This window comes from Kiloniella sp. (genome assembly GCF_048259265.1).
Classification (GTDB): domain Bacteria; phylum Pseudomonadota; class Alphaproteobacteria; order Kiloniellales; family Kiloniellaceae; genus Kiloniella.
The window spans coordinates 173,015-229,705 of the sequence record NZ_JBLXHT010000005.1 but is presented as its reverse complement, the minus strand read 5'-3'; the positions used below and the strand labels follow the sequence as shown (position 1 = coordinate 229,705).

Genomic DNA, 56,691 nt, shown 5'->3' with positions numbered 1-56,691 from the left:
TTTCACTTTCCTGATACGGCCCCTGACGGACTTTGGGGCAAGGTAGCTGAGGCGCGTAATCTGCGGTCAGGATCAATATATGAATTTAAATATTCAGATAGAAACGCATGAAACGATGCATGTGGCCTATATCCATCATCAAGGAGATTATAACGATCTCGAACCTGTGTTTGATAGGTTGTACGAACGGGCAGCGGAGGCGGCTATATCGTTGGATGATAAGACGGAAATTTTTATGCTGACATATGATGACCCGAATATCACAGAAAGTCGTTATTTGAGGGCTGATATCGGGGTTGTAATCCCAGATGTCGCATCAAAAATCGGGGACTTGAAGGTACAAACAATCTCTGCAGGGAAGTATGCCGTTGCCCATTTTAAGGGGGTGTATGGTGATTTGAATCAGGCGTATGATTGGCTTTATGGCAGATGGCTCCCTGATTCTGGACATGAAGTTGACGATAGGCCCGCAATCGAGATCTATCACAATGATCCTGCGAAAGTCTTGGAAAAGGATCTCTTAACGGAAATACGCATTCCTTTGGTGATAAGCTGATGAAATACTTAAAAACAAAAATATCCAGAGTAATCGAGGCTGTTGTCCCGACTGTTAAAGTCATTGGTCTTAGTCTGGGGTTGAGCAGTGCTTTTTTAACGCAAAGCCATGCATCTTCTTACAACTATCTTGTTGTAAACGCACAAATTTACACTGTTGATAAAAAAATGCCATGGGCCGAAGCTGTCTTGGTTGAAGATGGTGTTATTGCTGCTGTGGGTACGGAAAAACAGCTTCTTGATATGGTGAAGACTGGGGTTGACGTTATTGATCTGGGAGGCCGCATGCTTATGCCGGGTTTTCAAGATCCTCATCTGCATGCCTTGGAAGCAGGTATCAATGAAACAGTTTGTTTTCTGCCTGCCGAAGGATCGAAAGAGATCTATCGTCAGGAAATTGCCTATTGCCTTGGTGAACAAAGTGAGGCGTCTTGGTTTATGGGGGCTGGTGTTTCCATGCCAGCTTTGTTGGAAACAGTGGAATCTCCCATGGTGTTTCTTGATCAATTAATTCCTGATCGACCAGCGTTTATTTTGGATAATCTCGGGCATGGAGCCTGGGCCAATACCAAGGCGATGGAAGCTGTGGGATATATGGATTTTCAAGCGACTCCTGAGATTAACCCACCGGGAGGGCTGATCGGCAGAAACCCTGTTACAGGTCGCTTAACGGGTGTTGTTTTTGAAAATGCGCAACAGAAACTTCGGAATGCAGCACTGCCGCCAACCAAGGAAAATGTTGATTTCGCTTATGAGAGCCTGCTTCAAGCTCTGGATCTATTAGCGGAGAATGGTATCACAACTGTGAGCGATGCAGGTGGTTATTGGCCTAGGGGGCATCAGGACGCTTGGATCCGTGCAGAAGAGGAAAACTTGCTGACGGTGCGTGCGAGTAATGCACTCTATCTTTACCCTGATTTACCCTTTGAAGAACAGATTGTCGAATTTCAAAAGCGTTATAGTAATGATCCTGAAAAGCTTCTGCGGTTTAATCAAGCCAAGGTTTATGTAGACGGTATCTTGTCTCAGGCAACTGGTGCGCTTTATCAGCCCTATGAAGCAAAACTCGATCTCCCGAAAGATTTGCAGAGGGGATTCCTATATTTTGAAGAAGAGATACTTTTTGGTTATGTAAGTGCTCTGGAGCAGCTAGGCTTTCAGGTTCATTTTCACGCGACGGGTGATCGAGGTGTCGGACTTGCTCTAGATGCCGTGGCGTACGCAGGAAAAGAGAACCCGCCAACGGACATTCAGCATCGTATAACGCACCTTTACTTAGTTGATAAGAAAGATATACCCCGGTTTAGTGAGTTAAATGTTATTACCGATTTTCAGCTTGCGTCAAGTTCGACCAATCCGGATACGAAACAATATCTTGCCGGATTTATTGGCAAACGATCAGAAAATTTGATGCCTGCTCTCAAACTTTATCAGGCTGGAGTTGAAGTAGTTCTAAGCAGTGATTGGGATGCTGAAGAGCTATCTCCCGTGATGAAAATTAAAGCCGTTCTTACCCAAAGAGACGGTGCTTTCGACCAAGTGGAAACAGTTATTGAAATGATGACGCTCAATGTCGCAAAACTATTGCAGCACGAGGATAAAACAGGATCGATTGAACAGGGGAAGTTGGCTGACTTCGTTGTGCTGGACCGCAATATTGTGGATATACCGATAAATGAGATCGGGTCTGTGAATGTAGAGGCAACACTTCTTGGCGGAGAACCGATTTATGATCCGAAAGGTTTGTTCGACTGATCTGCATCTTGCGTCTTGGTTCCAGCTCTTGACCCCAGGGTTTTGAACGGCGATAAAGCCTTTTCTTAAATCTTACTATCAACCGCTATTGGAATGGATCTTTTCCCATGAAGCGTATCTTCTCGGGCGTGCAGCCCACAGGGAACCTACATCTTGGCAATTATCTCGGCGCTATTCGTAATTTTGTGCGCCTTCAGGACGACTATGAGTGTATCTTCTGTGTCGTTGATATGCATGCCATTACTGTCTGGCAAGATCCTAAGCAGTTGATTGATAATACACGTGAAGTTGCGGCGTCATATCTGGCGGCGGGTGTTGATCCTGAAAAGCACATTATTTTTAATCAGTCACAAGTCTCTGCCCACGCCGAGCTTGGCTGGATCTTTAACTGTGTTTCCAGGATCGGTTGGTTGAACCGGATGACACAGTTTAAGGACAAGGCCGGAAAAAACCGTGAGAAAGCATCCACAGGTTTGTATGTCTATCCAAACCTGATGGCGGCGGATATTCTTGCTTATAAAGCAACTCATGTGCCGGTGGGTGAGGACCAGAAGCAACACCTTGAATTGACGCGTGATATCGCCATTAAGTTCAATAATGATTTCAATGTAGATCTTTTCCCTGTACCGGAACCTCTTATTTTTGGTGCTGCAACACGCATCATGTCTTTGCGTGACGGTAGTAAAAAGATGAGCAAGTCTGATCCATCGGATTACAGTCGTATCACCATGATGGATGATGCAGATACCGTTGCTAAAAAAATCAAGAAGGCAACGAGTGATCCACATTTAATCCCCGGTGCTGAAGTGTTGGGTGAAAATGGTAAATTGCTTGATGACGCCCGCAGAGAACGTCCGGAAGCGTTTAACTTGCTGTCTATCTATGCGGCGTTAAACGACAAAGAGCTTTCTGATGTCCTGGGTGAATTTGAAGGTAAAGGCTTTGCCGATTTTAAAAAATCTCTGACAGAAGTTGCGGTTACCAAGTTGGGACCAATGGGGTCGGAAATGAAACGATTGATGGATGATAAATCATACGTTGATTCTGTGCTCAAGCAGGGGGCTGATCGGGCTGCTAAGCTAGCAGAACCTGTGATGAAAGAAGTTTTTGAAGCTGTTGGTTTTTTACGGTCGTAACAAGTAAAAGCTTATCGTTACATGGAGCCAGTATAAATAATATTTGGCTCCACATGTCTTATGAAAAGGGTATCAGGTTTGTTTCTGATGCCCTTTTCTTTTAGGGAAGCGTTTGAAAAGAAAAGCACTGGTGTGTTTTTATAATTGGCCAAATTAAAAAAATATTAAGCAAAAAGTTGAAAAATAAAGAAAATATTCAATGGACCCCCTTTTCCTTTTTCGTGAAGCAGGATAGATTTCTTTAGGGGTGCTCCCTTGAAAGCCTATGAATAAAAACTTTCTGCCTGAAACGGTAGAACAGGGTAGAGCTAAATGAATACCTGTGAAAAGGGCGACTGACGGCAATGCAAATCTATCTGCCGATCGCTGAGATATCTGTCGACATAATCCTCTTATTGGCAATGGGGGGCGGTGTCGGACTGCTTTCGGGGATATTTGGTGTTGGGGGCGGCTTTTTGATGACGCCAATCCTGATTTTTGTCGGCGTTCCCCCTGCCGTTGCCGTTGCAACACAAGCAAACAATGTGATCGCGTCGTCGGTTTCTGGTGTTTTTGCCCATTGGAAACGGGGAAATGTTGATTTTCTGATGGGCTGGATATTGCTGGTTGGCGGCTTTATCGGGTCCACACTCGGTGTTGGCTTGTTTACTTTCCTAAAAAGTCTTGGCCAAATTGATCTTGTTATTAATCTTTCCTATGTGGTCTTTCTGGGTACGATCGGGCTTTTGATGATGCTCGAAGGTATCAAGGCTGTGTTCCGGCGCAGAAAGTCAGGGGGTGTTTCCCGTGGCAAGTTGCATGAACATAACTGGTTCCATGGTTTGCCGCTGAAAATGCGGTTTCGTAAATCCCGGCTTTATATTTCGGCGCTTTTGCCGCTAGGTATTGGTTTTTTTGTTGGTGTTCTCTCTGCCATTATGGGGGTTGGTGGTGGGTTCATTCTTGTGCCAGCAATGATCTATATGTTGGGTATGCCGACAGCGATGGTGATTGGAACATCGCTTTTCCAGATTATCTTTGTTGCTGCGAACGTGACTTTTTTACAGGCAGCTCAGAACCAGACCGTTGATGTTGTTCTCGCACTTTTACTGTTGGTTGGCTCTGTCCTCGGGGCCCAGGTTGGTACGCGGATAGGGGCCAAAATGCAGGGTGACTGGTTACGCCTGTTGCTGGGGATTCTGGTTGTCATGGTTTGTGGCAAACTGTTCCTTGATCTTTTGATCGAACCCGCTGATCTCTATGTTTTGGAGATGGTGTGATGATAACGTGTGCGACATCTCGGAGATACCGACTTTTTCCAGATAATAAAGCCTGCTCATTAAATGCTCTTTTGATGATTGTTTTATCATTTCTTTTTGTTTTGTCAGGAAAAGAGACGAAGGCCATTGAGGCGGATCTTTCCAGTCACCTTGTGGCAATTACGGCCGGATTTTCAGGTGATCGCATTCTTCTGTTTGGCAGTATTAATTCCCCAGGTGAAGTCATTGTCGTTGTGAGAGGGCCGGATACGGACTTTAAAGTACAACGAAAAGGGCAGGTCGCTGGGATCTGGATGAATACCGCGTCGATGAAGTTCGAAAGTGTGCCGAGTTTTTATTCCATAGCTTCAACGGGCCCAATTGAAGAAATATCCTCTTCGGCAACACGCGCGCTTAACGCCATCGGCTTTGACAATATCGGCCTTGAGCTTCCGGTAACAAAAGCTGCGGGGAAATTGGCCGATTCATGGAAAAAAGCTTTGCTTCGGAATCTGTTACGTAGCGGTAATTATCAGCTGGAAAACGCGGAAATAGTTTTTTTAGGCGAACATTTATTCCGGACAGAATTTGAGTTGCCTGCCAATGTGCCGACAGGGACGTATTCTGTCAGCGTCTATCATTTGCGTGATGGGCAAATCATTGACGCGCGAACGACACCCCTGACGGTATCAAAAATAGGGGCCGAAGCTGAAATTTATGACTATGCACACCTTCATGGTGCAATGTATGGTATTATCGCCATTGTGATTGCTTTGGTATCCGGCTGGATCGGTCATTTAATTTTCCGCAAGGGATAAGGCATGAGTGAAACAGAATCGACAGAATTGAAAATTGATCAAGAGACTGACGGTAAAAAATGCCGAAATCATGGATCTACAGATCGGATTTTCCTTGTCGTCGTCGATGATAGTGATGAGATGTTGCAGGCGATGCGCTTTGCGTGCCGCCGTGCACTTCATACGGGCGGGCGGGTTGCGCTTTTGTACGTCATTGAACCTGCCGAGTTTAATCACTGGGCGGCTGTCGGGGATCTGATGCAAGAAGAAGCCCGGGAAGAAGCCGAAGCTTTGTTGAATAAACTTGGCGAAGAAGTTCTTGAATACTCAGGGCAAATCCCTGTTCTTTACATGCGCGAAGGCGACCGGCGTGATGAGCTGGTCAAGCTTGTAAACGAAGACGATCAAATTTCTATCCTTGTTCTGGGCGCGAGTTCTGGTTCTGGGGGGCCTGGACCTCTTTTGACTGCGCTGATGGGGAAACATATTGGTAAGTTACGTGTGCCAATAACTGTTGTGCCTGATAATTTAGAGCCTGCTGAAATCGACGAAATCAGTTAAAGAAATATTCTATATGATTATTCATTGTGGATAGGGGCTTGAATAGCCCCTATAAGATTACATATAAGAACAACAATCATAGACCGATTTTTAAACGAGCAAGATATGTTTATCCAAACAGAACAGACGCCAAACCCAGCTACGCTAAAGTTTTTACCGGGATGTCCGGTACTTGACGGTGGTACGGCTTTCTTTGAAGCAAAAGAAGCGGCTTCAAATGCTCCTCTTGCTCTTAGATTGTTTGAAATCGAAGGCGTTACCGGGGTGTTTTTTGGCGGTGACTTTATTACGATTACCAAGGCAGAAGACAAAGAGTGGTATATTCTGAAGCCATCTATTCTTGGTACGATTATGGAGCATTTCACAGCGGGACGCCCTGTTATGACGGATGCTTCCGAGGCAATGTCTTCCCACGCTGAAGCAAGTGATGAAGACGATGATGAAATTGTGTCTCAGATCAAAGAGCTTCTGGATACACGTGTTCGTCCGGCTGTCGCACAGGACGGTGGAGATATCGTTTTCCACGGGTTCGAAAACGGTGTCGTTTATCTGCATATGCAAGGGGCGTGCGCGGGGTGCCCAAGCTCAACTGCGACTTTGAAGATGGGCATTGAGAATATGCTGCGTCACTATATTCCAGAAGTGTCTGAAGTCCGCGCTAGCGCCTGACTGGTATGGTCAATACTTAGGTACGATTAGATTTGTTCTAAAAAAATAAAGTCCCGGAGTTGTTTTCAACTTCGGGCTTTTTTTATTGGCTTTAGATTTTTAATTCAGGGGATGTAATACTGTTGCCCAAACCAACGCCAGCGCCCATCAGGACCGAGCATGGTACAGTTGAGGCGCGCCCGACCAGTCTTGAATGGTTCTTTTAATCTAACCTCAATACGGCCCCCACCCAGTTCCTGTAAGGTAAGTTCACCCTGAGAACTATAACAGTTTAGCCCTCGATAGGATCCGTCTACACGGGGAATAATCTGTGAACCGATGGTAAACCCGATGAGGGGTGGATTTGTCGCTTCACTGAGGGTTAAGTCTTCGGGTAAAACGGCTGATACGGGTAATGGTAAACTGTTGATGGCTAGTTGGAATCGTTCCATTGTGCCAAAGCGGTCATTGAATGGGTAGCGCGGTAAAGCCATCAGATCGGAATTGTGATCAATGGCACCGGAATGCTGACCAAAGGCTGCTTTAAAACCTGCGGCTCTTAAAACACTTTGCAGGTTATTACTGATCTCGCCATAGGGGTAAGCAAACAGATTTGGCTGTTTACCCAAAGCACGCCTGAAAGTTTGATTCGATTGATCAATAATCTGTTTTTGCTCTCGTTGTGATAAGTGGGCAATATGTCTGAGTTCGCTGGCGTGATTTCCTATGGTTACAAGAGGATCTGATGCAAGCTCTCTTATTTGGGACCAAGTCATATACCCGACCCGATTTTGGTCTACTGCCGATGTCGTTACAAATACAGTTATAGGAAGATTTGCTTTTTGTAGGGCGGGCCAAGCTGTTTCGTAGAAAGAAAGATAGGCATCATCTATTGTTATTGAAACGGCACGATCCGGCAATGGTGAATTATTTTTGAGGGCATCAACGACATCTAGAAGAGGGATCACGTTGTACTGCTTGTTTTGAAGCTCTTGGATATGATCAGCAAAGATGGAGAGAGCCGTGCTGGTCGTTGGGTATTTACTTTCTTCAAAGCGTTGATACATAACAACAACGGCACCGTTTCTATTAACGTCTTCAATAGACTTTTTCGTTTCTTGTGTTGAAGCGGTCTTTTCAAAACCAATTAGGCCAAGGGTGATTGCGAGGAAAAAGGAAAGTAATTGAAAACGGTGTGTTTTAAACATTTTCGATAGTTCAGCTTCTTTGCTCTCTAATGTTACTTTAATGCCAGCCCTAATAAGAGGCGATCATTGGTGGTCTTCAATTGTAACAAAGCAGCATCAAGGATATAAGCCATAATGTTATTTTGTCTTTTAAGCTATGAGCTATGTTAACCTGAGTGTCAAAGGGATGGTTTCACGATAATGCAGGCGGATAATTCATTGTTGCTTGGTTTGGATACTGCGGGGTCTTCTTGTTCCGTTGCTGTTATGGACAAAGGCCAAGTATTGGCTTCACGTATAGAGACAATGCGGCGTGGACAATCAGAGCGCCTTTTGCCAATCGTGCAAGAGATTTTGGATGAAGCAGGGAAAGAATTGCTGGATATGGCAGGGTTTGCTGTTACGACAGGTCCAGGCGGATTTACTGGTGTGCGTATTGGTTTAGCCACCGCTCAGGGTTTTGCACTTGCCTGCGATAAGCAACTTGTCGGGATTAATAATTTTAAAGTTCTTGCCCGCGGTGTGCCGATAGTTGAAAAGGTCAAAGATATTCAAATCGTTGTCATCATTGATGCTAAACGTGCAGATCTGTTTGTTCAAAGCTTTGATTCAAAACTGAATTCGTTGACAGAGCCGTTTGCTGCGCTTCCAGAAAATTTAAGTGATCTTTTGCCAGAGGGTAATTTACTTTTGGTCGGGGATGGTATTGATCAGGCATATGAATACTTGAAAAAAGCTGGACGAAAGATTGCGATTTCAACCTCATCTGCGAATGCTGATGCTCAAAATTTGTTGTTCTGTGCCGTTGAGCACCAGCTTTTTGACAAGAAAAATAAGTCGGTTGAGCCGCTATATTTACGGGCACCGGATGTTTCCTTACCCAAAGACAAGCCGACGTTCTAGATAATGGCATGAGTGAATCAGAGGAAATCATTCTGTGTGGTATTGAGCATGCTGAATTGTTGGCAGAAATGCATTCAAGGTCATTTGCCGAAGCTGCATGGAATGCAAAAGATTTTTTGGGATTACTTGTTCAAAAAACAAATAAAGGGTTTATCTATTGTAATGATAGAAAGCCAGTAGGGTTTATTCTTTGGCAAGAAGTTGTTGGAGAAGCTGAAATATTGACATTTTGTGTTGATCCAGATTTCCGAAGGTTGGGCTATTCAAAGAATATAATCGCTAAATTATTTGAGTACCTTACTCAAGTATCTGTTAATAAAATGTTTTTAGAGGTTTCCGAAGATAATATTATTGCGCTATCGCTCTATAAGGTGATGGGATTTGTGGAAATTTCTCGAAGATCCAAATACTACCACAAACCAGATGGTTCAACTGTTGATGCAGTTATCATGTCTGTGGATATTTAAATGACTTCTGGCGTTATTGTTAGTAAATAAAAGAATATACATATTTTACCGAAACTAACTTGAAATTTGTAAGAAATAACTTTAATTCACCTATTGGTATGTTATGAATTAAATAATATTTTGATCATTAAAAGATAACTTTATATTGGGAAAGAACAGTCATACTATGTCTGAAGATAACTCCTCGTTAGAATTAGTCGAGCTTACTACTAGTCTTGTTTCCGCACATGTTTCCAATAATTCTGTTGCCGTAGCAGACTTGCCTCAATTAATCCGCGAGGTCTACGGCACTTTATCCACATTGGGTCAGGAAGAAAAGAAAGAGCCAGAGCGTCCTACGCCAGCTGTATCTATTAAAAAGTCTATCACACCAGAATTTATTGTATGTCTCGAAGACGGCAAGAAGCTTAAAATGCTTAAACGCCATTTGAAAACAGCCTATAACATGACACCGGAAGAATATCGCGAGCGTTGGGGCTTGCCGCAAGATTATCCAATGGTTGCGCCTAACTATGCAAAACAACGTAGTTCCTTGGCGAAACAGATTGGCTTGGGGACAAAAGCAAACAGGAATAAGTAATCATTTTTCTTTGAACTGGTTAGCCGTAAAAAAAGCGCTATCAGGCTTTTCTCAGTAGCGCATTTTGTGTACATTAGAATTGTTCAAAAAAGTACTGTATCCATTAACGATGAGCTCAGGGTAATTATGGCATCAAAACTGGAAGTTCTTTGTGCTGAAAAAGGTCTGAAGATGACCGAGCAGCGAAGAGTAATTGCAAGGGTTCTTTCTGATTCTACGGACCATCCTGATGTGGAGCAGGTTTATCACCGTGCTTCTAAGCTAGATTCGAAGATATCTATCGCGACTGTCTATCGGACTGTTAAGCTGTTTGAAGAAGCCAATATTCTTGAGCGTCACGACTTTGGGGATGGCCGCGCCCGTTACGAAGAAGTCACAGAGCGGGTTCACGATCATCTCATTGATGTAAATTCTGGTGAAGTTTTGGAATTTTCTGATGACGAAATTCATGAACTTTTGAATAAGATGGCGCAAAAGCTTGGTTATCGCTTGATCGATCATCGTCTTGAACTTTATGCTGTGCGTGAAGGCTGTAGTGCAATAAAATAGACACAATTTTCTGGCACAGTCCTCGCCATGTTTAAATTTGCCATGTTTACCAGGGAACACGCTGAGCATGAATGAGGGTACTTCACGACCCGTCGATGTAACTGCGGGACAACTTACAATCCGTTTGGCCGAGAGCGAACGGGAGATTTTGGCTGCGCAAAATCTGCGATATGATATTTTTTATCGTGAGAACTCCGCACAGCCTACTCCTGAGATGGCAGCAGAGAATCGGGACTTTGATAGCTTTGATCCTTTTTGCGATCATCTGCTTGTTTTTGATAATGACCGGGGTACTGGCCCAGACGCTGTTGTTGGCACTTATCGTGTGATGAGGCGTGAAGGCGCGAAAAAGCGGGGGCAATTTTACTCAGTTGATGAATTCAACCTGGAAAAACTGCTGAACTTTGATGGCGAAATTCTGGAACTGGGGCGGTCTTGTATCGATCAGGAATATAGACGCGGTTCAACGATGCAGCTTTTATGGCGCGGTATCGCCCAGTATGTTTTCACCTATGACATTCGTTACATGTTTGGCTGCGCAAGTTTGCACGGTGTTGATCCAGAGCAGATGAAGCTGCCGTTATCTTATCTATACCACAATCACTTGGCGGATACAGATATTAGACCCAAAGCCCTGCCGGAAAGATTTAGTTCTATGGATCTTATGCCTGCTGATCAGATTGATCCGAAGGCTGCAATCAAAGAGCTTCCGCCTTTAATTAAGGGGTATCTCAGGCTTGGTGGTGTTATTGGAGATGGCGCTGTGATTGATGAGCAATTCGGTACCACGGATGTTTGCGTGATTGTCGAGACAAGCCGGGTAACAGATAAATATTATAAACATTATCGCCGTGAAACGGACAATGCAGCTCAACAGGTAGCATGATATGTCGGACATTGCTGTAGCTTCTGGTTTGGGCTCTGATTTAAGAGCCTCATGCCGCTTGGTTGTCTATGTCCTGTTCACCTTGGCTCTGATGCCGTTACAGCTTCTTCTTTTACTCCTTCGTTTGCCTGGACGGTATAAGCTACCCCTCTGGTATCATAATTCGACGTGTTTTTTTAATGGTATTAAGATCGTCACCCGGGGCCAACAAAGTACGCGCCAACCGACACTGTATGTATCCAATCATGTTTCTTATCTGGACATTTCTGTTTTGGGTAGCCTGATTGACGGGCATTTTGTGGCGAAGTCCGAAGTTGGTAACTGGCCATTTTTTGGATGGCTGGCGAAGTTATCCGGTACGGTTTTTATTCAACGTCGTCGCCATAAGTCCAGCGAAAGTCGTGACAACATGGCAAAGCGACTTGGAAATGGGCGCGATCTGATTTTATTTCCCGAGGGAACATCAAGCGATGGTACGCGGGTTTTACCTTTTAAATCGGCGCTCTTTTCTGTTGCTCAGGCTTCGAAAAACGATAGCCCCTTGCTGGTTCAGCCAATCTCTATTACATACACCCGGTTGGATGGTATGCCGATGGGTCGTTTATGGCGGCCCTTTTATGCTTGGTATGGTGATATGGAATTGCCCGGGCATTTATGGCATGCGCTGGCGATGGGGGTTTTAACTGTAGAGGTTGAGTTCCTAGAGCCAGTAGAAGCGAGTTCCTTCGCGAATAGGAAAGCAATGGCCAGTCACTGTCATAAAGCAGTATCTGGCGGCGTTTCCAATGCCCTGAGAGGGCAGCGATTACCGATAGCTTCAAATCCCAACAGATGGTAATTTAACAAGGTGTTTGAACGGTTTGTCATAAACATGACCGCAAATAACACTAGGCTGAATTGGTAATTACGTTGGCAAAAAAGCTCTATATTAAGACCTATGGCTGTCAAATGAACGTCTATGATACGGTTCGTATGACAGATGTTCTGGCTCCTCTGGGATACGAGACCGTGAATAGCCCTGACGTGGCTGATATGGTGATTCTCAATACCTGTCATATACGCGAAAAAGCTTCTGAGAAGGTTTTCTCTGAGCTTGGGCAGTTACGTCGTCTCAAGGAGAAGCGCGAATCCGCTGGTGAGCGCATGCTGATTGGTGTTGCCGGTTGTGTGGCACAGGCTGAAGGCGAAGAGATTTTACGCCGTGCAAAACAGGTTGATATGGTGTTTGGTCCGCAAACCTATCACCGTTTACCTGAAATGGTCACAAAAGCGCTTGGTAATACCACTGGCCGGGGTATTTCTGACACGGATTTCCCTGTTGAATCCAAATTTGATTTTCTGCCGGAAGAAAGCCAAACGCACGGCCCGTCGGCTTTCCTTTCTGTTCAGGAAGGCTGTGACAAGTTCTGTACCTTCTGTGTCGTTCCCTATACTCGTGGCGCTGAATTTTCTCGTCCGGTAACGGCGATTGTTGACGAGGCCAAGCGTCTGGTTGCCAACGGTACGCGTGAAGTTACTCTTCTTGGTCAAAATGTGAACGGCTATCATGGTGAGGGTGCTGATGGTAAAACGTGGCGTTTGGGGCGATTACTCAGAGAGCTTGCAGAAGTTGATGGTATTGAACGCCTTCGCTATGTGACATCGCATCCAAATGATATGGATGACGAGCTTATTGATACTCACCGTGACCTTTCAGAGTTAATGCCCTATTTGCATTTACCAATTCAAAGTGGTTCTGACCGCATATTGGAAATGATGAATCGTAAACACACTGGCGATGAATATCGGCGGGTAATTGACAAGCTTCGCGATGCTTGTCCTGAATTGGCTCTGTCGTCTGACTTTATTATTGGATTTCCAGGCGAAAGTGATCAGGACTTCGCAGACACGCTACGTCTGGTTACTGATATTAATTATGCTCAAGCTTATTCCTTTAAATATAGTCCACGTCCGGGGACGCCAGCTGCAGGTATTGATGCGCAGGTTCCAGAGGATGTTAAGTCAACACGTCTGGCAATGTTACAGGAATTGCTTAATGCACAGCAAATGTCGTTTAACCAGAGCATGATCGGGAAGACACTTTCGGTTTTGATTGAACGCAAAGGTCGCGAAACTGGGCAGTTAGGCGGGCGCAGTCCGTACATGCAATCTGTCTTTGTGCAGGCTCCTGAACGTTTGATGGGGCAAATTGTTGATGTCAAAATAGAGACAGCAAAACCAAATTCTTTAACAGGTTCAGTAGTAACAGGTGACTTTGGCGGTTTTGACGCGCATAATATAGGGCATGCCAAAGCCGGAATGGAGGGACGCATTTGACAGCCAGAGCTCGTAACGGACAAGCCGCCCGTGGTGCACGGCAAAATAAATTAATTGAGTTTGATGATAACAGTCTTCTTCCCATGCTTTATGGGGAACATGACCAACATCTAGTTCGATTGGAACAGCACCTCGGTGTGGATCTCGCTTCGCGCGGTAATCAGGTATCGATAAGCGGTAATAAAGATTCTGTAGCGACAGCAAAGGTTGTTTTAAAGGCACTATATGAACGGTTGCAAAAGGGTTTGGACGTCGGTGATGGCGAGGTTGATGCGGTTGTTCGTATGGCGCAAATAACACCGGATGTTGATGAAACAGAAAAAGCAGTAGAATCAACACATGGCGATGAGTTGGCGATTGTAACGCGCAAAAGGCGTCTTAATCCACGTTCGCCAGGTCAAGCCGCTTATATAAAGGCAATGCAACGTCACGAGTTGGTTTTTGGTGTCGGCCCTGCTGGAACCGGCAAGACCTATATGGCTGTTGCTTATGGGGTTTCCTTGTTATTGAACGGTGATGTTGAGCGCATTATTCTATCGCGCCCAGCTGTCGAAGCGGGCGAACGCCTTGGTTTCCTTCCTGGAGACATGAAAGACAAGGTCGATCCGTATTTGCGTCCGCTTTATGATGCTTTGCATGATATGCTTCCTTCGGATCAAGTTATGGGCCGGCTGGAAAACGGTGAAATTGAGATCGCGCCTCTTGCTTTTATGCGTGGCCGTACTCTGTCGAATGCCTTTGTTATTCTGGATGAAGCCCAGAATACAACTCCTGTGCAGATGAAAATGTTTTTGACCCGGCTTGGAGAGCGGTCGCGAATGGTTGTGACGGGTGATATGTCACAGGTGGACTTGCCAAAGGGGCAACTGTCTGGCCTACGGGATGCAACTCAAACCCTTGCCAAATTGGAAGAAGTTGGTTTCGTGCAGTTTGCTCATGCAGATATTGTTCGTCATGAACTGGTTACAAAAATTGTTCGTGCCTATGATAATCATGAAAATAAAGGTGAAACAAAAGAAAGAGATTTCTTTGATGGCTAACCCGTCGATAACCTGTCTGGTGTCAGAGGGGGCTTTATTAGGCAGGCAGATAGATGTCTGATCTGATTATGACTGAAGCGTTGGAACGGTCTTTGAGCAATGAAGGTGCTTCGTTTATGTCTTCGGGGTTCGATGTATCCGTTGAGCTGAGAGAACCACAGTGGTCTGAGCTTCTCCCGCACCATCAAGCACTTATCCATCGGGCTGTAATTGCCTCTTATGTCTTTGCTGGTTTTTCAGCAAGCCCTTCTTCATCTGAGACGACGTTGATTTCGGAAGCGGAACTATCTGTTGTTTTGGCAAATGATGTTTCTGTTCAGGCTTTGAATAACGAATACCGGAGTAAAGACAAGCCAACGAACGTTCTTTCTTTCTCGACACTTGATGACCCGGACGAGGCTGACCTTGCCTCTCAACGTGGTGTTTTGCCGCTTGGCGATATTGTTTTATCTATTGAAACCTTGATTTTAGAAGCAAATGAGCAATCTAAAAGGCTGGAAGATCATTTTTCGCATCTTTTGGTGCATGGTGTTTTGCATTTGTTGGGGTATGATCATATTGAAGATGATGATGCACTTGAGATGGAAGGGCTTGAGGTAGAAATTTTGAATAGGCTTGGCGTTAATAACCCTTACGAGCTTGATGGCGATCGGCTTTTACAGGGTATGATAGATGAGTGAAATATCAGGAAATAGTAAGTCGCTGCGCGACCAGGATGCAGAGGCATCGTCGCGCGGCGGACTATGGAATTGGTTGACACGTAGCTTTGGTTTCAAAAATGGCGATTCCAGTCTTCGTGAGACGATGGAAGAAATCATTGAGGAAATCGAAGGCAGCGAAGATGAAGCTGCATCATTGACTCCGATTGGGGAAGACGAGCGTGTTATGCTCGGGAATATCCTAAAGCTTCGCCATCTGACCTGTTCTGACGTGATGGTGCCCCGTGCTGATATTATCGCCGTGGATTTGGATACTTCCATCGGGGATCTTATCGATATGATGAGCCGCGCAGGGCATTCAAGACTACCTGTCTTTCGGGAAACGCTGGATGATGTCATTGGTATGGTCCATATCAAGGACGTTTTGGAATATTCAAAGGGCGCGCGCAATCCAAACTTGGCCAGTATTGTTCGTCGTGTTTTGATCATTGCCCCATCCATGCGGGCGATTGACTTGCTTTTGGAAATGCGCATGTCGCGCGTCCACATGGCTTTGATTGTGGATGAATTCGGCGGAATTGATGGGCTTGTCACGATTGAAGACCTTGTCGAGGAGATCGTCGGCGAGATTGAGGATGAGCATGATACCGACGAAGGCCCGCGTTTATACCCGCGTCCCGATGGTTCTTTTGTAGCTGATGCGCGCTGCCCGATTGAGGAACTTGAAGAAAAGATAGGTCCTATTCTGACCGACGAAGAACGCGATGAAGACATTGATACTCTTGGGGGAGTCGTCTTCTGGCTTGCTGATCGTGTACCTGCGAGAGGTGAATTGATTGAACATGAGGAAACAGCCGTTATGTTTGAGGTCCTCGATGCTGATCCACGCAAAATTAAGCGCTTGAAAGTATGGAAGAATACGGCAACAGATAGCGAAGAACAAAAAGAAGGCTAAGCCAGTATGGTGATTGGGCGGGGACTGGCAGGTGTTTATAGCCTGAGCCAAAATCTACAAGAAATTAGAGGTTGGAAACGCTATGGTATCGCCGCCGTTCTGGGGGGGCTATCTGCAACCGCTTTTGCACCTTTGTTTTTTATACCTTTCTTGATTCCTGCCTTTGTTGGTCTTTTGTGGCTCTGGAAAGGTGCTGAAGCTCCCAAAAAAGCAGCCTTTATCGGGTGGGCATTTGGGACGGGATATTTCGCTGTTGGCCTCTATTGGGTTGGTGCAGCTTTTCTGGTTAATAGCGCTCGCCACGCCTGGTTAATGCCCTTTGCGATTCTTGCCTTGGCGGCAGGAATGGGGCTTTTTCATCTCCTTATCGGTTACGTAATGGGGCGGCTTAGTTTTAAAGGCATAGAGCGGGTTCTGGCCTTCTCGGCAATCTGGTTATTTGTCGAGTGGCTTCGGTCTTGGATTTTTACAGGATTTCCTTGGAATCTTATCGGTTCAGTTTGGACTTTCTCTGATCAAATGATTCAGTTTGCAAGCTTAACTGGCGTCTGGGGCTTGAGTCTCCTTTCTCTTCTTGTTGCCAGTGCACCAGCAGTGTTGTTTGAAAGTTCCAAGGTTCCATTTTCAGAAATGAAACGCCGTGTTGCCTTCGTGCTCCTTGTTCTGAGTCTGCCCTTACTTGTTTGGGGCTACGGTGCCTTTAGATTAAGTGCAGCATCGACGGGTAGTGAAGCCTTCGTTGACAACATAAAAATGCGTCTTGTTCAGCCAAACATAAATCAGGCTGACAAATGGAAACCGGACCTGCGGGGGGAACACATTGTAACGCAAATGGGGCTAAGCGCAGGTGAGGGATTCAAGGATATTACCCATGTAATCTGGGCAGAAACAGCCGTGCCTTTTTTATTGTCTGGGGATAAGGAGTTACGTTCCGTTATTTCAAGAGTCGTTCCGCCATCTGGATATTTGATTACGGGTGCACCAAGAGTTGAAGAGCTGTCTGTTGGTGGAGGTATTGAGCGGAGCTTCCGGAACTCCATGCATGTCCTTGATCGCCGCGGTGAAATTATCGACACTTATGACAAGTTCCATCTTGTCCCCTTTGGTGAGTACGTGCCTTTGAAAGACTGGGTGCCGTTCCTAAAAAAAATGACGGCCGGAAGCTCTGATTTTACACCGGGCGAAGGGCTCCGTACGATGAATGTTCCTGGGCTCCCTAGGATGAGCATGTTGATTTGCTATGAGATTATTTTCCCCGGTGCTGTTGCCGATTCTTCCAAAAGACCAGACTGGATACTCAATGCAACCAACGATGGTTGGTTCGGAATAACCAGTGGTCCCTATCAGCATTTTGGGATGGCACAACTCAGGGCTGTTGAAGAAGGTCTTCCTATTATCCGTGTTGCGAACACGGGTATCTCAGCTTCCATTGATGCTTATGGGCGTGTGGTCAAGAGTATTGGTTTGGGAGAAAAGGGTGTTGTTGACACAGGGCTGCCAAAAAAAATCTCTGGGAAAACTTTGTTTTCGATCATTGGCAATTTCTCTGTACTGCTACTAATCAGCCTTCTTCTACTACCACTGGTAATCAGGCGTAAAAAGTAGTGAAAGACTAATAAAATACACTCTTTTGAAAGAAATAAGTTGACTACATACGATAGTATGCATAAATTTACTCGTATAGATGGTTGCTTGTGTGTAGTTTAGAAAGAGTGGAATTATGGGTCGAGTACAAGAAAACGAACCAGTTCGTGGTAAAGGAAAGCCAAATCCAGTTGATGTTCATGTAGGTAGTAGAGTTCGATTGCGTCGGACCCTTCTGGGCATGAGTCAAGAAAAGTTGGGCGAAGCTATTGGTCTGACTTTCCAGCAAGTTCAGAAATACGAGCGCGGTGCAAACCGTGTTGGCGCCAGTCGTTTGTACGACTTGGCACGCGTTCTCGAAGTGCCTGTTGGGTATTTCTTCGCAGATATGCCTGATGAAGTTGCTTCACAGTCACCTGTCCGCTTGCGCGAAATGAGTGAAGAAAAGGTTGAAGCTTTTGTTCACGAAGCTGACCCGATGGCGAAACGCGAAACGCTTGAGTTGGTTAGAGCCTATTACAAGATTGTTGATCCGCAAGTGCGTAAACGTCTTTTTGAGATGACAAAAGCCTTGGGGACTGCTGCTGAAACTGCTGCTGAAGGTGCTGCCAAAGCATAAGTTTTTGTAGGTTAGAGTAAGAAATATCAGCTTAAAGTTTGTTTTATGGATGAATCATTCATTTAAGCATTGCATTCCAGAGCGCGATCAGGCATTCCTGATCGCGTTTTGCATTATATGCATTTTTCGTTATATAGTGCATTTGGTCGGGCATGGGTCGCACTATCGTTACTTTCCGGTGTCACGATCAATTTTTTTTATAATCATATAGAAAGGGGTTGTCGTGCGACTTGGCAGCTATCTTTTCACAAGCGAGTCCGTGTCTGAAGGACACCCTGACAAAGTTTGTGATCGCGTATCAGATTCTATCGTAGATCTATACCTCTCTCACGATCCGCAGTCCCGTATTGCGGTTGAGACACTTGCAACAACTAACCGGATCGTTTTGGCCGGTGAAGTTCGTGGCCCTGCTTCGGTGACACCAGATGTCATTGAGGACGTGGCTCGTCAGGCTGTTCGTGACATTGGCTATGAACAAGACGGTTTTCATTGGAAGAACATGGATGTGCAGAACTTCATCCATGAGCAGTCTGTGGATATCGCCCAGGGCGTAGATGCCGCTGGTAATAAAGATGAAGGTGCTGGCGATCAGGGTATTATGTTCGGTTATGCCTGTAAGGAAACCGAAGGTTATATGCCTGCTCCTATTTTCTATTCTCACAATATTCTACGTTCTTTGGCTGATGTTCGTCATTCGGGTGAAGAACCCGGTTTGGGGCCAGATGCCAAAAGCCAGGTGACTCTAGAATACGTTGATGGAAAACCTGTTCGTGCAACGTCTGTTGTTGTGTCCACTCAGCATGCTGAGGGTATGGATAGTGATCAGATTCGTGAAATCGTACGACGTCACGTCGAAAAAGAACTTCCACAGGGTTGGATGTGTTCTGACGATGAATTCTATGTAAATCCAACCGGGCGCTTTGTTATTGGTGGTCCCGATGGTGATGCAGGTCTGACGGGTCGTAAGATCATTGTTGATACCTATGGTGGCGCAGCCCCGCATGGTGGTGGTGCTTTCTCTGGTAAAGATCCGACCAAGGTTGACCGTTCAGCAGCTTATGCCGCACGTTATCTTGCGAAAAATGTTGTTGGTGCCGGCCTTGCCGAGCGCTGCACAATTCAGGTTTCTTACGCAATTGGCGTGTCCAAGCCGCTTTCACTCTATGTGAACACGCATGGCACAGGCCAGTTTGATGAGCAGAAGCTTCCAGAAATCCTAATGGATATTATGGACCTTTCCCCACGTGGTATTCGTGAGCACTTGGCTTTGAACAAGCCTGTTTATGCGCGTACAGCAGCCTACGGCCACTTTGGCCGTCGTCCCGAAGATGATGGAGGCTTCTCATGGGAGCGCCTAGGTCTTGTGGATAACCTAAAGTCAGCTTTTAATCTTTAAGAGCTGAGTAGACGTAGAGTAAGAAGATGAGCGATCCTGTTAAACGTAGTACTTTTTATGGCCGTCGACAGGGTCGCCCTCTGCGAAAAAAGGCAACGGAGCTTGTTGAGACAGTTCTGCCAAAAATCCAGATAAGGTTGGGCAACCCCGAAGATATCACCCCCTATAATCTGGATGACATGTTTGGGCGATCTGATCATGAAACGTGGCTTGAAATCGGTTTTGGCGGTGGTGAACATCTGGCTTGGCAAGCAGAGCACAATCCTGATGTTAATTTGATCGGTGCTGAGTATTTTATCAATGGTGTTGCGAGCTTGCTTGGCCACCTTGATGATAACGGTGCTGAGAATGTTCGTGTCTATCGGGGTGACGTACGGGATATGATGCCGTTCTTGCCTAAGAACTCTCTCAGCAAGGTTTTTATACTTTTCCCGGACCCTTGGCATAAAGCCCGTCACAACAAGCGTCGTATCGTCCAGATTGAAACACTGGACTTGCTGGCAGATTTGCTGGTGGACGGTGGTGAGCTTCGAATGGCAACGGATGATATGGGGTATCTGCAATGGATGCTTGAAAGAACCGTTCCTCACCCGTTGTTTACTTGGCAGGCTGAATCAAAAAGCGACTGGAATCAGCGCACAGAAGATTGGCCTAAGACACGTTATGAAGAAAAAGCTTTGAAAAAAGGCCTCAAGCCCGGGTATTTGCGTTTTAAAAGGGTGCCACGGACATAAATTTCTCAAGTTGTGTCCGCCCGCTAAATATATGTTAATCAGCACTTTTATGGTGGCTTTAGAAAAGCGCTTGCACTGTAATGAGGCTGAGGTTACAGTGCGCGCGGGACACACTTTGTTGTAGCCCGCTACATCGAAGTTTTGAAAGCGGGCCTTAAGGCCCATTTTTTGTATCTAAATTCAGCGTCTAATGTTGTTTTTATGTCTTTGATCAATGGCATAACCCAAAAGCATAGAAGTAGACGCGTATGCAAACGGAGATGAGTTTTTGTTAGACGCTAAAGGGGGTACGATACCTCTTCTTGCCAAAACGAGTGACGGTAAAGCTGCCCAAATAGAGCAGATTATAGCCCCGACTCTGGCGTCTATGGGCTTTGATATCGTTCGTGTTATGATTACAGGTGGTGATGAGCGCAAAACGCTGCAGGTGATGGCTGAACATAGTGATCTAACAGAGACCATGACTGTTGATAACTGTTCAGATATTAGCCGCGCGATTGAGGCTCTTTTGGATGTTGAAGACCCTATTTCCGGCGCTTTTCGTTTGGAAGTAAGCTCCGCTGGTATAGATCGCCCATTAACACGCTTGTCGGATTTTCAGCGCTTTGCTGGCTTTGACGCCAGGGTTGAAATGTTGATTAACGTTGATGGTCGCAGACGTTTTAAAGGCCGTCTTCTTGGTGTTGAAGGTGAAGCTATTCACCTTGATCTCGAAGAGGAAGAGGCAGAAGTGTATCTGGCTTTTCAGGATATGTCGCGGGCAAAGCTTATTTTGACCGATGAACTGATTGCTGCAGCACAAGCCGGTGGATAATCCACGCTTGTGAAAAATGCGTTGTAGCGAAGTACTTGATGTACGGCGCTATAGGATAAACAAGTGAAGTGATGGCGTGAAATTGATCGGGCTGTCATGATAGATTAAGGATTTGAGGGCAAATGGAAACGACTGCTCTTTATAGAACTGAACTTCTTCAGGTTGCTGAAGCTGTTGCTCGTGAAAAAAGTATTGAGCGCGACGAAGTGCTGGATGCAATGGAGCAGGCTATTTCCAAAGCTGGACGTGCAAAATATGGTCATGAACGCGATATTCGTGCTGAAATTGATCGTAAAACCGGTGAAGTTAGACTGCGTCGTTATACAGAGGTTGTTGAGGAAGTTGAGAACGAACTGACACAAACAACGCTCAAAGATGCAAGAGTTCGTCAGGCCGATATTGAAATTGGTGAATTTTTCTTTGATGAGTTACCACCGATCGACCTTGGTCGTATTGCTGCGCAGACAGCAAAGCAGGTAATTGTTCAAAAAGTCCGTGATGCAGAGCGGGCCAGACAGTTCCGTGAATACAAAGATCGCGTTGGTGAAGTTATCAACGGTGTTGTTAAGCGGAACGAATTTGGCAATGTTACCGTTGATTTGGGCAAAGCCGAAGCCATTATGCGCCGTGATGAAACACTGCCGCGTGAAAACTTCCGTAATGGTGATCGTGTTCGCGGGTATATCTATGATGTACGCGAAGAAGCTCGTGGCCCACAAATCTTTGTTTCCCGTTCTCACCCTCAATTTATGGCGAAGCTTTTCTCACAGGAAGTGCCTGAGATTTATGATGGTGTGATCGAAATTAAGGCGGTTGCCCGTGACCCGGGAAGTCGTGCCAAGATTTCGGTTCTTTCACAGGACTCGTCGATTGATCCTGTTGGCGCATGTGTCGGTTTGCGTGGTAGCCGTGTTCAGGCTATCGTGACAGAGCTCCAGGGCGAAAAGATTGATATCATTCCTTGGTCACCAGACGTTGCGACATTTGTTGTGAACGCTTTGGCGCCAGCTGAAGTTTCCAAAGTTGTCTTGGACGAAGATTCAAAGCGTATTGAGGTTGTCGTTCCTGATGATCAGCTTTCTCTTGCAATTGGTCGTCGCGGTCAGAACGTTCGTTTGGCCTCTATCCTGACGGGTTGGGATATTGATATTATGACGGACGAAGAAGAATCTCGCCGTCGTCAGGAAGAAATCAAGCAGCGTTCGCAAAACTTCATTGATGCTCTTGATGTCGATGATGTGATTTCCCATCTCTTGGTTGCAGAAGGTTTTGAAAGCGTTGAACAGGTCGGATATGTTCCTGTTGACGAACTCGCTGCCATTGAAGGCTTTGACGAAGACATTGCAGAAGAACTTCGTAATCGTGCCCGTACATTCCTTGACGCTCATGAAAAAGAACTTGAAGAGTCTCGCAAGAATTTAGGGGTTCAAGACGACCTGATGTCTGTGGATGGCCTATCTGCTGAGCAAGTGGTTCATTTAGCCGAACAAGGCATTAAAACACTGGATGATTTGGCTGATTTGGCCGGAGACGAGCTTGTTGAAATGCTTGGTGAAAAGCTTGCGATGTCAGAAGATAAGGCAAACGAAATAATCATGGCAGCACGTGCACACTGGTTTGCAGATGAAGATGCGGCTGCTTCTGAATCTGAGGCGAGTGAATAGATAGAGCCAGAGGATTAGATACTTTGGTAACGAAGAAAAAAACTGAGGGAAAGAAGAAGGTCAGAAAAAAGCGAAAGAGCGAACCTGAAAGACGCTGTATTGCTTCTGGTGATCTTTTCCCTCAGTCGGCCCTGTTGAAATTTGTGATCGGGCCGGACGGAAATGTTGTTCCGGATTTATTCGGAAAACTGCCGGGACGCGGAATCTGGTTGTCTCCAAGCCGGGATATGGTAGAGAAAGCGTGTCATAAACAATTATTCGCTCGTTCGGCTAAAGCGAAGGTTAAAGTGCCCGATGATCTGATCGAGCAACTTGACTCGCAGCTAACGAAACGTTGCCTTGATGCTCTAGGTCTGGCAAAACGTGCAGGACATTTAGTAGCAGGGTTTGAAAAAACGAAAGCTTGGCTTTCTTCAGGGAACGTCAAGATACTTGTACAAGCCGCAGATGCGGCAGAAGATGGGCGCGGTAAAATTCGTGCATTGGCCAGGGCGATTGATCCTGATTTGCCGATAAACGAAGTTTTTACCGGGCATGAGCTAGGACAAGCGCTAGGCCGGGATACCTGGGTACATGTAGCGCTTAGACCGAGTGGAATCGCTGATAGGTTCGCCGCTGATGTGGCGCGGTTGTTAGCTGTAAGAGGAATTGCGGGACATCCCGCCAAAAGAGTAAGTGGACGCCTGAAAGAATGACCTCGAGCAAGGACACCAGTAAGAGCAAAAAGCCGCTGACATTAAGCCGGCCGAATACGCTTGAGTTGAAGAAAACTGTAGAAACCGGCCAGGTTAAACAGAGTTTTAGCCATGGGCGGTCTAAATCCGTAACTGTGGAAGTCAAACGTAGCCGTACATTTGAGCGCGGTGAAAGTGGACGCATGGCAGAAGTCACGGCACCAGAGCCAAGCCTGACAGAAGCACCGAAGCCAGAGAAAAAAGCACCTGCGGCGCCTAAGAAAGTAGCAAAGCCTGTGGCAACGCATGATGACCTGACGAATGCTGAAAAAGCAAAGCGTATGCAGGTTCTCGCGGCTGCACGTGAAGCGGAAGAAGGCAAGAAGCAGGCTGCAGAAGAAGAGAAAAAGCGTCTGGAAGAAGAAAACAGGCGCAAAGCTGAAATTCAAGCTGAAGAAGACGCACGTCTTGCTGCTGAAGAAGCTGAACGCGTGAAAGCAGAAGCTGCTGTCGCGCGTGCCGAGAGCACTAAAAGTTCTATGGAAAAAGCAGAAGAAGAAGCCAAAGCTGCTGCACGTGTTACGACAGAAGCCCGCAAAAAGCGTGAAGCTGCTGAGCGTGCACCTGACCCTCGTTCTGCTAAACCAAAGCCAAGACCTAAGAAGAAGCCTAATGTTGCACCGGCTTCCGTTGGGGAAGCTATTGCGAATGAGCTTGGTGGTCGTGTTAAACAGGGGAACAAACCTACCTTTGTGCCAAAGCAGGCTACCGATAAAAAAGAAGCCACTGGTGATCGCCGTAACAAAGGCAAGTTGACTATATCCAGTGCCACTTCAGATAATGATGGACGTCAACGTTCATTGGCCTCTGTTAAGCGTCGTCGTCAGAAGAAGCTTCAACAAGAGCGTGGCGGTAATCGAGCCGCGCCGACCAAAATTTTACGCGAAGTTATTCTACCTGAAACTATTACAGTTCAGGAATTGGCTAACCGTATGGCGGAACGTGCGACTGAAGTTATCAAACAGCTTATGAAGCTTGGTGTGATGGCAACGATCAATCAGTCAATTGATGCTGACACTGCGGAAATCGTTGTCCAGGAACTTGGCCACACAATCAAACGTGTTACCGAAGCGGATGTTGAAGAAGGTATTCTTGGTAATCAGGATGAAACTGATGAAGAGCAACAGTCTCGGTCGCCTGTGGTTACTATCATGGGCCACGTGGATCACGGTAAAACATCGTTGCTGGATGCTATTCGTTCTGCGGATGTTGTCCGCGGTGAAGCTGGTGGTATCACGCAGCATATCGGGGCTTATCAGGTGAATCTAGCTTCTGGTAACAAGATCACTTTCTTGGATACACCAGGTCACGCCGCCTTTACTGAAATGCGTCTTCGTGGAGCGACTGTAACCGATATCGTTGTTCTGGTTGTTGCTGGTGACGATGGTATCATGGAACAGACTGTTGAAGCGATTAATCACGCTAAAGCATCTAGTGCGCCGATCATTGTTGCGATCAACAAAATGGATAAACCTGAAGCAAATGCTGATCGAGTGAAGCAAGAGCTGCTTCAGCACGAGCTGATTGTCGAAGACATGGGCGGTGAAATTCAGACTGTTGAAGTGTCAGCTAAAACAAAAATGGGTATTGATAAGCTTGAAGAAGCCATCATGCTCCAGGCTGAATTGCTTGAATTGAAAGCAAATGCTGATCGTGCTGCTATTGGTGCTGTAATTGAAGCCAAGCTTGATAAAGGTCGCGGTTCTGTTGCGACTGTACTTGTTCAAAAAGGAACGCTAAATGTTGGCGATATTTTTGTAACAGGTAGCGAGTGGGGTCGTGTTCGTGCGATGACAAACGAACGTGGTCAAAAGGTGAATTCTGCTGGACCGTCACTTCCTGTTGAGGTGCTGGGTTTAAACGGTACACCGAGTGCAGGTGATGACTTTGTTGTTGTTGATACCGATGCCAAAGCCCGTGAAATTGCTGAATATCGTGAGCAGAAGAAAAAAGATCTTGCCGCAGCAGCAGCAGGTCGTGGTTCATTGGAGCAGATGCTTGCCAAGCTGAAAGAAGGTAAAGCGGAAGAGCTTCCGGTTATCGTCAAAGCTGATGTGCACGGTTCTATGGAAGCGATCGCAACAAGCTTGCAGAAAATGAACACTGACGAAGTTAAAGTGAACATTCTGCATACTGGTGTTGGTGCGATTAACGAATCTGATATTACTCTGGCTCAGTCTACGGGTGCATTTGTTATTGCCTTTAACGTTCGTGCGAACCCACAGGCACGTGAAATGTCACGTCGCGAAAATGTTGATATTCGTTATTATTCCATCATCTACAACGTAGTGGATGATGTGAAAGCAGCTATGAGCGGCCTTCTTGAGCCTGAACAGCGTGAGAAATTCACTGGTTATGCGCAAATTCGCGAAGTCTTTAATATTACCAAGGTTGGTAAAATTGCGGGTTGCATGATCACGGAAGGTTCAGTTCAACGTGGATCTAAAGTTCGCTTGCTACGTGATAACGTGGTTATTCATGATGGTGCTCTGAAGACTTTGCGTCGCTTCAAAGATGAAGTGAAGGAAGTGAAGGAAGGCTACGAATGTGGTATGGCCTTTGAAAACTATTCAGACATTCAAGTGGGTGATCAGATTGAGTGTTACGTCATCGAAGAAATCGCACGAGAGCTATAGTAGCTCTCGCCAGCGATAAAGGGATGATATGAGTTCCAATAATAAAAACCGCAGTGGTTCACCCAGAAGCCAAAGACAGTTACGCGTGGGCGAAGAAATTCGCCACGCGATGTCTGAAGTTCTGAATCGGACAAGCTTTAATGATCCAAATCTGGAAGGTGTGATTATCACAATTTCAGAAGTGCGCATTAGTCCTGATCTGAAAAACGCGACAGCTTTTGTTGTGCCTTTGGGTGGGGCTGATCTTGACGCGGTGACAAAATCTTTGAACAAAGCGAATGGTTTTTTCCGCCGTGAATTAAGCCATATGCTGCGACTGAGAAGCTGTCCTCGGATTGGGTTCGAACCTGATACTTCGTTTGATGAAGCTGCTAAAATCAATACTCTGTTGCAAAGCGATAGTGTTCAGCAAGATCTGCGTCATGAAGATGATGATGGTGATGATGAGTTGGTCGAGTCGCAAGCCGGGGATGACGAAGCGGACAGCTGATGGCCCGTAAGAAAAAAGGTCTTCCTATCCATGGATGGCTTGTTCTGGACAAGCCTCTTGGACTTTCTTCTACACAATTGGTTGGCAAGGCGAGACGTATTCTTAATGCTCAAAAAGTTGGGCATGGGGGAACGCTTGATCCTTTGGCCAGTGGTTTGCTTCCCTTGGCATTTGGTGAGGCAACCAAAACAGTATCCTATGCAATGGACGGGCGTAAAACCTATCGATTTGCTGTGAAGTGGGGGGAAGCCACTTCGACAGAAGACCGCGAGGGTGAGGTTATTGAAGCCAGCCCAGCACGCCCTGTAAAAGAAGATATACTTCAGGCTCTTACAAAGTTTATTGGTGATGTGGAACAAGTCCCGCCACGTTATTCCGCAATAAAAGTTGATGGTAAAAGAGCTTACGATCTGGCGCGTGATGGCGATGAAGAGTTCGAGCTAAAATCCCGTGTTGTACATATTGATCGGTTTGATTTAATCGATATGCGAAGCGAGGATGTCGCCGAGTTTGAGGTCGATTGCGGAAAGGGAACGTATATTCGTTCGCTGGGCCGCGACCTTGCCAAGGCATTGGGAACCTGTGCACATGTGATTGAGCTACGACGTACACGCGTAGGACCCTTTACTCTAGAACATGCGATTTCACTGGAATCTCTTGAAGAGATCGGGCATAGTCCCGCTGCCGAGAAGCTTTTGCTCTCGGTAGAGACCGCGCTGGACGACATCTCGGCGTTGGCCTTATCAGAAACTGAAGCAACCCGCCTTCGTCATGGACAGGTGTTATCTATGATAACACGACATGATCTTGACCGGATTGGTGACTTAGTTAACGGCAATGTTTTTCTGGCAACAGAAAATGGATCACCCGTTGCTTTGGCCCGATTTGAAAAAGGTGAGGTGAGGTCAGTACGTGTTTTAAATCTCTAGGATTTTCCTAGATAGCTTTTAAAGAAGGAAAAGCGATGTCGATTACGGCTGAGCGTAAACAGGAACTCGTAAAAGAGTTTGCCACTGTTGAAGGTGATACTGGTTCTCCAGAAGTACAGGTAGCTATTCTATCTGAGCGTATCAACAACCTGACTGAACACCTAAAAGATCATAAAAAGGATTTCCATTCCCGTCGTGGTCTTCTTGGGATGGTTGGTCAGCGTCGTCGTCTGCTGGACTATACCAAAAAGAAAAATCAGGGCCGTTATGATGCTCTGATTAAACGTCTCGGCCTTCGCCGCTAAGGCAAAGGAAGTTTCATGTAACACCCGGTCTACAGCGAATATCATTCCTGTTGACCGGGTGTACGTCTATTCAAGGAGTGGCCAAAGACTGGGATGTGAGAATTTTTCTCGCTAACCCAAGAACTGGGCCATGAACTGAATAGTTATTTGATATTGTTTCGGGGGTCGGGGCAATGTCAGGTCTGCGCCGGTCCTGCGTAAGCTGCTCAAACTATAAATGAACAGCTTACGTAGGCCCGGCAAAATAAAAGAATCCGGCCCGTCATAATAAGGAAAACTGATGTTTAACATCTACACTAAAGAAATTGAATGGGGTGGTCGTACCCTTAAACTGGAAACTGGTCAGATTGCACGTCAGGCTGACGGTGCAGTATTGGCAACTTACGGTGATACTGTTGTACTTTGTACAGCTGTTGGCGCACGTAGCGTAAAGCCAGGTCAGGACTTTTTCCCTCTGACTGTAAACTATCAGGAAAAAACCTATGCTGCAGGTAAGATACCTGGTGGTTTCTTCAAACGTGAAGCACGTCCATCTGAAAAAGAAACATTGGTTTCTCGCCTGATTGACCGCCCACTTCGCCCGCTTTTTGCTGATGGATATCTAAACGAAACTCAGGTTATCTGTACTGTTGTCAGTCACGATCTTGAAAACGATCCAGATATCATTGCCATGATTGGTGCTTCTGCCGCACTGACAATCTCTGGGCTGCCATTTTTGGGCCCAATTGGTGGCTGTCGCGTCGGTTATGAGAACGATGAATACGTTCTTAACCCATTGATGCAAGACTATGAAAACATGGATCTTGATTTGGTTCTGGCTGGTACACACGAAGGTGTGTTGATGGTTGAATCAGAAGCAAAAGAACTATCCGAAGAAGTTATGCTCGGCGCTGTTGCTTTTGGTCACGAACAGATGATGCCTGTGATCAATGCGATTATTGAATTGGCTGAAGAATGTGCAAAAGATCCTCGTGAACTTGCACCTGTCGATCCAGCCGTGGCAGCTGTAAAAGAAAAGCTGATTGCTGGTGGTATTCTTGATGGATTTACCGAAGCCTATAGCGAGCAGGAAAAGCTGCAGCGTCAGGTAAATATTGCTGCTGTTAAAGCAGCTGCTTTGGAAGGCTTGGAAGAAGACGAAGCAGGGATTGCTGGCGGCCTATTCAAAAAGCTCGAAGCAGAAGTTGTTCGCGGTAGCATCTTGAAAACAAGCATGCGTATCGATGGTCGTAATACCAAACAGATTCGTCCAATTGTTTCTGAGGTTGGTAAGCTTCCGCTAACACATGGTTCAGCACTGTTTACACGTGGTGAAACACAGGCGCTTGTGACTTCTACATTGGGTACGGGCCAAGACGAGCAGATTATCGATCAGCTTGAAGGCAGTTATCGTGAGCACTTTTTGCTACATTATAACTTCCCTCCATATTCAGTTGGTGAAGCTGGCTTCCTTCGCGGCCCTGGTCGTCGTGAAATTGGTCATGGTAAACTTGCTTGGCGTGCGATTCGCCCATTGCTTCCAACAAAAGAAGATTTTCCATACACAATGCGTGTGGTTTCTGAGATCACAGAATCCAATGGTTCTTCTTCTATGGCGACAGTTTGTGGTTCTTCCCTAGCTTTGATGGATGCTGGTGTTCCACTTAAGTCACCTGTTGCGGGTATTGCGATGGGTCTGATTAAAGAAGGTGATGATTTCGCTGTTCTTTCTGACATCTTGGGTGATGAAGATCACCTTGGTGACATGGACTTTAAAGTTGCGGGTACTGAAAACGGTGTAACTGCTTTGCAGATGGATATCAAAATTACATCCATCACACAGGAAATCATGAAGGTTGCTTTGGAGCAGGCGCATGATGGTCGTATTCATATTCTGGGTGAAATGGCGAAAGCCCTGACATCTGGTCGTGAAGGCGTTTCCGAGCACGCACCGCGTATCACCACATTCAGCATTCCTAAAGATAAAATTCGCGAAGTTATTGGTACTGGTGGTAAAGTTATCCGTGAGATCACGGAAGAAACTGGTGCTAAGATTGACATTGATGATGATGGTGTAATCAAGGTTGCCGCTGTTGATAAAGAAGCTGGCGACGCCGCTGTTGATTGGATCAAATCAATTGTTGCCGAGCCAGAAGTTGGTGTTGTTTACGACGGTAAAGTCGTTCGCTGTGTTGACTTCGGTGCTTTCGTGAACTTCATGGGTGCGCGTGACGGTCTAGTTCACATTTCTGAGCTGGAAAATCGTCGCGTTGGCAAAGTGACTGACGTTGTAAACGAAGGTGACATGGTTAAGGTCAAATGTATCGGTATCGAGCGCGGTGGTAAGGTTAAACTTTCCATGAAACGCGTTGATCAAGAAACCGGTGAAGATCTTGAAGGTCAAGAAGACGAAGAATAAGTCTTCTGGTCAGGTGTCAGTATGGTGACAAACTGGACCTACTAAGCCATGTAAACTGGTAATTGACCTGTCATAAAAAGCAGGTATTAAGAAACGGACGATCTTGATTAAGGTCGTCCGTTTTTTTATTCCACGCCAGCATGTTTAGTTATGGGAGATGGAGCATGGCAAACGCCACTCCGCTTGTTAAGTTGCCAAGAGTTCAGGCTCATAGAGGGGCCAAAGGCGTTCGGCCTGAAAACACAATGGCAAGCTTGCGCGAAGCTCTTGATCAAGGAGTACGCTGGACCGAGTTTGATGTGAAGCTATCCAAAGATGGTGTTCCCATTATTTATCATGACCAAGATTTAAAGCGGACATCCGGTATTGACGCATTGGTCAAAAATCATAGCTTTGCCGAACTCAGAGAGTTTGAAGCTGGTGCTTGGTTTGACGAGAAGTATCGTGGCGAGAAAATTCCTTCGCTGGAAGAGTTTTTGCTGTTCCATATTGAGCATAATCTTCACCCCAATATCGAATTAAAGCCATCAGATGGTGAGGAAGAGGAAACGGCACGTAAAGTGATTGAGCTTCTGAACAAAATGTGGCCGAAAAATTGGGATAAACCTCTGTTCAGTTCCTTTAAACTGAAATCTTTGGAAATTGTCAGAGATCTTGCCCCAGACCATCGCAGAGGCCTGTTGCTTTATGATGATATAACGGGTTGGCAGGAAAATGCGAAGCGTTTGGAGTGCTCGGCAATTCATTTATGGCATAAGATGTACACTCCCGAACTCGTTAAAGAAATCAAGCAAGCGGGCTATGCGACAGCGACCTATACAGTTAATGAGGTTGATCGCGGTGTTGAGCTTGTAGCTATGGGCGTCGACAGTATTATAACCGATTTTCCGGGTGATATGATCGCGGCTATTGGCGATTAGTCTGACAGATTATTTTGGCAACATTTGATACAAAAGTGGCATTTTCTTTGTACTCTTGAGTATTCATACTTCCCTGAAGTAAGGAAAATTGGGAATTGGAATATGCTTGAACTCAGACCGAACTGTGAATGTTGTGACAAGAATCTTTTGCCGTCGGCAATGGATGCCATGATTTGCACTTATGAGTGCACCTTTTGTCGCGACTGTATGGATGGAATTTTAGAAAATGTTTGTCCCAACTGCGGTGGTGGCTTCATGCCGCGGCCTATACGCCCGACGACAGAATACCGTACTGGACTGTCAAGAAATCACCAGAAACCTTCTGAGACAAGAATTCATACAAAATATTCCAATGAAGAGTTGAAAGCATTTTCGACTACTATAAAGTCTGTAAAGCCTGAAGAGCGATAATCCCTGCTTAATCTTGAGCTTGTTTAAGGGGATCGTTCTATAACTTCGTTCCTTTTCCAAACAGGTTTATAATTTTATGCCTCATATTGTTAAGACGATTGAAGATCTCAAAAAAATTTACGGGGAAAGAAGTCCCCGTGCTGATAAAAAGGTATTGCAGAAGCTTGATAAACATTGCCGTGCCTTTATCAACAAATGTCCCTTTTTAACGATGGCAACAAGCAGTCCGAAGTTGGGGGCAGATTGTTCGCCTAAAGGGGATGCGCCTGGTTTTGTTAAAGTGTTGAGCGACACTCAACTGGCTATACCGGATCGTCCCGGTAATAATCGAATCGATAGTTTACTTAACCTGCTGGATAATCCGCAAGTTGGTCTTTTATTTATGATACCCGGGGTCAAAGAGACTTTACGGATTAATGGTGTTGTGCAGATTTCAGTAGAACCTGATCTGTTGAAAGATCTATCTGTTGATGGAAAAGAACCTCGCTGTGCTTTGGTCGTGACGGTTCATGAAGCTTATATACACTGCGCTAAATCTATTATGCGTTCAGAAATTTGGAACCCCGCTAAAATTGTTGATCGGAAAGCTTTACCGTCAATGGGGCAGATATTGGCCGATCATGTCGCTGGTGGACTTGATGCAGATGAATATGATGCGACCATGGAAGGAAGATATCAGAAAAGTTTGTATTAAGGGGAATGGTAATGGATAAGAAGACAGGGTCTTGTCTTTGCGGTGATGTGCGGTTTGAAATCACTGGCGAGTTACGTGATTCCATAGCGTGCCACTGTATTCAATGCCGCAAAACCAGTGGTCACTTTGTTTCTGCTACGGCTGTTTCCAAAGATGATTTCAAAATTATCTCGAATAAAAGCCTGAAGTGGTATCAATCGTCTCATCGAGCTCAGCGCGGGTTTTGCGCCAACTGTGGATCCAGCTTATTCTGGGATCAGGCAAATCGCGATAAAATGGGGATCATGAGCGGGACGATTGATGGGGATACTGGTATGCAGACATCTAGCCATATCTATGTTTCCAAAAAAGGAGACTACTATGATTTGGATGACGACCTTCCAAAACACGGTACTTACCCTCAGACATAGGTGATACACGTTGGTTTGATGAGGCTATAAGCGAGTTTCTTGGCGTTTATCAAGTGGCAGCTGGTCAGAACGACAAGTTGATTCCGGCAAGTGCCTTGGTTGGCACTAACCGGAATGAAGTGTTTGCTTAGATGAAAGCGCGATTATTTGTTTATCTTATCTTCAATTGAATCCCAGATATTAACTTCGAGTGAAACACCGTTGAAACGGTTTATTTCCTGAATTCCAGTGGGGGATGTCACGTTGATTTCTGTCATGTAATCACCGATGACATCAATGCCAACAAAGATAAGGCCACGTTCTTTCAGTGTCGGACCGATCGCCGCACAGATTTGACGATCACGTTCTGTCAGGCCGATTGGGTCTGGTCGTCCACCAACGTGCATATTGGATCTGGCTTCGCCTTCTGCGGGCACGCGATTAATGGCACCGGCGGGTTCGCCGTCGATCAGGATGATACGTTTGTCACCTTTGCGAACATCTGGCAGGTATAGTTGCGCGATAATCGGCTCGCGATAATGTTCTTCAAATAGTTCAAACACAGAATTCAGGTTTTCATCATCAGGTTTGATGTGGAAAACCCCTGCACCACCGTTCCCGTAGAGCGGTTTTACAATAATGTCTTTATATTCCGCTCGGAAGGCTTTGATTTCATCCAGATCATTTGTGATCAGGGTTGGTGGCATAAGTTCGGGAAATTCAGAAATGAAAAGTTTCTCTGGACAATTTCTGACCCAGCTGGGGTCATTTACGACAAGTGTCTGGGGATGCACATGGTCCAACAGGTGCGTCGCAGTAATGTAGGACATGTCAAATGGGGGGTCCTGACGCATAAGGATGACGTCTATGGTGGCGAGGTCAATAGTTTGAACTTCACCAAGAGTAGCGTGATTTCCCTGTTCTCGTCTGAACTCTACCGGGCGGCATTTGGCATAAACCTGCGATCCTTTCATGGAAAGATCTTTTGGCAGGTAATGGTACAGTTTATAGCCACGTTTTTGCGCCTCAAGGCCCAAGATGAAAGAGCTGTCGCCATTGATGTCAATGGTTGATACTGGGTCCATCTGGATGGCAACGGAAAGTGTCATGAGGTCATATTCCCTAGTCGATCAGTTCAGTTGTGCTTTCAATTTTTGAAGCATCTGAGATGCTTCCATAAGACCTCTGTGGTCTTCTTCGATAAGTAGATAGTGTTCCAGAGTCTTAATTGCAGCAAGAATGTTATTTAAAAATGCCTGAAGCATACCTGCTTCGTGCCATATAGCAGGCTCATCGGGGGCAATGAGAAGCATTTTTTCCAACACCTCAAGAGCTTTTTCGGGTTCTTCCGCCTGAATCAATCGCACTTTTATATTATTCTGAAGTCGTAAGAGGATATTTCTGTTGCTGACGGATTGTGTAAACTCGGCCCTTAGTTCTGCTTGATCACTCAGAAAGTTTTTCAAGGTTGCGCGTAACCAAGGCGTATCTCGAATCTTTCCCCGTTCAAAGGGATCGATAATGACATGCTCTTTTTCATATGAAATTCGAATCAAAAAATGTCCGGGAAAATTCAACCCGGCAGCCAATAGCGGCTGTTTAAGATTTAAAGAGCGTATAATGTGCAAGTAAAGAATGCCCAGAACAATGGGCAAACCTTTGCGCCGCTCTATCACGGCAATAAGGTTTGCATTATCCAGGCTGTCATATGTTTCTGTATCGCCCTTGTAGCCGTTGATATCATAAAGAACGGTTTCGATGGAATTCAGGATGTCGTTGAGCCCAAGGTTATCTTTGTGCTGCTTTATTTGGATCAAAAGATCTTCGGTCTGTAAAACTAGATTATCCAGATGATCCCTATACCGATCAATGGTATTGGACTGGCGGTCTTGTGCAGCAATTAAAAGGGCTGTTTCAGAAATAGAAATATCATCGTCATTTGTCTGGCCGACATTTTTCAGGTGATGGTTAATATCTGCGTGGGATAGTGATGTCCGGTGCAACATTGAGCTTTTTAATTTTTTAGCGGCGGTAAAAAACAATAATACCGCCGCTTAGGGTCATTTGAACAGGATTATTGTGTCCTAGAGGGATCGTCTTTTAAGGTGACATAGCTGACAACCCGTTTGACGTAGTCGATATCCTTGGCATGCGCGATCACGCGGTTCACTTCCTGTTGATTTTGGGCAATGCCTAGCAGATAAACACTCTGATTAACCGTATCAATATTGTAGTTGATCGAAGTGACCTCTTTGTCGAACAATAGAACTGTTTTTAACTGTGTATTAATCCAGACGTCACGTGCGTAGTCAGTGATGCCGCTGTCGTTATTGACTTCGATCTCGTTGATGACTTCACGAACCCCGGTTGCTTTCCAAGCTTCACGTACCGCGATGATACGGTGTTCCGGCAGTTCGACATTGCCGCTGAGCAACACTTTACCTTCATTAACCTGAGTGTTCACTTTTCTGAAAATAGAGACGTTCTCTCGTAAAAAAAGATCATTTATTTCCAGCTGGATTTGAACATCTGTAACGGCCTTTTGAAAGGATCGTTCTTCTGCGGCAGTATTTGCTGCGATAGCACCAGCACCGATGACGGCGCCAGTTGTGCTGCACCCACTTAATATGGCCATTCCAATTAAGGTAAATGTTAATCTAAGTGCTATCCCCGCCTTGGTCATGGTGAAATTACTCCTGTTAAATGACCTGACCTCAAGATTTGAGGTCCATAATATCTATTCTAAAGTCTTTGTACGGTTTGTTTAATGAACCTGCCACGCATTTTTTATGTGATAAGGGAAAACTGTGGCACCAATAAGAATGGCATCAAACCTTTTGTCAAAATTCTGATAAAAAGGGTTATGCTTTAAAAAATATTCTGCGGTACGAATGATCCGTTTTTGTTGTTTTTGGTGAATTGCTTGTGAAGCTGTTTCCACACTTTTTCTTTTTTTTATTTCCAAGAAACATATCAGTGATCTTTTCTTTGCTATCAGATCAATTTCGCCGACCTTGGTTTTATAGTTTCGGGCAAGAATTTGGTACCCCTTGCACCGTAAATACATCGCTGCAATCGTTTCTGCATAGCGGCCTGTCGTATAGCTGTTCTTTTTGGGTTTGTTTAAAAAGAAACTGGACATTCAGCTGCCTTTGGAAAGCTCCAGTGCGCGTTGATAGACCTTCTTTTTAGGTAACCCTGTGGCGGTACTGACCAAAGCGGCGGCATCTCTGAGTGAATTGTTTTCCAAAGCACTTCTAATTTGATCGTCTAGGTCCTGTTCGGTTAGTTCGTTGGATTTTGTATTATCTTGCCCAACAACAACGACGATCTCGCCTTTGGGATTTCCCGCTTCGGCATAATGTTCTACCAATTCTTTCAGATTTCCACGGCGTATTTCTTCAAACTTCTTTGTCAGTTCGCGTGTTACTGCGGCAGGCCGATTACCAAGGACGTTGTACATATCGGCTAAAGAGCCAGCCAAGCGGTGTGTAGATTCGAAAAATATAAGTGTTGAGGGAATCGCAACCAGCTCTTTAAGAGCCTTGCAACGAGGGCCTGTCTTATTGGGGAGAAAGCCATTAAAGAAAAAACGGTCTGTTGGAAGGCCGGACAATATAAGGGCATTAATAGGAGCCGAAGCACCTGGAATAGAGGTCAAGGTGATACCTTCTTCATGGGCACTATTCGCTAGTTTATATCCCGGATCGGATATTAAAGGAGTTCCTGCATCGGAAACTAAGGCCACGACATTGCCTTTTTTTACCTTTTCAATAAGCTTAGGCCTTACCTTGTCAGCATTATGCTCGTGATAGGCGACCAAGGGGGCTGTAAAGCCAAAGGCTTGGGCAAGCTTTTTGGTGACACGTGTGTCTTCACAGGCGATAAGGTCTGCGGCGGCAAGAATTTTTTTTGCACGGTCCGTAATATCCCCCATGTTGCCGATAGGGGTGGCAACGAGGTAAAGTGCTGGTTCAGGTTTATCGCTGCTTAGGGCTGGTCGACTGTTGGCTTGTTCCTCGGTAAGTGTTTTATTAGTCCCTTCGGACTTGGTGACAGGATGATTTTGAGAGGATGACTGTTTTGAGCTCAACGTTGGCAACTTTCTTTGTTGTAAAAGGCATGGGTATTAGCCGTCGGCTTGTTTCCCTACCAGCGATCATCTTGCTTTCTATTCTGATCTCTGGTTGTCAGACAACCATGAAAAAGGGGCCGGACGCAACGGCAGAAACCCCAGAGGTTGAAGAAAGTCAGTCAGAATCTGTGCAAAACGCTGTCGAGCCGGAAATTACGGAACCTGAAGTTATCGAAGAGATAGACCCCTTCGCGGACCTTGATACGGCAGAAACTGTTGTAATCAGCGAGAGACGAACAAAAGTTGGGTTTCTTTTGCCGTTGAGTGGTCGCCATAAGGCGATTGGTGAATCTCTTTTGAATGCAGCGCAACTTGCTTTGTTTGATGTGTCCGGCGAAAAATTTGATCTGGTGGTACGAGATACAGCGGGCACACCAACAGGTGCGCGTATGGCAATGGAATCGCTTGTTAATGAACAGGTTGATCTGGTGATCGGCCCTCTATTCGCGACATCTGTTTCTGCCATCACTCCCTTGGCTCGTCAGGCGGGAATTAATGTCCTTTCTTTCTCGAACGATCAGGCTGTCGCTGGCGATGGTATTTATGTGTTGGGGCTAACACCGGAAGAACAAATCAGACGTGTCGTGAATTATGCCGCAGCTCAGGGCATTCGACGGGTTGCTGTTTTTGCTCCTGATAACGATTATGGCCGGCGTATTGTCAGCGCGTTGCAAATTCAATCTTATGGATCAGGCGTAGAATTAACGCGGCTTGGCTTTTTCAATCCGTCAGATTCCGATCTGGAAGAGAAAGTAAAGGCGATTGCCAATTACAACGCACGTCATCAGTCTCTTCTGGCCCATAAAGCAACGTTGAAGTCTCGGGGTGATGCAGCGTCACGAAGAGCCCTTGCGCGGCTTCGCGGGCGCGATACGCTTAGTCCGCCAAATTATGAAGCTATTATTATTCCTACGGGTGGCAAGCAATTGTTAACGATTGCGCCGTTACTGAACTATTATGATGTTGATCCTAATCAGGTAAAATATCTTGGTACAGCCCTGTGGAATAACCCCAAGCTTGGTCGTGAACCGGCACTGGTTGGTAGCTGGTATGCTGCTCCTTCCCCGGTGCATTGGGAAAGCTTTAAAGATCGTTACAAAGTACTATATGGCCGGACACCACCCCGTATCGTGACCCTTGCCTATGATTCCGTTGCGCTGGCAGCTGTTATTGCCCGTCAGGCCGAAAGCCAATCCACTGCCGTGAATTATTCGAAGAGCCTTTTGACTAATTCGCAAGGTTTTGCCGGTCTTGATGGTGTTTTCCGTCTTCATACAGATGGCCGGAGTGAACGCGGTTTGGCTATTTTGTCGTTGGAGCGTGATTTGATCAATGTTGTTGATCCTGCCCCGGCAAGCTTTACACCTTTGGTTAATTGATCATAAGTGGCTTGGTTATCTAACGATCATCGAAAGTAGAATTGTGGCGATAGAAGATCATCAAAATTGTCAGCCTGTCATCTCTGATACTTCAGGAGACGAGATTTGCTGTCAGGGGCTTCCCGATCTTGGGGGCAGGGGTGTTGAGAGCTTGAGCAGCATCTTCAAGACTTTGGGTGACGAAGGCCGGTTACGGCTTTGCCTGTGTTGTTTTCAGCATCCTTGTTCTGTCAGTGAGCTTTCAAAAGCTACAGGGCAATCCCAGTCGCTGACCAGCCACAATCTACGCCATCTCAGAGACGCGCGGATCTTGGTGTCTAAAAAGGCTGGACGCCATGTTCATTATGAGTTGGCAGATGAACATATTCGCCATGTCATTGCAGACATGGCACACCATGTTCTGGAAGATCTCGATTAAAATAAAGTAACAGCAACAATTGATACAAAATACCTGCTAGCAGCTTTTTACACGCGCTGTATAGTGAGGGCATATTTAATTCTATTGTGGACTGTGTATGCCTTCGTCGTTTCTTTTGCCTGTTCTTGGAATTGGCATTCCCGCCTTGGTGATCCTGTGGGCTATATTTGCCTATAACCGGTTGGTGAAATACCGTCAGCAAGTTTCTGAAGGTTGGAGCGGTATTGATGTTCAGCTAAAAAAGCGAAGCAACTTGATCCCCAATCTGGTCAAGGTTGTTAAGGGATACGCCGCACACGAAAAATCCACGCTAACCGATGTTACGGAATTAAGAGCACAGTGTGTGAGTTCTTCTGGAAGCGGTGTTGATAAGCGTGGGGAGGTCGAAGGAGGCCTTGCGTCTGCCTTGGCGAGGTTGCTTTTGGTTGCGGAAAATTATCCGGATCTAAAAGCAGATAATAGCTTTCTTGATCTTCAATCCACCCTGACAGAAGTTGAAAATGATATTGAGATGGCGCGTCGGTATTATAACGGCGCCGTGCGATTGATGAACGTTTCTGTCGAAAGCTTTCCCAGTAACTTAATCGCAAAACAGTTTCGCTTTACCCGCGCAGAGTATTTTCAGCTGGAAAATTCAGATGGCCGGCAGGCACCACGAGTACAACTATGAACGATCAAATTTTTCGTAAGTGGAACTTTGGGGCTTTGTTACTAGGAGCGTTGATCCTATTTGCGCCATCTTTTGTATTGGCTGATGAACGGATTAAGCTATTAGTTTCTGACATTGCTGTTCAAGAAGATAGCAGTTTGAGAATTACAGAAACAATAACAGTTCGTGCTGAGGGTAAAAATATAGCAAGGGGAATCTATAGAGATTTTCCCACTAAATACAAAGTTCGGGGTAAGGATTATTCGGTTGGATTTCAGCTCTATTCTGTTGCGCGAGACGGACAGAATGAAGATTACCATATAAAAGATCTTAGCAATGGTATCCGCCTTTATTTGGGGCGGTCTGATTACCTATTACCACCGGGTGAATATACCTATGAAATTACCTACATAACGACGCGCCAACTCACGCATCTGGATACGATGGATGAGCTGTACTGGAATGTAACTGGTAATGATTGGAATTTTCCTATTGATAAAGTCGTTGCAAACATCGATCTCCCGACTGGTGCGAATGTGATGCATTCTATTGGCTATACAGGGTATCAAGGCGAGGATGGAAGTGACTATGAATCAAATTTAACTTCGGACGGAATCTCATTTACGACGACACGTTTTTTACAAGTTAGCGAAGGCTTTACCGTAGCCGTTAGTTGGCCAACGGGCTTTGTCCTCGTCCCGGATAACTTTGAGCAAGCTGAAGATTATGTTGAAGGCAATACCAGCTTCTTGATTGGAATTGTGACGCTGGTCATTGTCTTGATGTATTATTCTATCGTCTGGTTTTATGCAGGCCGTGATCCGGTGGCTGGTATTGTTATACCCCTTTTTAAAGGTCCAAAAAATATTTCCCCTGCAGCGGCTGGGTATCTGAACCATTTAGGGTTTCGGAAAGGTTATAGCCAGAAAACAGCATTCGTTGTTGCGCTGACAAGTCTGGCTACAAAAGGATATATAACCATTGATCAGAGCAAAAGTGACTATTGCCTGAAGAGAACAGAAAAAGCAGATCTGGATAGTTTGCCACGAGGGGAATGGACGATCATTGACCGACTACTGCCTAATCCTGAAGATGAATATAAATTAAAGCGGAAATACGATTCCAGATTTGCTTCTGTGGTCGGCTTTTTTGGTGAAGCAGTCAGTAACGAGTATGGATCTGGCTATTTTGCGGCAAACACTGGTAAGTGGCTTATCGGATTTTTGATCGGGCTTGGCGGTGTTATTATGTCACTGATCTATGCTGGCGGTGATCTTATCGTCCCAGCGCTCTTTTTTATGGCTTTTTTTGGTATTTTTTCCGGGGTCGTTTTGCCGCCTCTGTGCAGGATCCTGTCAGAACGAATGGCAAAGTCCGGGCTTCCAAAAAATATTTCCGCGCTTTTGCCTTTGGCTATTTTTTTGGTGATCCCCTACTGTTCTTTATCTGTAGGAGAACTAGTTACTGATCAGGCCTTCTCAGCTGAAAATTACGGTACTGTTCTTTTGATTTTTACCGTCATGCTGGTTTTTAGCTATTTGATGGAAGCGCCAAGTGTAAAGGGTCAGAAGATTCTTGATCAATTGGAAGGATATAAGCTGTATCTATCTGTAGCTGAAGGCGAACGGCTAGAAGCTATTGGTCCAGAGCCTAATTTTAATGAGCATGTGTTTGAGCAGCATTTGCCTTTTGCGATGGCTCTTGGGGTCGAAGATCAATGGTCAGAAAGATTACAAAGCTATCTGACCATTATGAATCAGGCCCCGATGGATTATAAACCACGCTGGTATAGTGGGGATTCCTTTTCGCGCAGTTCAAGCTCTATTGCTAGTGGGCTGACAAGTGGTATCGGACATACAATTTCTTCTGCTTCAAGTCCGCCAAGCTCGTCGTCTAGTAGTTCATCAAGTGGTGGTGGCTCCTCTGGTGGCGGTGGCGGTGGCGGTGGCGGCGGCGGTTGGTAAGATGCTACTTCTTCTTGTATCAAACTTAATTTTCCCACGGGCTCTTGACTTAATTTAAGTATGAATATAGTTTCATATGAATAATTTTTCATGTTTAGGTTGGTTATGGCGCAAACACTTTTATTTGTAGATTATATGCCTGAAGCTGAAAGCTGTGGGGATTGTCGGGATCGAATTAGCAAAAGGCTCGAATCTTTGCCTGGGCTGTCTTCTTTTGAGGTTTCCCGCAAGGCTGTCTCTTGGGTTGGGGGCGAGGATATTAAGGATGCGATTATTGCTATAATCGCGGAAATTAAAGAGCTCCACCATCATATGGTCTGGACAATCAGTGGTATGGATTGCCCCAGTTGTGCAAAATCAATTGAAAAAGCAGTCGACAGATTACCGGGTATTCATACGGCGCGAATTTCTTTTGCACGTGAACGCTTGAACACAGATTTTAACCCGAGCGAAGTTACTCAAGACGATATACAAAAGGTTGTTACGGGCTTGGGTTTTGGTCTAACTGAAGTCGTCGACGGCAATTTGGATAAGGTAAAAAGAAGTTCAAGCTGTTGCTCTTCCTCGCAGGCCCAGAGTCAAACACCGACAGCAATTTCAAATGGTTCTGATTTTGGTCATCTTGATCAGGTTAAAGCATTCTTGAGCGGAAGTGCTGGTAAGATGTTTATTGCGGGCGTCGCGCTAGTTGTTGCGGTGGTGTTGGCACAGGTTAACGCGGAAAATGCACGTGTTTATTATAGTGTCGCGGCTTTAGCTGGTTTGATTCCGATTTTTCTCAATACAGTACGATCTATTCGTTTTGGGCAGTATTTTGGTATCCAAACTTTGATGACGGTTGCTGCGATTGGGGCTTTACTTCTGGGCGAAGCCCTCGAAGCATCAATGGTGTTATTCCTCTTTTTAATTGGTGAATCCTTGGAGCAGCGGGCCGCGAATAAAGCGCGAGAAGGCGTGACGCTATTGCTTGATCTCCAGCCTAAAGTTGCCCGGCTGGTTCAAGGGAACGATCGTCGGGAAGTCCCAGCTGAGGACTTGTCTGTTGGTGATGTAATTGAAGTCCGCCCGGGTGAAAGATTACCTGCTGATGGGATTGTTCTCAATCAGATGGCGATTTTGGACGAAGCTGCTCTGACGGGTGAATCTATTCCCCGAAACAGAGATGTAGATGACGCAGCTCAGGCTGGGGCGCTTGTTCTTGAGAAACTTACAACCTTTCGTGTGACGTCGGAAGCTGGTGATAACACGTTAGATCGTATCATAAGGTTGATCGAAGAATCAGAGGAACACAAAGCCCCTGTTGCACGTTTTATCGATCGTTTTTCATCCTGGTATACGCCAGCAATGATGATTGTTGCACTATTGGTCGCTGTGATTCCCCCGTTGTTTTTCAATGGTGTTTGGGACGTTTGGATCTACAAGGCACTTACTTTGCTCATTATTTCTTGTCCTTGTGCTTTGGTTATTTCTGTTCCGGCTGCGGTGACTTCTTCCCTTGCAGCTTCCGCACGTCGTGGGTTGTTGATTAAAGGGGGGGCAGCCCTGGAGTTGTTGTCCCGAGCTAAAACCATGGCCTTTGATAAAACGGGTACGCTGACTGAAGGCAAGCCACAGGTTACAGATGTTATTGCACAGGACGATGCGGCAGAGATGATCCGCTTGACTGCGGCTGTGGAGCGAGGATCAAGCCATCCCTTGGCTGAAGCGGTTGTTCGTTATGCCGAAGACCAAGGCATAGAGATTCCGGCTGTAACAGAGGCCCAATCCATAACCGGAAAGGCAGCTTTGGGAAATGTCGAAGGACGTATGGTTGCTGTCGGATCTACAGATTATTTTGCAGAACAACTATCTGGAAATGCAAAAATTTATGAACAGGCACAGGGACTTTTGGCACAGGGAAAAACTGTTGTTGTTGTGATAATTAATAATGCCCTTGCCGGGGTATTGGCTTTACGTGATGAACCGCGGGAAGAGACTAGTGATACCCTGAGCCAATTGCAGGAGCTTGGTATTGAAACCATTATGCTTACCGGGGATAACCCGAAAACCGGCAAAGCGCTGGGGAGTGAGTTAGGGCTTACTGTAAAAGCAGGTTTGATGCCTCAGGATAAGCTTAGGGAAATTGATGAGTTGCGGGCCAAGGGTGCTGTCGTGATGGTTGGCGATGGTATAAATGATGCGCCTGCTCTTAAAGTTGCCGATGTTGGTATCGCAATGGGGGGCGGTACTGATGTTGCTCTGGAAGCGGCTGATATTGCGTTGATGCAAAATAAGCTACAGGACCTGCCTGTATTGATTCGTCGTGGACGTCAGACCATGTCCAATATTCACCAAAATGTTGCTTTGGCGCTGGGTCTCAAGGGGGTATTCTTGATGACAACTTTGTTTGGGATGACCGGGCTTTGGATGGCTGTGTTAGCTGATACAGGGGGAACGGTGTTAGTTACTTTGAACGCTTTGCGGCTGTTGCGAAATTCCCCAGATTCGTAGATCACTGATTTATTATCGAGCTTCAAAATTTTTGGGGAGGTCAGCGATATGTTTGTATTTTTCGAACTGTTGGAAGATGAGGTTAAGGCGTTCTTCAGGGGATGGGGGATGCTTGGGGTCTAACAAGGGTTCGCAGAGCGGATCCAAGGCAGAATTTTGAAACTCGAGCGAGAGACTTAATCTTGGGGTTTCGGCATTTCTGTGGCTTCGACCACCCCAGTGATAGAGGTCCTGTCGCCACCCTAATACTGAGCCAGCTTTAGCAGGCAGGCATAGGATGTCCTGTAGGGCTATTTGGGATGGATCGGTAACGGGCGTTTCATAGTCTTGTTCACAACTGAGGGGAAGCACAGACATACAGCCATTTTCAGGCGTTGCATCCGTTAAAGGAATCCAAAGGCTTAGAGAGACTAACATTTCCTGTCCGTAGAGTTCGATCACTGATTGATCGGCGCTGTCTCTGTGTGGTGGCCAGCCTTTTGCTTTGCCGGGAATGATGTACCAAGCCCAAAAATGGGGGAGGACGCTGTAGTTATCCCCCAGAAAATTTTGTAAGAGCTTGCGCAAACGGAAAAACAGTTCCCAGGATTCATCATAAAGATAAATAAATGCCTGTGGCAGATTATGATCGTAGAGCTTTTCCATTGCCTGACGAAGGGGCAGTATATCCTGCTCTGTAAAAACATTTTGGCAATTCAGGTATCCGTCTTGCCATAACGAATCAGATGCGCTGGATAGTAGATCATCGACAATCGTTTGAGTCGGAGTTGCGTTCAGGTAATTTGAGCTGATTGTGAGATGTGGATTGAGGTCGCGCCAAAAAGATAAGCTATTGAGTTGCTCTTTTGTGAAGTGACTCACAACTGAATCCTGTCGTTAAACGATGGTTATCTATTTATATATTGAGCTAATGCAGCATCTAGGACGGCTGATGCCATTGCTCTTGCCGTATCTTCCAGCAATTTCCCATCATCAGCCTTTGGTCCTTCAAGCTTCTCTAGCCTGTAGTTTTCCGGGAGATCCGCAATTCTAGTAGCTTTGACATCCGGGTGTTCTTTCAGTTCTGCTATCAGAGAGATACAGCCTTTCCATTTATGGGTCAGAGTCTTGATAACGCGGTCTTTATCGACGGCAATGTCGTTCCACTTTTCATCAGTGCTCAAGCCCTCAAAATCGGGTCTTTTGGAAGCTTGCTGATAAATAATGGCGGCGGCTTTTTCTAGGTGTAGCATGCATAAATCCTCTATTTATTGCCTTGTCTCATCTGTTTGATGAACAGGCAAGTTATAGATAGGCTAGATCTTTGAGGTTGAGTAACGTGATGCTTCGAAATGCCCCTCGGGAGTAAGTAGAGAATAACAGTAAGTCATAAAATATGACGGTAAGTCTTTGGCTGGGGCATTATTTTGTGCGTAGGGAAGAATCAGACGTAAATAATCAGAGGTCTCTTCGTCTCGATAAAAGATTTTCCATATCTGCGGAGCCGAAGCCAGAAAGGTTGTCTTAAACTCTTCAAAATGCTCCTGATAGATTTCGCTTGGGGTGCCATCAAGGATGCTTTTACCGCGAAGATCTTCGTTGGAAGAGGATGAAATCTCGGTACCATCAAGGCGGTATATGAAATCGAGGGGATCTTTCTGAATTTCCACAACACAAAACCGACCAAGGTGTTTGCGATACCTTAACGGATCCATCTCGTTTTTATAGGGGTTACCTTGAGCGGGCTTATGATCTTGCCATATCTTCAGTATGCGAAGGATTTCGTCAGGGGCATCTGAGAAATCTAAGAGTGAAGAGGAATAATCATAGTTAGCCATGGCTATTTTTGAAATGATTTAGCACGCTTGTCAACGTGGATAGAATGATATTCTTACGCGAAAGATTTCTTTTTGTATTTTTGGCGTAATTCTTGGGTTGTAGAGGTGGTTATGCCAATAGATAAGAGAGTACGCTGTTAAGTCGGGTTCTGCCTTCAACTGTGGCTCGTATTCTCTTGTTATCAAGAGATAGCAAGCTTTCTTGTACAAGTTGATTCACTTTATCGGGTTGAATCAGATCTGTCAGGTTTTGATCTGTTTCATCCCGGACATCTTCTAGTTTAATACCTTCGCTCAAACGCAACCCCATCATGAGCATTTCTTCAAAACGTTCGGTAGTCGAAATTGAATCGTGTGTTCGAGTTGCATGACCAGCTTGCTCTACAGTGTTGAGCCAAATTTCCGGTGCTCTGTGCTGCCTTGTCGCGATTTTGTTTCCTAAAGAGGTGTTGTCTGCCAATGTCAGCCGTCCATGAGCTCCGGGGCCGATGCCGATATAATCGCCGTATTTCCAATAGGTTATGTTATGGCGGCTTTCTTCCCCGGGATTGGCATAGTTTGATATTTCATAGTTGGGCAATCCATGTCGTGCCATAACATTGTTGGTGACATCGTATAGTTCTGCTGCAATGTCTGGGTTGAGTTCTTTAAGTTCTCCACGACGACGTGCACCATGAAACGGTGTATTCTCTTCAATTGTTAACTGATAGAGAGAAAGGTGCTTGGTGCCTTCGTTTAGGGCCCGCTCTAGCTCGTCTTCCCAGCTTTGTTTCTCTTGCTTAGGACGCGCGTAGATCAGATCAAAAGAAAAGCGTTCGAAGTTCTGCCGGGCAACATCAATTGCCTTAAGAGCTTCCGCTGCAGAATGTTCTCGCCCCAAGAACTGGAGATCCTGATCATTTAAAGACTGAATCCCAAGAGATACGCGATTGATACCTGCTTGGGCGAAAGCAGCGAACTTATCTGATTCAACAGAAGTTGGGTTGGCTTCCAATGTAATTTCAAGGTCATTCGTACAGGGCCAGTGTTTTCGAATTCGTTGAATCAGTGCTTCGGCAGTTTCCGGCGCCATGAGAGATGGAGTGCCACCGCCAAAAAACACTGAGCTAACAATTCTGCCTTCACCGCCAGATCTCTTCAATAAGTCGGCGTAGTGATCAAGTTCCTGTAAAAGGGCTGCGCGCCACCGTTCCTGAGAAACTTCTTTGCGGACGTGGCTGTTGAAATCGCAATAGGGGCACTTTTTCAAGCAAAAGGGCCAGTGTATATAGATACCAAATCCGCGCTGTGCCGCAGCGGGAAGGGAAGAGCCGGAACTTGGAGTGTTTATCAAAACGCAGTCCCTTTAGAGGTCAGCCGGAAATGAGTTTAAACTAGTTCTGACTAGTTTAGCACAGTGAATTCAGTCTCGTTTAAAGGCCAGCAAAGTTGATGTGCGGACTTTGGTTCAGGCCCTAGGGGTGAATTTTTTGGCAACAAGCAATGCAAAGGCACGGGCACGATGGCTCATTGAGTGTTTGCGTGCTGGATCCATCTCACCGAATGTTATTGTCTCACCATCAGCCTGAAAAATTGGATCATAACCAAACCCCTGTAGGCCGCGCGCTGGATGTACAATAGTACCATCTACACGACCTTCGAAGACTTCTGTCGTACCATCTGGCCAGGCGAGGCAAAGGGCGCAAACAAAGTAGGCTGCACGGCTGTCTTGGCCTGTTTTTGCGGCTTTTTGCAGTTCTTCTTCGACCTTTTCCATTGCCAAAGAAAAATCCTTTTCAGGTCCGGCCCAACGGGCAGAATAAATACCGGGATCACCATCCAAGGCAGTAACGGCCAGTCCACTGTCATCTGAAAGTGCAGGTAGACCGGATCCCTTTGCAGCTGCAAGCGCTTTTATTTCCGCATTTGCTGCAAAGGTTTCCCCATCTTCGACAGGTTCAGGTAAGCCAAGATCTCCGGCTGAAATAACGTCAACGCCATAGGGAGCCAAAAGCTCGGCTATTTCGCGTAATTTTCCCGGATTATGACTGGCGAGAACAAGTTTACTATCTCGCAGAGTCTTTTCAGGGAATGTTTTTTCAGCCTGAGTCATGAGTTTGTTCCTGCTTGTCTTTTTGGTCGTATCTTTTTCTAACAGTCTTTTTACGCGTCAGAGATAGCCTGTTTCTGTAGTTCTACAAGCTCAGATACACCCTTTTCCGCAAGGTCGAGAAGAGCGTTGAACTCATCGCGAGAAAAAGGCTTTTCTTCGGCTGTACCCTGAATTTCAACAACGCCGAGGCAGCCTGTCAGGACAAAGTTTGAATCAGCCTGAGCATTGGAATCTTCGGGGTAATCGAGATCCAAAACGGGTGTGCCTTCGAAAATACCGCAAGAAATAGCTGCAACGTGGTCTGTCAGCGGAATTTCTTCGATCATGCCGAGTTTCTTCATGTGCTGGAATGCAAGATGAAGGGCAACAAAACCACCTGTAATGGAAGCTGTACGTGTGCCACCGTCGGCCTGTAGAACGTCACAGTCAATTTTGATCTGACGTTCGCCAAAGCCTGACATATCAGCAACCGCACGCAGAGAGCGGCCGATCAGACGCTGGATTTCCTGTGTCCGGCCAGACTGCTTGCCGCGAGCTGCTTCCCGATTTGAACGGCTGTGGGTTGCACGGGGGAGCATACCGTATTCGGCAGTGATCCATCCTTTTCCAGAATTGCGAAGCCATGGTGGTGTGCTGTCTTCGACTGATGCCGTGCAAAGCACGTGCGTATCGCCGAATTTGATCAGACAAGATCCTTCGGCATGTTTGCTGAAGTTGGTTTCAATAGTAACCTGACGCATTTGGTCAGGAGTACGGCCTGATGGACGCATGATTAGCCCTCAATAATATTGGCGATAAATAAATATATTGAGCGGGAAGCTACCTTATGGCTTCCGGTACGTCCAGTGGCATTGATTAGCCGTATTTATGATCTGGTTATCTGCCTGATTTATCTGGAATATCACAGGGGCTCTGGAATAGAATTCAATAGATCCTTTTGGGCGTCTTTGTTTTTTAACCTTACCAGATAGATTGATAAGAGTGTGGCAACGATCAATACGGGGAAAAAGATGGCATGAACCCAATATGATGTTTGTTCAATAATCTCTGGGCTGGCCCCCTCACTGAACCCAATCATGGCTGCTGGGATGCCGGCAATCGCAGGACCCAATGCGCCTCCGCACATTTGTAGCGTAGGAATAGCCCCAGATCTTTTATCTTGTTCCTCGCTTGGCCCTGATTCAATGATTACAGACGAGAGGTCGGCCCAAAAAATGCCGAATCCTGCCCCGGCTAGAAAAATTGCAATGCTCAAGGACCATAGTGGTCCGCCGTAAAGAAACTGTGCAATGCCATAAAACCCTAAGAATGCGGTAAAGACACCTGTTGGTATAAGATATAGCCGCCAACTGTTATTCTGTGGAAGTTTGGCACAGATCATTGCTGCGAGTGACCAGGATATTGATTCCAAAGCAACCATGAATCCTGCTGACAGGGGGGAGAACCCGTGGATTTTTTGCAAAATATAAGGGCCATAAACCATAAAAGAAATGGAAGAAACCATGGCCAGAAAGATGACTGTAATTCCGGTGCCGGCAACGCTGAAAAGACTGAGGCCATGCTTAGGAAGTAAAGAGTTATTAGATCTTTTGTCCCTATAGAGAAGGTATCCAAGTAAAGATAAGCCAGTGATCAAGAAAGCCACGGCATAGTCGGGTTCTCTGTTTCCCATTGCGATGATCAAAACGGCTGATCCCAAAAGCCCAAGCCTGAAAAAAGGCAGTGGTGTTTTGATTTTTGTTTCTGTTGTGGATTCAGTCTTTTGCTTTTTAGGAAAACTAGACCTTATAAGGATGACAAACAGAATTGCACAGACAGTCATGATATAGAAACCCGCCCTCCATCCTACTGTTTGGGCAAAAATACCACCAGCGAGTGGCCCACCAACCGAGGCAATACCCCAGACAGCAGATTCCATTGCAAAAACAGTTGGCCAGAGATGGCGTGGGAAAAGGTCAGCAATTACGGTGTAGCAACTCGCAAGAACCAATCCTCCGCCAATCCCTTGAACTACGCGAGAGAACAGAAACAATTCCATTGATGGGGAAAGGCTGACCAAAAGAGAGCCGGCCGTGAAGATCGAGCCACCGATAGTCATAATGGCACGCCCACCAATTCTGGTTTTTGTTGTCCCTGCGGAAAGTGATGCAATCATTGCGGCGGTGGTATAAAGCAGGGCTGACCAGTTAATAAATTCAACGCCATTAAGATCATCAACGGCGGAAGGCAATAATGTTGAAGTGATTAAGCTATTTAAGGCATAGAGAGCGACGCCCATACAAACAATCACCAGGTGTAGAATGTTCTGCGGAGTCATTTTTGACTTGGTATTTAGTGGCGCAGAGTTGGGCATGATACAGACCTTAAATAAAAAAGTTTTTTCTTTTCTTATTTAAGGTGTAAGCTGAATAATTAAAAAAGCAAACACTTTTTTTAATTAACTTTATAGATTATACTCTATTGTTATGAGAAAAAATGAAAAGACAGAAGATGCAATTCTCGCATTGCTGAAAGCACGAGGAGAAATGCAAGCAGTTGATCTGGCAAGTGAATTGTCTATGACAGCAGTTGGTATGCGCCAGCATCTCAAACGAATGTCTGCAGAAGGAATGATTCAAAAGGCATCGGTAGAGGCTTCGTCATCAGGGGCGGGAAGGCCAGCTGTGAGTTGGGAATTAACGGCAGAGTCTCATAACACATTCGGCGATTCTCATGCATTATTGACAAAAGATCTAATTGAAAGCGCCCGCATCATTTTTGGTGATGAAGGGGTTGAGAAGCTGGTCAGTCATCGCGAACAACAGACGCTAAAGAACTATACAGATGCCCTTTCACAAGTAACAACACTTGAAGATCGGGTGCACCACCTGGTCGAATTGAGAGAGCGCGAAGGATATATGGCATCAGCCGAGGCAGATGATCAGGGCGGATTTCTTTTTATTGAAAATCACTGTCCGATTTGTACTGCGGCTACGATTTGTCAGGGATTTTGTCGTGCAGAGTTGTCTATTTTCAGGACGGTTCTCGGGCCAGACGTTGATGTGGAGCGAGCCGAATATCTGTTAGAAGGTGGTCGACGTTGTAGTTATCGTATTCGCCCATATAATTCCAAAACCCAGAATAAACCGGACATGTCTGTGGAACTGGGGCAGGAAGATATCGGTGGCCACGAGATGGCTTTAGAAAAGACAAGCGAAGAACGTTCTTCACCTCAGGCATGGTATCTGATTGTAGAAGAATAGAGTTCCCGGATTTATATGCAGCTGCTATTCAGTGGGGGAAACCCATTGAAGCCAATGGACGAGTAGGTCGTTGTATATGCGCCTGTTGCATGGATGCGAATCTTGTCGCCAGGTTTTAAATCAAGCGGCAGATCGTAATTAAATTTTTCATAAAGGACATCGACGCTATCGCAACTCGGGCCTGCGAGAATGACAGGTCCAAGATTGGTATCGGTTTCTTTTCCCACAATCGTAATCGGATACTTGATGGCTTCATCAAGACATTCAGCCAAACCAGAGAAAATGCCGATGTCGAGATAAACCCAGCGCTTTTCATCTTCTGTATTCTTGCGGGATACTAAAACAACTTCAGCCTCTATAATCCCTGCGTCACCAACAACAGACCGCCCGGGTTCGATAATGATTTTTGGTACGTTGTCACCAAAGTGCTTTTTCAACGAAGATGAAAGGTATTCGCCGTATTGAGAAATGGATGGTACATCCGCATTGTACGCAGTGGGGAAACCGCCGCCGAGGTTAAGTGTAGAGAGTTCAATACCCTCATTTTTCAGATCTTTATAGAGCTTTTCAATTTGACCGAGAGCATTATCCCATTGGCTTATTTTTGTTTGTTGTGACCCGACATGAAATGAAAGGCCCGTTGGATATAAGCCAAGGGTCACTGATTGTGATAACAACTCTTTGGCCATAACGGGCGAGCAACCAAACTTGTGGCTTAGGGGCCAGTCGGCGCCAGAACAGTCGACCAGGACACGACAATAGACATTAGAACCGGGGGCTGAACGGGCAATTTTAAGAAGCTCTTCATGACTATCGAATGCGTAACTCTGAATACCGTGTTTGTAGGCTTCGGCGATGGCATTTTCTTTTTTGATGGTATTGCCAAACGATATTTGGCTCGCCGGAATACCGAGTGACAGGCACAATTTGATTTCTGCGATGCTCGCAGCGTCAAAACAGGAGCCTAGGTTCTTTAGTCTCGACAAAATTTCCGATGCAGGGTTGGCTTTTACCGCGAAATAAATCAATGCGTTGGGCAGGGCAGATGCCAGATTGTTGAAATTGACCTCTACCTGATCAAGGTCTATGACCAAATGTGGTTCATCAAAGGAATTTTGGGCGAAAAATGCCTCTAATTTTGCATTTAAAGAACCGATACTCATTTAATTTGTCACTATTCCTAATAGAACAAGCGGGCCGATGCTGACCTTCAAAAACCGAGTCTTAATTTTAAGCGCGTCTTTAAGAGGTATCGGGTTATGATGCAAGTGTTAGTTTTAGTTCAAGCCAGCATTGACCAAGGCTTTGCGGCTTACTAAATTAAGACAGTGCTAGTCGGTGAATAAGGATCACTTATTTAAGGGCATTGGAATTTAAAAGGAAATTCTGTGAAGTTTAATGACACATCCCTGATATCCGGTGCAATTGCAGGTATGAATGATCGCTCTCGCGAGATTTTCCGTCTGGTGGTTGATGCTTATGTGGAAACCGGGGAACCCATTGGGTCCCGAACGTTATCTCGCAAGCTTGGTATGGGTCTGTCGGCGGCAACAATTCGTAATGTTATGGCTGATCTAGAGGATATGGGGCTTTTATTCGCCAGGCATACCTCTGCCGGAAGGCTACCAACGGATGTTGGGTTGCGGCTTTATGTGAACGGTTTGTTAGAACACGGAAACCTTAGTAAAGATGAGCGCAGCCAGATAAAAGCACAGTGCGCAGCTGGTGGAAAATCCATGCCTCAATTATTGGAAGAGGCTACGGGTATGTTATCCGGCCTTTCCCAGTGTGCAGGATTGGTTGTCGCGCCTAAATTATCTGAACCTCTAAAACATATTGAATTTGTATCTCTTGCTCCTGGGCGGGCTCTGGTTGTGTTGGTTTCTGATTCTGGATCAGTTGAAAACAGGGTGGTTAATATTCCTTTGGGGTTACCGCCCTCTGCGCTTGTTGACGCATCAAACTTTTTGGCTGCGCGTATGGTCGGGCGGACGTTGGAAGAAGCGCTACAAGAAATACAAACCGAGCTCAAAGAACATCAGGCCATGTTGGACCAGCTGTCACAGAAAGTTGTCGAACTGGGATTGGCGACATGGGCCGAAGATATCAATGGCAGTTCTAATGGTGCGCTGATTGTGAGAGGACAGGCACAGTTACTTGAAGATATAAATGCCCTTGAAGATTTGGAAAGGGTACGCCATCTATTCTCTGCATTGGAAAAACGAGAGTCTCTGGTCCGTTTGTTAGAAATGACAAAAACGGCAGAGGGGGTTCAGATCTTTATAGGGTCTGAAAATGAATTGTTTGCCCAAGCGGGGTGTTCTGTAGTAATGGCACCTTATAAAAATACTCGACAACAGGTTGTCGGGGCGATCGGGGTCATTGGTCCAACACGAATTGACTATGCCCGTATCATTCCGATGGTGGATTATACCGCCAAAATACTTGGTCGAATGATTGGATGAGAGTGGTTGGATAAGCAGGGCTGAAATCTTGTTAAATCCAGAAGTAAGTAACTTAAAAGAGAAGATTGGTTAGCGGAAAATGTCCGAAACGGAAAAACAAAATCCGGAAGAGAATGTTGTTGCTGAAGATCAGATTCCTGATGATCTGGTAAACGAAGAAGCAGCAGAAGAAGCAACCGTTGATACTGCGTCTGCAGCTGAAGAAGCAAAATCAGATGCCGTAAGAGTTGCTGAACTGGATGCTCAGAATGCGCAATTGACCGACAAGTTGTTGCGTACAATGGCAGATATGGAAAACCTTCGTAATCGTACCCGTCGCGATAAAGAAGATGCAATCAAGTATGCACCTCAAAAGCTGGTGACAGACTTAATTGGTGTTATGGATAACCTTCAACGTGCGCTGTCATCTGTTTCAGAAGAAACTGCCGAAGGAAATGAAGACCTTAAAACGCTACGCGATGGTGTTGAAATGACCAATCGCGAAATGCTGAAGGTTTTTGAAAAACATAACATTACCGAAGTCGAGGCAATGGGTGCCCGTATGGACCCGCACAGCCACGAAGCATTGTTTGAAATTCCTGATCCTTCCCAACCAGAAGGGACCATTTTACAGGTTATTCAACCAGGGTTTCGCCTTCATGATCGTCTGCTAAGGCCAGCACGCGTTGGTGTTGCCAAGGGTGGCCCTGCTGCTGGTGCAGATAAAGTGGACACAACAGCCTAAGTCTTTTAGCTGTTTAGAGTGAGAAAGTCGGTACTTTTGTGCCGGCTTTTTTTTATGGAGATGCTTTTTCAAAAACAACCTCATTGAATGATGATCTGTTGCAATGTCCTAGGAGAGGGAGATCGCTAGACTTTGTTTACCCTACGGAGCGTGAGGTTAATACGTCCGCCATTTTTCAGTAACTGGCTTGATCCATATAAAATACGATCAATACCATGATAGGCATTTCGTGCTTCGCCACCAAGTATGGCGACGTCACCAGAATTTAATTTGGTTGATGTTGTCGGCCCTTGCCGTTTGAGCCCCCCAAGGCGAAATAGTGCGCTGTCTCCTAATGATACAGAAAGAACGGGTGCATTAAAATCCTGCTCGTCTTGATCCCGGTGAAGACCCATTTTCGCTTTTTCGTTTTGATAATAATTTAACAGGCAGCATTCCGGAAGTTCCGGGTAGCCAGTTAAATCAGTCCAGACTGTGAGTAATTTATCCGGTATCTGAAGCCAGGGACGTTTGGTAATGGGATGAAAGCTTTGATAACGATATCCCCCGGTTTTGTCCGATACCCAGCCCAGAGACCCAAACGATGTCATGGCGACAGAAAAGGGCTTACCAGTTTTGGGCATTGTGGGGTGAAACAGGGGATTTGTCCTGATCATCTCTCGAATTTCGGATAAGAGATTTTTCTGTTCTTCCCGGCTGAAATATTCGGGGTGATATTGAAAACCGGCAATCATTTTATTACGGACATTTTATCACTGTTTTGAATTATTTATTAACGCTGGTTCTCTGAGCTGTCTTGAGAATTAATGATTCGTGTTTGCCGCTTTTCAAGTAAGCGCATTGTTAAAAAGAGGAGTCCGCCAATGAGAGTAACGGCGAGACCGAACCACTGAACAATTTCATTTTTGAGAAGATAGTGCGCTGTGAGCATGACGGCGATTCCAAACAAAACATCTCCTACAGCAATCCACTTAATCATTTTTCGGATATTAGGGTTAACGTTGGCTTTTTTTGAGTTCATTATGGCTAAATTCCCGGAATATTCGCGCGGTGGTTCACCTGAAAAACATCATAATAAAGATGATCGATAAATTATTATATCACTAATCTATTGATTTATAATGTAATTTAACTTTTCTGAAAAACCTTATTTTTTTAGGCATATTGCTCCTTGCAGTGAAAGCTCTGGCTGCATATATATCCCGTGAGCCCAAAAAATGGGTTCAGCCCTCAAAAGGGACCAGCCGGCAGTGCTTGGCATCAAGGCTGCCAAATCGGTTTGCTATATTAAGTGTGAGGAATAAACATGAGCAAAGTTATTGGTATTGATCTAGGAACCACAAACTCCTGTATCGCTATTATGGACGGTAAAGACGTCCGTGTTGTTGAAAATGCTGAAGGTGCGCGTACGACACCTTCTATGGTTGGCTTTACGGCTGAAGAGCGCCTCGTTGGGCTGCCCGCCAAACGCCAGTCAGTTACAAACCCTGAAAATACTCTTTTTGCGATCAAGCGTTTGATCGGCCGTCGTTTTGACGACCCGCTGACAAAAAAAGATATGGACCTTGTGCCATACAATATTGTTAAAGCTGACAATGGTGACGCGTGGGTTGAAGCCAACGGTGAAAAATACAGCCCGTCACAGATTTCTGCTTTCATCCTGCAAAAAATGAAAGAAACTGCCGAGAGCTATCTTGGTGAGCCTGTGACAAAAGCAGTTATCACTGTTCCTGCTTACTTTAATGATTCTCAGCGTCAGGCAACAAAAGATGCCGGTAAGATCGCTGGCCTTGAAGTTCTACGTATTATCAACGAGCCGACTGCTGCTGCTCTTGCATACGGCATGGACAAAAAAGGTTCTGGTACCGTTGTTGTTTATGACCTTGGTGGTGGTACCTTCGATGTTTCCGTTCTTGAAATTGGTGACGGTGTGTTCGAAGTAAAATCAACAAACGGGGATACATTCCTTGGTGGTGAAGATTTCGACGGCCGCATCATTGATTACTTGGCAGACGAATTTAACAAAGAACAGGGTATCGACCTTCGTAAGGATACTCTTGCTCTTCAGCGTTTGAAAGAAGCTGCTGAGAAAGCAAAGATCGAGCTTTCTTCTTCTACTCAAACTGAAGTGAACCTACCGTTTATTACGGCTGATGCGTCTGGTCCTAAACACCTTAACGTCAAGCTGACACGTGCGAAATTGGAAGCATTGGTCGACGATTTGATCCAACGCACAATGGGTCCTGTTAAGTCTGCGTTGAAAGACGCTGGTGTAAAAGCTGGTGACATCGACGAGATCATCATGGTTGGTGGTATGATCCGTATGCCGAAAGTCCATGACACTGTTAAGGACTTCTTTGGTAAAGA

At 45.7% G+C, this 56,691-nt stretch carries 59 protein-coding genes (2 of these 59 only partly in view); 43 read left to right on the top strand and 16 right to left on the bottom strand.

Going from position 1 to position 56,691, the window contains the following annotated elements:
- From ACN0QW_RS10670 to ACN0QW_RS10635, 8 genes are all read left to right on the top strand, one after another.
- On the top strand, positions 1-111 hold the end of the coding sequence (locus ACN0QW_RS10670) for a helix-turn-helix domain-containing protein (protein WP_417431317.1). 357 nt of this gene lie to the left of the window's left edge; only the last 111 of its 468 coding nucleotides appear in the window; its start codon lies off the left edge, out of view; its stop codon occupies positions 109-111.
- Positions 80-556 (top strand): AraC family transcriptional regulator, encoded by a 477-nt coding sequence (locus tag ACN0QW_RS10665; RefSeq protein ID WP_417431315.1) that lies wholly within the window; start codon positions 80-82, stop codon positions 554-556. Before ACN0QW_RS10670 ends, ACN0QW_RS10665 begins: the two co-directional genes overlap by 32 nt.
- A complete protein-coding gene (locus ACN0QW_RS10660; protein ID WP_417431313.1) occupies positions 556-2,310 on the top strand; it encodes an amidohydrolase in 1,755 nt (584 codons plus the stop codon). Before ACN0QW_RS10665 ends, ACN0QW_RS10660 begins: the two co-directional genes overlap by 1 nt.
- A gap of 107 nt (positions 2,311-2,417) precedes the next feature.
- Positions 2,418-3,446, top strand: coding sequence for a tryptophan--tRNA ligase (gene trpS / locus ACN0QW_RS10655; protein WP_417431311.1), 1,029 nt, complete (start codon positions 2,418-2,420; stop codon positions 3,444-3,446).
- A gap of 344 nt (positions 3,447-3,790) precedes the next feature.
- Complete coding sequence (locus ACN0QW_RS10650; RefSeq protein WP_417431309.1) at positions 3,791-4,705, top strand: sulfite exporter TauE/SafE family protein; 915 nt, start codon at positions 3,791-3,793, stop codon at positions 4,703-4,705.
- Entirely contained in the window at positions 4,705-5,502 is a 798-nt protein-coding gene (locus tag ACN0QW_RS10645; RefSeq protein ID WP_299379564.1) for a TIGR02186 family protein, read from the top strand. The genes ACN0QW_RS10650 and ACN0QW_RS10645 overlap by 1 nt, the downstream gene beginning before the upstream one ends.
- A 3-nt stretch (positions 5,503-5,505) precedes the next feature.
- Positions 5,506-6,042 carry a universal stress protein gene (locus ACN0QW_RS10640; RefSeq protein ID WP_299379561.1) on the top strand — a complete coding sequence of 179 codons (537 nt, stop codon included), beginning with the start codon at positions 5,506-5,508 and terminating at the stop codon, positions 6,040-6,042.
- Positions 6,043-6,147: 105 nt separating this feature from the next.
- Positions 6,148-6,711 (top strand): NifU family protein, encoded by a 564-nt coding sequence (locus tag ACN0QW_RS10635; protein ID WP_417431306.1) that lies wholly within the window; start codon positions 6,148-6,150, stop codon positions 6,709-6,711.
- A 104-nt stretch (positions 6,712-6,815) separates the two neighbouring features.
- Here the strand turns inward: ACN0QW_RS10635 and ACN0QW_RS10630 are convergent, their stop codons facing one another.
- Positions 6,816-7,898, bottom strand: coding sequence for a polysaccharide deacetylase family protein (locus ACN0QW_RS10630; protein ID WP_417431304.1), 1,083 nt, complete (start codon positions 7,896-7,898; stop codon positions 6,816-6,818).
- 180 nt (positions 7,899-8,078) lie between these two features.
- Here ACN0QW_RS10630 and tsaB point away from each other — a divergent pair, with 180 nt between their 5' ends.
- From tsaB to ACN0QW_RS10500, 26 genes are all read left to right on the top strand, one after another.
- Positions 8,079-8,780 (top strand): tRNA (adenosine(37)-N6)-threonylcarbamoyltransferase complex dimerization subunit type 1 TsaB, encoded by a 702-nt coding sequence (gene tsaB, locus ACN0QW_RS10625; RefSeq protein ID WP_417431302.1) that lies wholly within the window; start codon positions 8,079-8,081, stop codon positions 8,778-8,780.
- Positions 8,781-8,788: 8 nt separating this feature from the next.
- Positions 8,789-9,247 (top strand): ribosomal protein S18-alanine N-acetyltransferase, encoded by a 459-nt coding sequence (rimI, locus tag ACN0QW_RS10620; RefSeq protein WP_417431300.1) that lies wholly within the window; start codon positions 8,789-8,791, stop codon positions 9,245-9,247.
- A gap of 166 nt (positions 9,248-9,413) precedes the next feature.
- Positions 9,414-9,827, top strand: a complete 414-nt coding sequence (locus ACN0QW_RS10615; RefSeq protein ID WP_417431298.1) for a MucR family transcriptional regulator — start codon at positions 9,414-9,416, stop codon at positions 9,825-9,827.
- A gap of 126 nt (positions 9,828-9,953) precedes the next feature.
- A complete protein-coding gene (locus tag ACN0QW_RS10610; protein WP_299379548.1) occupies positions 9,954-10,376 on the top strand; it encodes a Fur family transcriptional regulator in 423 nt (140 codons plus the stop codon).
- Positions 10,377-10,443: 67 nt separating this feature from the next.
- A complete protein-coding gene (locus ACN0QW_RS10605; RefSeq protein ID WP_299379545.1) occupies positions 10,444-11,262 on the top strand; it encodes a GNAT family N-acetyltransferase in 819 nt (272 codons plus the stop codon).
- Between the two features lies 1 nt (position 11,263).
- Complete coding sequence (locus ACN0QW_RS10600) at positions 11,264-12,100, top strand: lysophospholipid acyltransferase family protein (protein ID WP_299379542.1); 837 nt, start codon at positions 11,264-11,266, stop codon at positions 12,098-12,100.
- Between the two features lie 71 nt (positions 12,101-12,171).
- Positions 12,172-13,578 carry a tRNA (N6-isopentenyl adenosine(37)-C2)-methylthiotransferase MiaB gene (miaB, locus tag ACN0QW_RS10595; RefSeq protein ID WP_417431295.1) on the top strand — a complete coding sequence of 469 codons (1,407 nt, stop codon included), beginning with the start codon at positions 12,172-12,174 and terminating at the stop codon, positions 13,576-13,578.
- 83 nt (positions 13,579-13,661) lie between these two features.
- Positions 13,662-14,618: a PhoH family protein gene (locus tag ACN0QW_RS10590; protein ID WP_417431389.1), complete on the top strand. Its 957-nt coding sequence runs from the start codon at positions 13,662-13,664 to the stop codon at positions 14,616-14,618.
- A 53-nt stretch (positions 14,619-14,671) separates the two neighbouring features.
- Entirely contained in the window at positions 14,672-15,298 is a 627-nt protein-coding gene (ybeY, locus tag ACN0QW_RS10585; protein ID WP_417431293.1) for an rRNA maturation RNase YbeY, read from the top strand.
- Positions 15,291-16,232 carry a hemolysin family protein gene (locus ACN0QW_RS10580; RefSeq protein WP_299379537.1) on the top strand — a complete coding sequence of 314 codons (942 nt, stop codon included), beginning with the start codon at positions 15,291-15,293 and terminating at the stop codon, positions 16,230-16,232. Before ybeY ends, ACN0QW_RS10580 begins: the two co-directional genes overlap by 8 nt.
- A 6-nt stretch (positions 16,233-16,238) precedes the next feature.
- On the top strand, positions 16,239-17,837 hold the full coding sequence (gene lnt / locus ACN0QW_RS10575) for an apolipoprotein N-acyltransferase (protein WP_417431290.1): 1,599 nt from the start codon (positions 16,239-16,241) through the stop codon (positions 17,835-17,837).
- A 115-nt stretch (positions 17,838-17,952) separates the two neighbouring features.
- Entirely contained in the window at positions 17,953-18,435 is a 483-nt protein-coding gene (locus tag ACN0QW_RS10570; RefSeq protein WP_417431288.1) for a helix-turn-helix domain-containing protein, read from the top strand.
- A 223-nt stretch (positions 18,436-18,658) separates the two neighbouring features.
- Positions 18,659-19,831 (top strand): methionine adenosyltransferase, encoded by a 1,173-nt coding sequence (metK, locus tag ACN0QW_RS10565; protein ID WP_417431286.1) that lies wholly within the window; start codon positions 18,659-18,661, stop codon positions 19,829-19,831.
- A 26-nt stretch (positions 19,832-19,857) separates the two neighbouring features.
- Positions 19,858-20,565: a tRNA (guanosine(46)-N7)-methyltransferase TrmB gene (gene trmB / locus ACN0QW_RS10560; protein ID WP_417431284.1), complete on the top strand. Its 708-nt coding sequence runs from the start codon at positions 19,858-19,860 to the stop codon at positions 20,563-20,565.
- Positions 20,566-20,833: 268 nt separating this feature from the next.
- On the top strand, positions 20,834-21,379 hold the full coding sequence (rimP, locus tag ACN0QW_RS10555; protein WP_366941213.1) for a ribosome maturation factor RimP: 546 nt from the start codon (positions 20,834-20,836) through the stop codon (positions 21,377-21,379).
- 122 nt (positions 21,380-21,501) lie between these two features.
- Positions 21,502-23,043, top strand: a complete 1,542-nt coding sequence (gene nusA, locus ACN0QW_RS10550) for a transcription termination factor NusA (RefSeq protein ID WP_299381393.1) — start codon at positions 21,502-21,504, stop codon at positions 23,041-23,043.
- 23 nt (positions 23,044-23,066) lie between these two features.
- Positions 23,067-23,738 (top strand): RNA-binding protein, encoded by a 672-nt coding sequence (locus ACN0QW_RS10545; protein ID WP_299381390.1) that lies wholly within the window; start codon positions 23,067-23,069, stop codon positions 23,736-23,738.
- A complete protein-coding gene (infB, locus tag ACN0QW_RS10540) occupies positions 23,735-26,413 on the top strand; it encodes a translation initiation factor IF-2 (RefSeq protein ID WP_417431281.1) in 2,679 nt (892 codons plus the stop codon). Before ACN0QW_RS10545 ends, infB begins: the two co-directional genes overlap by 4 nt.
- 28 nt (positions 26,414-26,441) lie before the next feature.
- Positions 26,442-26,903: a 30S ribosome-binding factor RbfA gene (rbfA, locus tag ACN0QW_RS10535; RefSeq protein WP_417431279.1), complete on the top strand. Its 462-nt coding sequence runs from the start codon at positions 26,442-26,444 to the stop codon at positions 26,901-26,903.
- Positions 26,903-27,832: a tRNA pseudouridine(55) synthase TruB gene (truB, locus tag ACN0QW_RS10530; RefSeq protein ID WP_417431277.1), complete on the top strand. Its 930-nt coding sequence runs from the start codon at positions 26,903-26,905 to the stop codon at positions 27,830-27,832. The genes rbfA and truB overlap by 1 nt, the downstream gene beginning before the upstream one ends.
- Before the next feature lie 35 nt (positions 27,833-27,867).
- Complete coding sequence (gene rpsO / locus ACN0QW_RS10525; protein ID WP_047764175.1) at positions 27,868-28,137, top strand: 30S ribosomal protein S15; 270 nt, start codon at positions 27,868-27,870, stop codon at positions 28,135-28,137.
- 280 nt (positions 28,138-28,417) lie between these two features.
- Positions 28,418-30,535, top strand: a complete 2,118-nt coding sequence (gene pnp / locus ACN0QW_RS10520) for a polyribonucleotide nucleotidyltransferase (protein ID WP_417431274.1) — start codon at positions 28,418-28,420, stop codon at positions 30,533-30,535.
- 164 nt (positions 30,536-30,699) lie between these two features.
- The gene (locus ACN0QW_RS10515; protein WP_417431272.1) at positions 30,700-31,455 is read left to right on the top strand and encodes a glycerophosphodiester phosphodiesterase family protein; all 756 of its coding nucleotides are present in this window, start codon (positions 30,700-30,702) and stop codon (positions 31,453-31,455) included.
- 102 nt (positions 31,456-31,557) lie between these two features.
- Complete coding sequence (locus tag ACN0QW_RS10510) at positions 31,558-31,866, top strand: DUF1272 domain-containing protein (RefSeq protein WP_417431270.1); 309 nt, start codon at positions 31,558-31,560, stop codon at positions 31,864-31,866.
- Positions 31,867-31,942: 76 nt separating this feature from the next.
- A complete protein-coding gene (locus tag ACN0QW_RS10505; protein ID WP_417431268.1) occupies positions 31,943-32,560 on the top strand; it encodes a pyridoxamine 5'-phosphate oxidase family protein in 618 nt (205 codons plus the stop codon).
- An 11-nt stretch (positions 32,561-32,571) separates the two neighbouring features.
- A complete protein-coding gene (locus tag ACN0QW_RS10500; protein ID WP_417431266.1) occupies positions 32,572-32,970 on the top strand; it encodes a GFA family protein in 399 nt (132 codons plus the stop codon).
- Between the two features lie 143 nt (positions 32,971-33,113).
- Here the strand turns inward: ACN0QW_RS10500 and gshB are convergent, their stop codons facing one another.
- The 5 genes from gshB to rsmI all read right to left on the bottom strand — a co-directional run bounded on the left by gshB (position 33,114) and on the right by rsmI (position 37,042).
- Positions 33,114-34,058, bottom strand: coding sequence for a glutathione synthase (gene gshB / locus ACN0QW_RS10495; protein ID WP_417431264.1), 945 nt, complete (start codon positions 34,056-34,058; stop codon positions 33,114-33,116).
- 21 nt (positions 34,059-34,079) lie between these two features.
- Entirely contained in the window at positions 34,080-34,991 is a 912-nt protein-coding gene (locus ACN0QW_RS10490; protein WP_417431262.1) for a SirB1 family protein, read from the bottom strand.
- A gap of 32 nt (positions 34,992-35,023) precedes the next feature.
- Positions 35,024-35,632 (bottom strand): BON domain-containing protein, encoded by a 609-nt coding sequence (locus ACN0QW_RS10485; RefSeq protein WP_417431260.1) that lies wholly within the window; start codon positions 35,630-35,632, stop codon positions 35,024-35,026.
- Positions 35,633-35,713: 81 nt separating this feature from the next.
- On the bottom strand, positions 35,714-36,091 hold the full coding sequence (locus ACN0QW_RS10480) for a YraN family protein (RefSeq protein ID WP_417431258.1): 378 nt from the start codon (positions 36,089-36,091) through the stop codon (positions 35,714-35,716).
- On the bottom strand, positions 36,092-37,042 hold the full coding sequence (rsmI, locus tag ACN0QW_RS10475) for a 16S rRNA (cytidine(1402)-2'-O)-methyltransferase (RefSeq protein WP_417431256.1): 951 nt from the start codon (positions 37,040-37,042) through the stop codon (positions 36,092-36,094). It abuts the gene before it with no gap.
- Here rsmI and ACN0QW_RS10470 point away from each other — a divergent pair.
- The 5 genes from ACN0QW_RS10470 to ACN0QW_RS10450 all read left to right on the top strand — a co-directional run bounded on the left by ACN0QW_RS10470 (position 37,033) and on the right by ACN0QW_RS10450 (position 43,984).
- Positions 37,033-38,463 (top strand): penicillin-binding protein activator, encoded by a 1,431-nt coding sequence (locus ACN0QW_RS10470; protein WP_417431254.1) that lies wholly within the window; start codon positions 37,033-37,035, stop codon positions 38,461-38,463. The genes rsmI and ACN0QW_RS10470 overlap by 10 nt on opposite strands.
- The gene (locus tag ACN0QW_RS10465) at positions 38,417-38,881 is read left to right on the top strand and encodes an ArsR/SmtB family transcription factor (RefSeq protein WP_417431252.1); all 465 of its coding nucleotides are present in this window, start codon (positions 38,417-38,419) and stop codon (positions 38,879-38,881) included. The genes ACN0QW_RS10470 and ACN0QW_RS10465 overlap by 47 nt, the downstream gene beginning before the upstream one ends.
- Before the next feature lie 97 nt (positions 38,882-38,978).
- Positions 38,979-39,551 (top strand): LemA family protein, encoded by a 573-nt coding sequence (locus ACN0QW_RS10460; protein ID WP_417431250.1) that lies wholly within the window; start codon positions 38,979-38,981, stop codon positions 39,549-39,551.
- Positions 39,548-41,494 (top strand): DUF2207 domain-containing protein, encoded by a 1,947-nt coding sequence (locus ACN0QW_RS10455; RefSeq protein WP_417431248.1) that lies wholly within the window; start codon positions 39,548-39,550, stop codon positions 41,492-41,494. The genes ACN0QW_RS10460 and ACN0QW_RS10455 overlap by 4 nt, the downstream gene beginning before the upstream one ends.
- 105 nt (positions 41,495-41,599) lie before the next feature.
- Positions 41,600-43,984: a heavy metal translocating P-type ATPase gene (locus tag ACN0QW_RS10450; protein ID WP_417431246.1), complete on the top strand. Its 2,385-nt coding sequence runs from the start codon at positions 41,600-41,602 to the stop codon at positions 43,982-43,984.
- A 12-nt stretch (positions 43,985-43,996) separates the two neighbouring features.
- On the opposite strand, the gene ACN0QW_RS10445 is transcribed toward ACN0QW_RS10450, so the two are convergent.
- From ACN0QW_RS10445 to ACN0QW_RS10415, 7 genes are all read right to left on the bottom strand, one after another.
- The gene (locus tag ACN0QW_RS10445; protein ID WP_417431244.1) at positions 43,997-44,845 is read right to left on the bottom strand and encodes a phytanoyl-CoA dioxygenase family protein; all 849 of its coding nucleotides are present in this window, start codon (positions 44,843-44,845) and stop codon (positions 43,997-43,999) included.
- A 26-nt stretch (positions 44,846-44,871) separates the two neighbouring features.
- Positions 44,872-45,216 carry a hypothetical protein gene (locus ACN0QW_RS10440; RefSeq protein WP_417431242.1) on the bottom strand — a complete coding sequence of 115 codons (345 nt, stop codon included), beginning with the start codon at positions 45,214-45,216 and terminating at the stop codon, positions 44,872-44,874.
- 63 nt (positions 45,217-45,279) lie between these two features.
- Complete coding sequence (locus tag ACN0QW_RS10435; protein ID WP_417431240.1) at positions 45,280-45,801, bottom strand: PAS domain-containing protein; 522 nt, start codon at positions 45,799-45,801, stop codon at positions 45,280-45,282.
- A gap of 109 nt (positions 45,802-45,910) precedes the next feature.
- Positions 45,911-47,134, bottom strand: a complete 1,224-nt coding sequence (gene hemW, locus ACN0QW_RS10430; RefSeq protein WP_417431238.1) for a radical SAM family heme chaperone HemW — start codon at positions 47,132-47,134, stop codon at positions 45,911-45,913.
- A gap of 114 nt (positions 47,135-47,248) precedes the next feature.
- Positions 47,249-47,893: an RdgB/HAM1 family non-canonical purine NTP pyrophosphatase gene (gene rdgB / locus ACN0QW_RS10425; protein WP_417431236.1), complete on the bottom strand. Its 645-nt coding sequence runs from the start codon at positions 47,891-47,893 to the stop codon at positions 47,249-47,251.
- Positions 47,894-47,943: 50 nt separating this feature from the next.
- Positions 47,944-48,663 carry a ribonuclease PH gene (rph, locus tag ACN0QW_RS10420; RefSeq protein ID WP_417431233.1) on the bottom strand — a complete coding sequence of 240 codons (720 nt, stop codon included), beginning with the start codon at positions 48,661-48,663 and terminating at the stop codon, positions 47,944-47,946.
- A 131-nt stretch (positions 48,664-48,794) separates the two neighbouring features.
- Positions 48,795-50,246: an MFS transporter gene (locus ACN0QW_RS10415; protein WP_417431231.1), complete on the bottom strand. Its 1,452-nt coding sequence runs from the start codon at positions 50,244-50,246 to the stop codon at positions 48,795-48,797.
- A 112-nt stretch (positions 50,247-50,358) separates the two neighbouring features.
- Between ACN0QW_RS10415 and ACN0QW_RS10410 the strand changes: the two genes are divergently transcribed.
- On the top strand, positions 50,359-51,135 hold the full coding sequence (locus ACN0QW_RS10410; RefSeq protein ID WP_417431229.1) for a helix-turn-helix transcriptional regulator: 777 nt from the start codon (positions 50,359-50,361) through the stop codon (positions 51,133-51,135).
- Positions 51,136-51,146: 11 nt separating this feature from the next.
- Here the strand turns inward: ACN0QW_RS10410 and ACN0QW_RS10405 are convergent, their stop codons facing one another.
- Entirely contained in the window at positions 51,147-52,298 is a 1,152-nt protein-coding gene (locus ACN0QW_RS10405) for a type III PLP-dependent enzyme (RefSeq protein WP_417431227.1), read from the bottom strand.
- A gap of 270 nt (positions 52,299-52,568) precedes the next feature.
- Between ACN0QW_RS10405 and hrcA the strand changes: the two genes are divergently transcribed.
- The gene (gene hrcA / locus ACN0QW_RS10400; protein ID WP_417431387.1) at positions 52,569-53,600 is read left to right on the top strand and encodes a heat-inducible transcriptional repressor HrcA; all 1,032 of its coding nucleotides are present in this window, start codon (positions 52,569-52,571) and stop codon (positions 53,598-53,600) included.
- Positions 53,601-53,679: 79 nt separating this feature from the next.
- Complete coding sequence (grpE, locus tag ACN0QW_RS10395; RefSeq protein WP_417431225.1) at positions 53,680-54,324, top strand: nucleotide exchange factor GrpE; 645 nt, start codon at positions 53,680-53,682, stop codon at positions 54,322-54,324.
- A 125-nt stretch (positions 54,325-54,449) separates the two neighbouring features.
- Here grpE and ACN0QW_RS10390 read toward each other — a convergent pair whose 3' ends face one another.
- Positions 54,450-55,058, bottom strand: coding sequence for an alpha-ketoglutarate-dependent dioxygenase AlkB family protein (locus tag ACN0QW_RS10390; RefSeq protein ID WP_417431223.1), 609 nt, complete (start codon positions 55,056-55,058; stop codon positions 54,450-54,452).
- Positions 55,059-55,096: 38 nt separating this feature from the next.
- Complete coding sequence (locus ACN0QW_RS10385) at positions 55,097-55,345, bottom strand: hypothetical protein (protein ID WP_417431221.1); 249 nt, start codon at positions 55,343-55,345, stop codon at positions 55,097-55,099.
- 285 nt (positions 55,346-55,630) lie between these two features.
- On the opposite strand from ACN0QW_RS10385, the gene dnaK reads away from it, so the two are divergent.
- On the top strand, positions 55,631-56,691 hold the 5' portion of the coding sequence (dnaK, locus tag ACN0QW_RS10380) for a molecular chaperone DnaK (protein ID WP_417431219.1). The gene runs 847 nt beyond the window's last position; only the first 1,061 of its 1,908 coding nucleotides appear in the window; it begins with the start codon at positions 55,631-55,633; the stop codon falls past the right edge of the window.

Excerpts from the sequence above, each read along its gene's own strand:
- nusA (WP_299381393.1), top strand. The coding sequence starts at position 21,502 with ATGGAAACGACTGCTCTTTATAGAACTGAACTTCTTCAGGTTGCTGAA.
- trpS (WP_417431311.1), top strand. The coding sequence starts at position 2,418 with ATGAAGCGTATCTTCTCGGGCGTGCAGCCCACAGGGAACCTACATCTT.
- tsaB (WP_417431302.1), top strand. The coding sequence starts at position 8,079 with ATGCAGGCGGATAATTCATTGTTGCTTGGTTTGGATACTGCGGGGTCT.
- ACN0QW_RS10630 (WP_417431304.1), bottom strand. The coding sequence starts at position 7,898 with ATGTTTAAAACACACCGTTTTCAATTACTTTCCTTTTTCCTCGCAATC.
- ACN0QW_RS10415 (WP_417431231.1), bottom strand. The coding sequence starts at position 50,246 with ATGCCCAACTCTGCGCCACTAAATACCAAGTCAAAAATGACTCCGCAG.
- grpE (WP_417431225.1), top strand. The coding sequence starts at position 53,680 with ATGTCCGAAACGGAAAAACAAAATCCGGAAGAGAATGTTGTTGCTGAA.
- rdgB (WP_417431236.1), bottom strand. The coding sequence starts at position 47,893 with ATGACTCAGGCTGAAAAAACATTCCCTGAAAAGACTCTGCGAGATAGT.
- ACN0QW_RS10450 (WP_417431246.1), top strand. The coding sequence starts at position 41,600 with ATGGCGCAAACACTTTTATTTGTAGATTATATGCCTGAAGCTGAAAGC.
- ybeY (WP_417431293.1), top strand. The coding sequence starts at position 14,672 with ATGTCTGATCTGATTATGACTGAAGCGTTGGAACGGTCTTTGAGCAAT.
- hrcA (WP_417431387.1), top strand. The coding sequence starts at position 52,569 with ATGAATGATCGCTCTCGCGAGATTTTCCGTCTGGTGGTTGATGCTTAT.
- ACN0QW_RS10465 (WP_417431252.1), top strand. The coding sequence starts at position 38,417 with ATGTTGTTGATCCTGCCCCGGCAAGCTTTACACCTTTGGTTAATTGAT.
- gshB (WP_417431264.1), bottom strand. The coding sequence starts at position 34,058 with ATGACACTTTCCGTTGCCATCCAGATGGACCCAGTATCAACCATTGAC.
- lnt (WP_417431290.1), top strand. The coding sequence starts at position 16,239 with ATGGTGATTGGGCGGGGACTGGCAGGTGTTTATAGCCTGAGCCAAAAT.
- ACN0QW_RS10500 (WP_417431266.1), top strand. The coding sequence starts at position 32,572 with ATGGATAAGAAGACAGGGTCTTGTCTTTGCGGTGATGTGCGGTTTGAA.
- rbfA (WP_417431279.1), top strand. The coding sequence starts at position 26,442 with ATGAGTTCCAATAATAAAAACCGCAGTGGTTCACCCAGAAGCCAAAGA.
- ACN0QW_RS10600 (WP_299379542.1), top strand. The coding sequence starts at position 11,264 with ATGTCGGACATTGCTGTAGCTTCTGGTTTGGGCTCTGATTTAAGAGCC.
- ACN0QW_RS10515 (WP_417431272.1), top strand. The coding sequence starts at position 30,700 with ATGGCAAACGCCACTCCGCTTGTTAAGTTGCCAAGAGTTCAGGCTCAT.
- truB (WP_417431277.1), top strand. The coding sequence starts at position 26,903 with ATGGCCCGTAAGAAAAAAGGTCTTCCTATCCATGGATGGCTTGTTCTG.
- ACN0QW_RS10480 (WP_417431258.1), bottom strand. The coding sequence starts at position 36,091 with ATGTCCAGTTTCTTTTTAAACAAACCCAAAAAGAACAGCTATACGACA.
- ACN0QW_RS10505 (WP_417431268.1), top strand. The coding sequence starts at position 31,943 with ATGCCTCATATTGTTAAGACGATTGAAGATCTCAAAAAAATTTACGGG.
- ACN0QW_RS10640 (WP_299379561.1), top strand. The coding sequence starts at position 5,506 with ATGAGTGAAACAGAATCGACAGAATTGAAAATTGATCAAGAGACTGAC.
- ACN0QW_RS10615 (WP_417431298.1), top strand. The coding sequence starts at position 9,414 with ATGTCTGAAGATAACTCCTCGTTAGAATTAGTCGAGCTTACTACTAGT.
- ACN0QW_RS10665 (WP_417431315.1), top strand. The coding sequence starts at position 80 with ATGAATTTAAATATTCAGATAGAAACGCATGAAACGATGCATGTGGCC.
- ACN0QW_RS10645 (WP_299379564.1), top strand. The coding sequence starts at position 4,705 with ATGATAACGTGTGCGACATCTCGGAGATACCGACTTTTTCCAGATAAT.
- rpsO (WP_047764175.1), top strand. The coding sequence starts at position 27,868 with ATGTCGATTACGGCTGAGCGTAAACAGGAACTCGTAAAAGAGTTTGCC.
- ACN0QW_RS10580 (WP_299379537.1), top strand. The coding sequence starts at position 15,291 with ATGAGTGAAATATCAGGAAATAGTAAGTCGCTGCGCGACCAGGATGCA.
- ACN0QW_RS10455 (WP_417431248.1), top strand. The coding sequence starts at position 39,548 with ATGAACGATCAAATTTTTCGTAAGTGGAACTTTGGGGCTTTGTTACTA.
- pnp (WP_417431274.1), top strand. The coding sequence starts at position 28,418 with ATGTTTAACATCTACACTAAAGAAATTGAATGGGGTGGTCGTACCCTT.
- ACN0QW_RS10460 (WP_417431250.1), top strand. The coding sequence starts at position 38,979 with ATGCCTTCGTCGTTTCTTTTGCCTGTTCTTGGAATTGGCATTCCCGCC.
- ACN0QW_RS10440 (WP_417431242.1), bottom strand. The coding sequence starts at position 45,216 with ATGCTACACCTAGAAAAAGCCGCCGCCATTATTTATCAGCAAGCTTCC.
- ACN0QW_RS10650 (WP_417431309.1), top strand. The coding sequence starts at position 3,791 with ATGCAAATCTATCTGCCGATCGCTGAGATATCTGTCGACATAATCCTC.
- ACN0QW_RS10405 (WP_417431227.1), bottom strand. The coding sequence starts at position 52,298 with ATGAGTATCGGTTCTTTAAATGCAAAATTAGAGGCATTTTTCGCCCAA.
- ACN0QW_RS10510 (WP_417431270.1), top strand. The coding sequence starts at position 31,558 with ATGCTTGAACTCAGACCGAACTGTGAATGTTGTGACAAGAATCTTTTG.
- infB (WP_417431281.1), top strand. The coding sequence starts at position 23,735 with ATGACCTCGAGCAAGGACACCAGTAAGAGCAAAAAGCCGCTGACATTA.
- ACN0QW_RS10570 (WP_417431288.1), top strand. The coding sequence starts at position 17,953 with ATGGGTCGAGTACAAGAAAACGAACCAGTTCGTGGTAAAGGAAAGCCA.
- rph (WP_417431233.1), bottom strand. The coding sequence starts at position 48,663 with ATGCGTCCATCAGGCCGTACTCCTGACCAAATGCGTCAGGTTACTATT.
- ACN0QW_RS10660 (WP_417431313.1), top strand. The coding sequence starts at position 556 with ATGAAATACTTAAAAACAAAAATATCCAGAGTAATCGAGGCTGTTGTC.
- ACN0QW_RS10390 (WP_417431223.1), bottom strand. The coding sequence starts at position 55,058 with ATGATTGCCGGTTTTCAATATCACCCCGAATATTTCAGCCGGGAAGAA.
- rimI (WP_417431300.1), top strand. The coding sequence starts at position 8,789 with ATGAGTGAATCAGAGGAAATCATTCTGTGTGGTATTGAGCATGCTGAA.
- ACN0QW_RS10485 (WP_417431260.1), bottom strand. The coding sequence starts at position 35,632 with ATGACCAAGGCGGGGATAGCACTTAGATTAACATTTACCTTAATTGGA.
- ACN0QW_RS10610 (WP_299379548.1), top strand. The coding sequence starts at position 9,954 with ATGGCATCAAAACTGGAAGTTCTTTGTGCTGAAAAAGGTCTGAAGATG.
- ACN0QW_RS10410 (WP_417431229.1), top strand. The coding sequence starts at position 50,359 with ATGAGAAAAAATGAAAAGACAGAAGATGCAATTCTCGCATTGCTGAAA.
- ACN0QW_RS10635 (WP_417431306.1), top strand. The coding sequence starts at position 6,148 with ATGTTTATCCAAACAGAACAGACGCCAAACCCAGCTACGCTAAAGTTT.
- ACN0QW_RS10590 (WP_417431389.1), top strand. The coding sequence starts at position 13,662 with ATGCTTTATGGGGAACATGACCAACATCTAGTTCGATTGGAACAGCAC.
- ACN0QW_RS10385 (WP_417431221.1), bottom strand. The coding sequence starts at position 55,345 with ATGAACTCAAAAAAAGCCAACGTTAACCCTAATATCCGAAAAATGATT.
- ACN0QW_RS10435 (WP_417431240.1), bottom strand. The coding sequence starts at position 45,801 with ATGGCTAACTATGATTATTCCTCTTCACTCTTAGATTTCTCAGATGCC.
- ACN0QW_RS10605 (WP_299379545.1), top strand. The coding sequence starts at position 10,444 with ATGAATGAGGGTACTTCACGACCCGTCGATGTAACTGCGGGACAACTT.
- trmB (WP_417431284.1), top strand. The coding sequence starts at position 19,858 with ATGAGCGATCCTGTTAAACGTAGTACTTTTTATGGCCGTCGACAGGGT.